The sequence below is a fragment of the Marinobacter sp. G5_S1_61_S3 genome (genome assembly GCF_054968585.1).
The window spans coordinates 1-54,578 of record NZ_JBQKUK010000007.1 but is presented as its reverse complement, the minus strand read 5'-3'; the positions used below and the strand labels follow the sequence as shown (position 1 = coordinate 54,578).

Sequence of the window (54,578 nt, the reverse complement as noted above, 5' to 3'; positions counted from 1 at the left end):
CCATACTGACTGCAGTCGCCGCACTGGATCTGGACTTCGAGCCACAACTCGCCAGCGACCAGGCCTTCCGCTATGTCGATGTAGCGGTCGACTACAACCAGCAGCAGTCTTTAAGCTCAGAGCAAGTAGCGGTTCTTCATAATGCTCTGGTTGGCCGGGGCTTCAACGTTCGGCAAAGCTCGATCCACCTCAACGTCTGGCTCGGCGATTTTGACAAGTCCACGATGGCCGTGCGTGTAGGGCAGGAAGTGTTGGGACTGGATCGTCAGGCGTTGCAGCAGCGCGCGGTTTTCATCGGCGATGCACCCAATGATGAAAGCATGTTTCGATGTTTTCCATTAAGTGTTGGCGTGGCAAACATTCGCAAGCATCTGCCCGGGATGACCCATCGGCCGGCCGCCGTTGTCAGCCAGCGTTCCGGGCTGGGCTTCGCGGAGATGGCCGAAAACTGGCTGAGGCAACGGACCGAATCCGACCTGCCTCAGGCCGAAATACATCCTGTGTGATCAAGCCAGGGGTAATGGACCGAGTATCTAATCTGATGGGCGCCAAAGATCGGCAAAAAAGCATTCTGGATTGGGTGAACGAGCAGAAGCATGTCGAGGTTGAAGACATTGCCCAACGCTTTGGAGTCACCACCCAAACCATTCGCCGAGACATCAACAAACTGTGCGAACAGGGTGTGCTACGTCGTCGTTATGGCGGCGTCAGCCTACCGGCCAGTGCCACGGTTTCTCCCGTTGAAAACGCGCGGATCCATCATCATGCCACCAAGCAGCAGATGGCTCAGCGGGTTGCAATGGATATTCCTGAAGGCGCCACCGTCAGCCTGGGCGTCGGCAGCACCATCGAACTGGTGGCGAAAGCGCTGATTCATCATCAGTCACTGCGCATCCTGACCAACAACCTTAGTGTGGCCTCTGCGCTTTCCGGTAATTCCGGCATCGAAGTCATCGTTTCCGGTGGGCAATACCGGCACAACCACCATGATGTGGTCGGGCCGGAAGTGACCGGATTTTTCAGCTCCTTCATCACCGACTTTGGCATCATCAGCACCGGTAGCATGGACCCACAGCATGGCCTGATGGATTTTGATATCCGCGAGGCCGAAGTCAGCCGGGCCATCATTTCCAACACCCGGTCACGCTTGCTGGTGGCCAACCATAGCAAATGGTCCCAAAGCTCTCATTGTAAAGTCGCCTCATTCAAGTATGTGGATCGCTTCTACACCGACTTCATTAGTGCCGGAAAACAGATAGGCCTGCCTGCGTCGCTTGAAATCATCGAGTGTGTTGGAGCTTAACGAGTCCGAACGTTCGCAAGGCGGTGCAGTGAATATCTCCTACTTAACCCTGCCAGATTCTCAGCATTGCGCCTGCACCCAGAACGAGCGCCCCGCCGACTTCCCCGACGATCAGCAACAGCATGAAGAACCCGGTCACCCAGGACGGCAATTGCCGCTTACCCAGGCGGTGGGGCCGGCGCAATTGGTTGTCTGTATCCTGAAGCAGGCCGTGAATCACATAGGTACCAATTGCAAAGGCGAAAAACACCAGTGCAGCCACGGCGGCAGTCGTGTTAACCCAATCAGCCAGCACACTATGAGCGCTGAACGCCGCCAGCAGCAGCGCCGCAAAGCTGTAGAGCAGCGAACTGCGGTGAGCGATATCCACATATACCGGCGAGGTAGCGTCCTCACTCCGCGCCATATGCCGGTATTTCCAAATGCCGGTAAGCAGGCCTGTCATAAAAAACAGGAAAGCCGCTGAAAGGCAGATTTTTTCAGCCAGAGACATGCCGTCGCTCCGTGGTTATTATTAACAGGCTGAATTATGCCACTGGAAAGACGGTGCGGTAGGATAAAACAGGAAACACGTATCTTTCGGCCTTTGATGACCAGTTGATTCCCCATGACACGACCCAAACGCATCTACCTCGCCGGCCCGGAAGTCTTTTCCCCGGCAGCAGCCCGCTTCAGCTTTGCCAGAAAGCCTTGCTACGCTCATCCATTGGGAAAAAATGCTCGATCCGCAAGTTCTGTGCGGTGACATCCAAAGGCGTGCCTATCGTTGCAATGGTCGAAAAGATTCTAAGCTGCTGATCTCCCAGGTTCAGGGTAAAAGGAATCGCCGGGTAGTCGAGATGTTCCACCACGTGGCTTTTCCAGTTCTGTGGAACACCGGGCAGAGTCAAGGCATGCTCCAGCAATCGGTTGGGCTGGTCCCGGAAGGGGCCGGCTAGATGCTCATGGTAGACCCGCTGCAGCATGTGGCATGCGATGTTTCCCCAATCTCCCACAAAGGGTTTCATGCCCTCGTTGTCCAACAGCGATAGCAGAAAGTTCGGCCTTGCGGGAAAGTGAGCACCCAGTTCCACCATTCTTACCATCATCGCCTGCATGGCCGTGTTAGCCATCACCAAATAGTACTCGTGATCAAAGACAACCGCCGGGTACGGCAGGTGCGCCTGCAAGAGGTGATCAAGCGCTTCTTTGATCATCGCCATGCCTGGCGCGTTCAAATCCTGATCGCTGTAAACCTGGCTGTAACCCGCCGCAGACAGCAGGCGGTTGGTCGCCGCCAGATCCGTCTGAAGCATCTGCGCCAAATGCAGAACCATGCCCTTACTGGGCTGGCTTCGGCCCGTTTCCAGAAAGCTGATGTGCTTCGCCGATACTTCGCATTCCAGGGCGAAATCCATCTGGCTCAACCGTTTACCCTGCCGCATTTCTCTAAAAAGCGTACCGAAGGCGCTCATCGCAGTTCCTGTGAATGTCCGAGTGTTCAGCGATTATCTTCCTCAAGGGTGTGCTGCACCATTACCTCACAGGTAATTGTGCCCATCACCGCCCAGGTAGATGCTTTGTAGCGTAGTCCAACACATTGTGAAACCCGATTGAGGTGATCCTATGAAAAACTTCGTCCGTCAATTCAGCGTAAAACAGGTCGTCCTGAGCGATGTTTTCCTCTCTACACCACTGGCATTGGCACTGATCCTGGCCGCAGAGCCGATCGCCCAGTTAGCGGGAGGGCCAGGTGCAACCTTCTATCTGGTGGTGGGTATAGTGATGTTGCTCTGGTGCGTGGATATGGCTGCTATGGCCATGAACGCACGGTGGCTGGAGAAATACTTCAACCTGATGATGGTTGTGGATGTCAGCTGGGCCCTGCTGTCTCTCGCCTTGATGGTGTGGTTTGCGGACAGCCTGCAGGCGTTGGGCTGGGTGCTGTTCGCAGTGAACATTCTTGTTCCACTGGACATGGCGTGGATGAAACGGGTTGCTGGCAGTAAACCTCTTGAACCTGCATTCAGCTAGCCTTCGAAACACCGGGTAGCGGCAACTCCTGTCGCTACCCGCCTGCTCAGAAGTAGCCCAATAGCCTGCCAAGAGTCAGCGCACTCATCCAGAACACCAGAGACATCAAGGCACCTGCCCTCAAGGGCAAAGGCATGGAAGCACCCATTGGGAGGCTCCGTATATCCCGGCGCTTTAACACCCGAGCAAGTAGCAACGCGTTCGACACTCCCAACAGGACAACCACCATCTTGACCCGGAACAACATCGACCCGGCGTAGTCCACCGCCGCTGTGGCGAATAGAAGCGAACCACAGACCACCGCTAACCCCAAACCAAACGCGGAGGTGACTCGAAGCACATCGACAAACACCATCACAGGGTAGCGGCGCCAGAGCCCCATCAAACGCAAATCCAGCGGCACAATTCCACCAATCAGCAGGGCAACACCAAGAATATGCCCGGCGTTGATCAGCGGGTATGCGAGGATGGAATTGCGCAGCGCCGATACAAAGGCCAGGTTTTCAACAAAGACCAGCGCCGGCTCAATCATTCCCAGGCTCAGGAATCACGACCGGGATACAAGTCGTAGTTCGTCCCATCGATGACAATCCGCTCGGCCTTGACCAACCGTTCGCCCTCTCTGGCGGAACGGTGACCGTGCACGGTCATTTCCCGGCCGACGCTCAAAATCTCTTTACTGAGCCCGACACGGTCGTTACGCCAGGGTTGGCCGACTTCCACAACCCATGCCTCGCCATCAACGTCTATCGTGACCTCGCCATGGGGATTACCAAGGCGCATTGACTGGATGGTACCGGTGATTTCAAATTCCTCGTCCGTGGCCCAGGCCCAACCGTGATGAGCATGAGCGGCAGAGGCAGCGAGAACAGCAACAAGAAACGCAAAACCGAGCAGGTGGGTAAAACGAACGTGAGGCATAGTGAGTCCTCTCATTGCGGGTTTTCAAAGATGAAGAGCAACGACCGACGGTTAAAACCGGATGATGTCGTTACCCTGTTCGTGCAGCCAACGCCGCCAGTCCAAATCCAACATACTGACTCCGCCGATGTAATTATCATCCACCAGGTAGTATGCGAGAGTGCGGTCACCCCGGTTAAAGTTGTGCATCAGCCGCACCACGAAGTTGCGGCGGGTCGGTTTGGAGAGCAGGAAACTCAGGAATTGACCGGACTGAGCCCTCAAACTCCCATGCCCCGACAGCTCTGAATGGCGCCACTTATAACTGGATAATTTCAGAAACTGTGAAATGCCCGTTAAACGGCCCTGTTCACGGGCCTGAGCAACCACCCAACTGTTTTCCTGATGACGTTCAAAGTACAGGCCCGATTCATCACGTTCCAGCATTTCCATCTGCTCGGCAAGCCCCTCATTCAACCAGAGCGGCGCATAAGGAACGATGGTATCGACAACCGCGTGGCTCACCTCATGCTTGATCGTTTCAAAGGTGCGGCTTCTGTTTTCCTGCACATAGACGACTATCTGGTGTTCAGAAGGTATATACAGGCCGTATGAAGCAACCGCCAGACCTTTGTCCCTACGAACAAGGTAATTCCGGTATTCAGCCTTATCCTTGAACATCAATATATTGACCGGAACCGTCCTGTACATATCAAAGGACATCACACGGTCAAAGAACTCGTAGACGTTGTTCACACCATCAACAATCTGCTGATTTTCCTCTTCACTCAGCTCCACATCGACGGCTTTAATCTTGATATCAAAACGCGACCATTTCGACGCGCCAGGCTTCACGTTGACAACTTCCTGCTCAACGCGATGGTCTTCCCGATCGCTGAAATGAATCTTCCCGTTTTCATCCACCCATTTATAAATCTTTGCATGACCAGAGACTGCAAAGATCATAGAGAGTAGAAAAACAAGGACTGGGTTTACGACTTTCATTAACGCTTTAATCCCTGCGCTTCAGAACCAGATCTGCCCCGGTGACTATTTCACGCTAATCTGCTTCGGGCCCGCTGAGGTTTCTTGGCCACTCTTACCCTTACCTACGTACTCAACGGCCCCACCAGCCTTTAAAAAAGCTGCCGTCTGCTCTTCAATGGTGGCAGAGGTTAATGTCACTTTCTCGGGCTTCTTGCTCATGGTGTTCTCCACGTTAACTGTTGGCTTATCCAACAACTAAACACCCATGATATATGAAATAGGAAAAAAGTGTTTGGATGCACTTCAGCGCCGGTAACGTGCCGCGATGAAGTGGTCCATTGAACACCAACCCGGCCCGTAAGCCATCAGATAAAGCAGCACCGCCGCCCATACCCCGTGCGTTGGCCAGGCACCGGGATAGACGAATATCTGGATGGTCAGTGTCATCACCAGCAGGGCCAGCGCCGAGAAACGCGTAGCCAGTCCCAACAAGAGCAGAATCGGAAACAGATGCTCGGCGAACGCCGCCATCAAGGCCGCCAGTTCGGGGGCGATCAACGGCAGACTGTACTCCTCCTTGAACAGAAAGAGCGCGCTGTCCGACAACCGTGGTACCCCCAGGCTGAACTCACCGGAGACAATGTCGATGGCCAGCCCTTCAATTTTGGTCTGGCCTGACTTCCAGAACACGCCGGCAATCGAAAAGCGGGCGATCATAGCGATCAGGGTGTCCGGAATGCGTCCGAAAAGGGCGGTTGCCTGATTGATCAAGCCTGGCAGGACACCCTTGCCAGCTGAGGTTTCAGTCGAGTTTTCCATGTTCATCTCCGGGGTAAAGGGAGGTAATGATCTGCCAGCGCAGCAAAAGGGTCAGCGCTGCAACAAGATCAAAACCGGGCTCGCATGCCTTGGCGTCCTGTTCAGCCTGCGACAACGTTTCCTTCTGTATCAGTCGATCCATAAAAACGCCGGTGGCCTCTGCGATATCGATGCACTGGACTTCCAGCCCGGAACGCAGCACCAATACGGATTCTGGTTGCAGGGGCTCGACACGGGCCAATTCAGGGGTTGCCTGCTGGTGCGCGGCCCATAGCGAAAGCACGGCGAACCGTGATTGCAGCACCGCCACCGAGGGATGGATATCCATGCGAAGCCCGGGTAGCCGATGGGGAGCAGACAGCACTCCGGTTATGTCCTCCGTGCCAAGCGGCTCAACATCGGCAGAATGGAATGCGTCGAGTCGTAGTCTTTCGAGCCGGGCCACGTCGGCCAGATAGGGTACTGATGATGCCGGGCTAAAGGTGTCGATAAAGGCCGGAAATTCGCTCCCGTAGAAGGTCAGGATTTGCGAACGCGGTGGTTGCGCCACCACAAACACCCTGGCCATGGCGCGGAAGAAGGCTTCGCCAACCAGTTGTTGGCAAACAGGAAACGTGGCAGCGAGTGCATCAATCAGTGATACCACGATGTTGTTGCGATACACCGCAAAGCGCTGGTTCGGATCGGAACCGTTCCACGCCCGTAACCCGTCCGGGCAGGGTTGCGCCGGATCAAGCAATGCGCTGGCGAATACTGTCTGCTCACTCACGTTGGCCTCCTGCTTCAACAAGGTACGAGTCGGCGAGATTGACCTCGGCCAGCAAAACGTCAAATGGTGGAATGTCGTTATCGCGTTCGATCAGCGTGGCAGTCGGCCCCATTTGCTCAAGTACTTCGGTATAGAGTGCCCACACGTCTTGCGCAACGGGTGCGCTATGGCTGTCTATAAGCAGCGGGTCGCCGTTGGCATCGGCCTGGGAGGCAAAACCACCAAGGTGAATCTGCTCCGCCCGGTCAAGCGGTAATGCACGGATATAAGCCCCGGGCTCGCGGTGATGGTTGATGCACGAAACATAAGCGTTGTTGACGTCGAGCAGTAGGCCACAGCCCGTGCGGCGTATTACTTCGCTGATGAAGTCGGTCTCCGACAGGGTCGAGGTCGAGAACTCCAGATAGGTCGCCGGGTTCTCCAGCAACATGCGGCAACCCAGATGCGTCTGCACCTGATCGATGTGGTCACACACACGGTTCAGGGTGGTGGCCGTGTATGGCAGCGGCAACAGATCATTGAGAAAGAAGTCACCATGACTCGACCAGGCCAGGTGCTCAGAAAAAACCTGCGGCGCATAACGGTCAATCAGCACCGCCAGCGCATCAAGATGTGTTTTGTCCAGGGGAGCGTCGGCTCCGATCGAGAGCCCTACCCCATGCAATGACAACGGGTAGTGCTCACGAATTTTCCCCAGATAATGGTGCATAGGGCCACCCGGAACCATGTAGTTCTCGGCATGAACCTCAAAGAAACCAATGTCTGGGCCCGATTCCAGAATGTTCCGAAAGTGCTCTGGTTTCAGGCCCAAGCCTGCCCGTGAGGGCAGCATTGCTACTTCTCCTCGAAGGCTTCGAGTTGTCCGAAGCCTGTGGGTGAAGTCGGGGATGCGGTCTCCTCGCAAGTGCCTTTCGGAACCAGCGTCCAGGCATTCCCTTGATAATCGATAGTGGACGTGCCCGCACAGGTAGTGCCCGGCCCGGCGGCGCAGTCGTTCTTACCGGCGAGCGAAACTCCATAGCACTTTTCCATGCCCTCCGCGTGGGCAACGTCCGGAACGGCAGCGATGGAGATCGCAGAACCCAGGGCGAGTGCCATGGCAGCAGCGGTCATGGTGCGGGTGGTGTTGGTTTCGGTGATCTCGGACTGTGAGATTTTGGATTTGGACATGTCAGACTCCTGAATTTTACGGTCGGCCAAAGCACGCCGATAAGGGTTTCGGTGTCACTCAAACAGGCCCCGGCTTGACCTCCGACAACAGCCCATCCGCCAGCCAACGCGCCAGCCAGGTGCCAATCGACGCGTCAATACTGGTATTCGGATAGCCTTCTGCGAGTTGCTCACACACTTGTGCAAAACCAAGCCCCTCAAGCAGGCCCTTAAGTGCGGCATACTCATCCGACTCAAGTGTGCGAAAGTAGCTTCGCTGGTCGCTGCGCCAGAACAGGTGCCCTACCGGCTCGTTCAGCTTTTCGGCGACGGGCGGCGTCTGTTTCTGATCCAGCGCATGCCAGATTTCCAGTGCGTTCCACTCGAACTGAGCGAGCGAAACGGACGGGTGGAAGACGAATCCCAGCGATGCCCACTGCGCCTCGCCGACATTTGCCAATTGCTCACCGGTGAGAATGGCGGCATTCGGTGCATCGAAGGCGCTGTGGAGCCTCCAGTCCATGGTTGCCAGCTCGGCGATTTCCGGATCGGAAGACAAAGCTTGCTGCAAAAAGCGTGGGAAGTTGCGGCCATGGTCGCCCAGATTCGGCGAGTGCGATGGATTCGTCTCGGTGTAGCGAGTGCAAATTGCGTCGAATGCGTCGTCACCGAGATAGGCCCAGGTCTGCTCAAAAGCAGACTGGAGCGCCTCGTTCATCCGCGAGCGATAGCCAGAATGGTAGATATGCAGGCGCCGCTTACTCTGGTCAGAAGCACCGCCCGTCAGCTCGGAAAGAATGTCGTCCGAAACACCATCGCCCAAAACATAGTTTTGCAGTCCCGCTTGCAGATCGGCTAACGAACGAGGGGCGTAATCAGTCATGCGTATGCCTCCTCTCGATCCCACACAGGGGTGTGACGAGCTGCCACGGCCCTCACCCGGTCGAGTTCCACGATCAGGTCCTCCAGCGGCGGAATTGAATCGTCGCGCTCGATCATCGTGCTGACCGGCCCGAAGCGACGGCATGCATAGGCGTAGAGATCAAACACTTCGTCGGGTACCGGCGCATCGTGGGTATCGATGATGACGTCACCCAGGTTTGAGTGCCCGGCCACATGAATCTGCTGGATGCGGTGCGCTGGTACGCCGTCGATGAAGTCACGCGGGTCGAAGCCGTGGTTCATACCGCTTACGTAGATGTTGTTTACATCAAGTAGCAGCAGGCAGTCGGCTTCCTCCGCAAGGGCGGTCAGAAACGCCCACTCGCTCATCTCTGAACTGGCGTAATCGATATAGCTTGAAACGTTTTCCAGCACCAGACGGCGCCCAAGCGTTTCCTGCACCTCGCGAACGCGCGCGGCAACGTGTCGCAAGGCTTCTTCGGTATAAGGTAAGGGAAAAAGATCGTGCAGGTTCGTGCCGTGCACACCGGTCCAACATAAGTGATCAGAAACCCACATCGGTTGGACACGGTCCGCAAGCGCTTTCAGGCGCTGCAGATAGCCATGGTCTAAGGGAGATACAGAACCAATCGACATCGACACACCATGCATCGCGATTGGGTAGTCGGCGCGAATCCTGTCGAGCATCGCAAGCGGTTTTCCGCCCTGGACCATGTAATTTTCGGAGATGACCTCGAGCCAATCCACCGCCTGCGGCTGGGCAAGAAAGCTGTTGTAATGACGCGGGCGCAAACCCAGCCCAAAACCCTGGAACGGCTCACGGAGACTGTTCTTCAGCCCATTCGGTTTGGCTTTGGCAGAGTGATTCATCATCCGTTAAATCTCCCGTTGAAAACCCGGGGCGCGCCGGAACGCGCCTCCGGACAAACACATTTGATCTGGCCTACTCAGCCCAGATCGCCAATCACACCACCTTCCGACAGGCATTCGCTTGCTGACATCCCCTTGAAGCCTTGGGCCTTGCACGCGTTCTGTCCTTTACAGGCATTTTCGGTGGTTTTGCAGTCGGCCGTTCCCTTACAGGAGTTCACCCCGTAGCAATGCACTTTATCGCTGCCGGAGACCGCCGCACCGCTGGAGCCGGCAGGTGGTTCAGCGGCATAGGCCAATCCTGAAGTCGCGAAGGCGGCGGCGAGAGCTGCAATGCGGGCACCGTTTAGCATCGTGTTCATATCTGTTTCCTTTTCATCTATGAGTTCGGAGCGGCAGGCAACCATTCAGCATGTGTTTCCCGCCTGAACAAATAGTGCGCTGCATGGGCCGACCAGGTCATCACGGAATGATCACGAGAGTGTCACCATTGTCATAACAGGGTTCACGTCACCCGTCGTGGGAGAGAGGAGGGATCAAGGAGTTATCCGTTAGCTTCCCTCTTGCTGTAGAGGGGCTCCAGAACCGGCTTGAGCCCTTTTGCATCATCTATAAACAGTTGCAAATGAGGGAAAGGAATCTCAATGCCGGCGGCATCCAGCGCCTCTTTCATCTGTTCCAGAACATCAGCCATGATTCTGGGCTGCACATCCAGATTATCGGGAGTAATCCACACCTTGGCTTCAAGGTTCACTGAAGAATCGCCCAGGCTTTTAAGCAGAACACGGGGCTCCATACCAGCACCCTGTAAAACTTCAGGGTGCGTCAGCAGAACCGGCATCAGAACATCCCTCGCGGCCTTCGCGGATTCTTTGTAAGCAATGCCCACCGGGATATTCAGGCGGGTGACCCCTTCTGCGCTGTAATTGATGATGTCGGATGACGCCACACTGTCGTTTGGAATCATCGCGAAGATATTATCCCGGGTGCGCAGCCAGGTGGTGCGCAAGGCAATCTTGACCACTTTGCCGTCTTGCCCGTTGATGGTCACCCAATCACCAATGCGGAACGGCCTCTCAATCAGCAGGGTGATACCGGCAATGAAATTGGAGAGGGTTGATTGCGCCGCAAAGCCAACGGCGATACCGACGATCCCCAACCCCGCCACAATCGAAACCACATCGAAACCGAACTGGGCGAGCACCGTCACCACAGCCAGCGCTGAGACGACCACCGAAAACAGGTTCTCGACCAGCTGACGAATCGAAGGATCCATTTTGTAGCGCACCATGCTGTCCTTGATCAGGCGTGCCAGAACCAGCCAGGCCACATAGAAACCGAGGGCCATAAAGCCCGCCCTCGCCATCGCCTTGAGAACCTCAGGAGACGTCCCGAACTGTGCAAGAATGAAGACCAGCGCCCCTAACCCGGCCAGATAACGCAGAGTGCTTCGCACCTGAATGAACAGAGGTGTTTTGGCCCGCTGCTTGCCCAAGACCAGCCGGATAGCACCGGTCACCACCAGATAGATCCCGAAAAACACCCCAAGATAGATTACAGAGACCAACAACTGGCCAAGCATCTGTACGACAAGCGCGCCCCAGTCCAAATCCTCACCTGACACGGCCAGGAAGGCATCGCCAATATTTCGCTGGAGCTGTTCAACCAGCTCGGTACCAAAGGATTCAGCCATCAGGTGTCTGCTCTTCTTTTGTTGTGGGGGTGGGCGTCACTTTATCGGATCTCTTGCTCATAATGATATGTAGGTTAATGTCAGCCTGTTTACCAATCATCAGCCATTGATCCTATCCGAAATGGTGGACCAACAGGTTCCTGGCTTCAGCCAACCGGTGGGCACGGATGTTTTCGACAGTCCAGGTTGACACAGTCCGAGGTTGGCTCAAGGATGGTTGTATGGCCAGACAAAAAAAAGAAACCGAAAACCAGAACAGCCGCGCGCCAACGGAACTTGTAAATGCATTTGACGATGCCGTTAGCCGCCTTGCTGCAATCAACGCGATCGAGGGCGTTTCGCCCGTATTCGAAGTAATTGATGCGGCAAGGCCCCTGGTGCTCAGCCCCGAAGGGCTGGACGCAATCTACGAACGCGTTCCGGCCATTGAATCCGCCGGGTTCTTTGGTGGCAGCGATTGGGACTACCCCCAGACACTGGTGCCTTCCCTGGCTGCGCGTACGGTCCGCCACGGGGAGCCCACCGCAACACTGGTCGAATGCCTGAGTCAGGTTCGCCTGTTGGCGGTCACCAAAGGCGACTACGTCCACGCTTCTATCTCGGCGGAACATGCCCATAATTTCCTCGCCCAGGTGATGGCGATGAACCTGGACCTGGTGGTCAGTGATGACCTGCAGGAGAGCGACCGGCTGCGGCCCGATCAGCTCGGCCATGCCGTGCAGAACCTGTATCACTACCTGCTCCAGCATCTGGGATACGATAACCTGCTGGAGCACCTGGTGGCCGAAGTCTGGCGGATTCTGGAGCAGCGCCCGGTGCAGGTTGAGGGCGTCAAACACATGGTGACCCAGATTGCCGTCTGCCTGGAAAAACCCGATGCCCTGGGCGGAGAAGTCGGCGACGACGCCCTGCAACTGATCAACGCCGTATTCAGCCCCACTGAAGGTTGCCGTGAAGACCCCGGTTTTGAAGTCTATTCCGAACGACTGGCGGACATGGACGATGCCGCCCTGATGCAGGAAGCCATCGCCTTTGCCCAGGCCATGCACAACACCGGCCTGGTGTCGGCCTACATGCCGGTGTTCATACGCTACCTGCGCGGGCGCTGGAACGCCCTGATCCCCACAGCCCTCGGGTTGAGCTACACCGGTGCCGATGCATTCCACTGCTACCCTGCACTGATTCACCGCCTGATCGACGACGCCGTGTTTCCGGAAACCAGTCAATGCACTTACGGCCTGGCCATGATGCTGGAGCGGGGCATTCTTTACTCGCCACCGGTAGCGCCATCCCTGTGGCGCCAGATACGCATGACGCTTTGTGACGCCGCAGCCGAGAAGATCGCGACGGTCTTCGGCAGCAGCCACTCCCCCGAATGTTTTTTGCTTGCCGACGTACTCAACGTGCTGGGGCGGCCACTGGGCGTGGGCCAGGGCAACTACCCGACCTGCCAGTCCACCCGCGCCCTGTCCATGTGGGCGTACAACATGCCGGCAGAACTGCTGCGCATCCTTGCCTGGGCAGCGCGGGACGATGAGATCGTTATGCGCTTCGAAGGCAACAGCATTTCTTCAAAGGAGCTTGGCGCCGGACTGGCAACCGAACCGCCCGTGGATGTCGACGCCGTATCCCTGCTGACCGTGCCGCATCTGGACCGTATCTATTTTGAAATGGGGCGGCGCAGTATTGGCCGCGGAGAGGATCCCCACAAATGGGTCAACGCCGAGTTTCACGGCGACCACGTTGGCCACGGATTTCGCATCGCCGTGGACGTTTTCACCGGCGGCCTGAAGGACTTCGAAGGGTTTGTCCGGGATTTCTACGCCGCCTATCACCCGTTCTATAACGGCAACATTCCCGTGATCAATCCACAGCCGGCCGGTATCGCGGTGACCGACAGCGCCACGCGCTTTCTCGGCTGGCACGCCATCACCATCCAACGGCTCGCCATGGACCCCGACAAGACCATGCGCGTCTACTTTTTCAACCCCAACAACGACAGCGGCCAGAACTGGGGCCAGGGCGTCATCACCTCCACCCATGGCCACGGTGAACTCTTCGGCGAAGCCTCCTTACCGGTAGCCGAGTTCGTCTCCCGACTGTACGTGTTCCACTATGACCCGATAGAAAAAGGCGAGCCGGGCGACATCCCTGCCGATGAAGTCAACCGGGCCATGGACCTGGCCCGTGGCAGTTGGGCTTCGGGGCGGTAGACAACGCAATGTGCTGACCTTTCAAGAACCGCATCAGGCGCCAGCCTACGCTTTCCCCAAGGCTCTGGACCACGCTCTCCAACGCCGGCCAGGTTCGCAATCTGGTAACTGTCCGCAAGTAAATCGTCCTCTCTCGAATCACATACGGCCCAAAAAGCTCGGCCGTCTCGTGCGACCCTGTTTGAAACTTGATAAGCGGAATCGGCAATGTTTCAAAAGCAAAGACTCACTCATCAGTCACGGGCTGTCATCACAGGCTCTGGAAGCGGCATCGGCAAAGCCCTCGCATTGGAGCTGGCCCGTCGCAAGGGGCTCATCGTCTGTTCGGACATCAGCCTGCAAGCGGCTGAGCAGACCGCCCGGGAGGTTCGGGCAGAAGGCGGCGAGGCCTGGGCTGTCGCCTGCGACGTTAGCGATCTGGCGCAGGTTGAGGCACTGGCCCAGCAAGCTCAGGAGCTACTGCCGCAACCCCTGAACCTGGTGATCAACAACGCCGGCATCGGTATCGGCGGCCAGAAGATCGGCGACGTCCCAATCGCGGATTGGGCCTGGACCATCAACATCAACCTGTGGGGCGTTATCCACGGCTGCCACGTGTTCACGCCGCTTTTGAAGGGCCAGCCAGCCGCCGGCATTATCAATGTTGCCTCCACAGCGGCCTTCTCCGCGGCACCGTTGATGGGGCCCTATAACGCCACCAAAGCAGCCGCCCTGGCGGTTTCGGAAACACTGGCCGCGGAGCTCTCCGAAACCAACGTTCAGGTCACCGCGCTCTGCCCCACCCTGGTGAAAACCAACATTGCCGCCAATGGCCGGATCACTGGCGATTCCGGTGCCCTGTTCAACCGGTTGATGGACCGTTTCGGAATGTCAGCCGAACAGGTGGCCAGAATCACCCTCAATGGCCTGGACCGGGGCCAGCTGTATGTGATGCCGCAACTGGACGCAAAACTGATCTGGCGCCTGAAACGACTGCTGCCAAGCGGCTACGCCGTCGGCACAGGCTTGCTGAACCGTTTTGTCAGTAGGACCGGGAGCGTAACCGAAGAAGAGACAACGAGAGGTAGACTCCATGGCTAAAATCGACCTGGACAAGATGTTGGAGAAGATCAAGAGCTCCCAGTGGTCACTGTCCGACGTGGATTGGGACGCACCGGGAGCCGAGCTGATAACCGCCGAACAGTGGCCCAAACTGAAAGCCTTCATGGCCGACCTGATGTGGATCGAACATGTAGGTGCCCGCGCTTTCGCAGCCATGGCCAAGAAAGCACCGGATGACACGCTGCGGGAAATCTACACCTATTTCCACGCCGAAGAACAGCGCCACGCCAACGCCGAAATGGCGCTGATGAAGCGCTGGGGCATGCTGGAAGAAAACGAGCTGCCCGAGCCCAACAACAACCTGCGCCTGGTGATCGAGTGGCTGGACCGCTTTGCCGACGACCAGCCCGTGTACGTGCTGGGCACCGTGGTCCCCATGCTGGAGATTGCGCTTGATGGTGCCCTCTGCAAGTTTCTGCTGGAAACCGTGGACGACCCCGTCTGCCATCAGGCCTTTGAGCTGATCAACAACGACGAGTCCCGGCACCTTGGCGTTGGCTTCACGGTGATGGAAATGCAAGGCCATGGAAAAACCTACAGGGAACTGGCGCGTATGGTGGCCCAGTTGATGGACCCCCGGCTGATCCTCGGTATCGCCTCCTACTTTCCGTTGCTGAACAAGATGCGCGACAACATCATCGAAATGGGCCTGCCGGAAGAGAAACTGTACGCAGCCATGCAGAAATTCGAAAAAATTGGTGGCCGTTCAGAAGACGGCCGGCGCAACCCCTGGTTCCAGATCATCAAATACCACGGGCGTTTCGTGGTGGATCGGGGTAACCGGTTCTACCACAAGCCGATCGACGCCCTGGTCAAAGTGACCGACGCCATCCCCCGGCGCGCCTTCCCCGCTGTACCCAGCTGGGTGCGCGAAATCACCTACCAGACGACGGCCTGACACCATGACTGACGTACAGACGACGCCTGTGGTTACCACCCTGATCATCGGGGCCGGTTTTGCCGGCCTCGGCACCGCCATTCGCCTGCAGCAGGAAGGCATCGATGACATGGTCATACTGGAGCGGGACGAGCAGGTAGGCGGAACCTGGCGGGATAACCAATACCCCGGTGCCGCCTGCGACATCCCCTCAAACCTGTATTCCTATTCGTTTGCGCCAAACCCGGATTGGTCCCGAAGCTTCTCCGGTGCTCGCGAGATCCTGGGCTACATCCACCATCTGGTGAACCAGTTTGACCTGGCCCGATACATTCGCTTTGGCACCAACGTCACCGGCCTGAACTGGGATCAGGATAGGGGCGTATGGGAGGCCACCACCGAGGGCGGACAAACCTACTACGCAAAAACCGTGGTGATGGCCCAGGGACCGTTATCGAACCCGGGCTTTCCGAATATTGCAGGCATCGAAAACTTCAAAGGCAAAAAAATCCACAGCGCCCAGTGGGACCACAGCTACAACCTGGAAGGCAAGCGTGTCGGGGTAATCGGCACCGGTGCCAGCGCCATTCAGATCGTGCCAAGCATCGTGGGCAAGGTCGACAAGCTGACCGTGTTCCAGCGGACACCACCCTGGGTCATGCCACGGCCAGATTTCGAAACGCCGGACTGGCAGAAGCTGGCGTTTCGAAAACTGCCCCTGAGCCAGAACGCATTGCGCAAGGCGCTCTACCTCGCCCACGAATCCATGGCTCTTGGGGTGATCTGGAACTCACCCCTCACTCGCCTGGCGGAGCGGCTGGGCAAGTGGCACCTGCGCAATCAAGTGAAGGATCGCTGGCTTCGCCGCCAGCTAACCCCGAACTACCGCCTGGGCTGCAAGCGGGTATTGGTATCCAGCGACTATTACCCGGCCCTACAGCAACCCAATTGCAAGTTGATCACCTGGCCCATTGCCCGGATCGATGAAAACGGAGTGCGCACGGTTGAGGGCATCGAGCACCAGTTCGACTGCCTGATTTTTGCCACCGGTTTCAACGTGAGCAATGCCGGCACACCGTTTCCGATTACCGGCGTGGATGGCCGGCAATTGGACGACGAGTGGAAAAGGGGCGCATCGGCTTATAAAAGCATCAATGTTGCCGGCTACCCCAACCTTTTCCTGACATTCGGCCCGAACTCCGGCCCCGGGCATAACTCCGCTCTGGTGTATATGGAGTCGCAGATTAACTATATTGTTAAAGCCGTGCGCACCATCACCAGCCTGGACCTGAAAGGATTGGACGTGCGCCAGAGCGCACAGGAAAGTCACAATCGTGCGATACAAAAGCGCCTGTCACGAACCAACTGGAACACCGGCTGCAAAAGCTGGTATCTCACCGAGGATGGGTTTAACGCGACGATGTATCCGGGATTTGCCACACAGTATGCGCTGCAAATGAAAGAGGTAGTTCTGAAAGACTATCGGCTTCTGCCGCATAGCTGAAGAGTCTTTCAAAATCTCCAACGCTTCGGGGCGCATTTTGCTGTGGGTATCTGCGATCACACCAATTTGCATCTACGCCCCCTTTTATCTTCAGTGATGCCCACCCGGCCCATGCGCGTGGCCGTGCGCTATCTCTTCCGCATCGGCGGCACGTACTTCGATCACTTCGATATCGAAGGTCAGGGTTTTACCGGCCATCGGGTGGTTGGTGTCGACATCGGCAAATTTGAGGCCGACCTTGGCAACGACCACATGGCGCGGGCCCTGCTCGGTTTGCACTTGGGCGATCATGCCCCGCTTCCAGCGTTTGGCACCCATCAAATGCTTGACCGGCACGCGCTGCACGGCATCGGCCTTGCGCGGGCCGTAGGCTTTTTCCGGAGTGACGGTAACGCTGAACGTATCGCCGGCTTCGCGACCTTCCAGAGCTTCTTCCAGACCCTGGATAACGCCGCCGTGGCCATGCAGGTAGGCATTCGGCTTGCCACCACGGGAATTCTCAACTTCGTTGCCCTGTTCATCACGGACACTGTAGTGAAACAGGACCACCTGATTCTTTTCGATTGGCATAGGATAGGTTCTCTTCGACGGTTCAAAGTACGCCATTATACCCAGTGGCGGCACTGACTTCAGTGAAGGCAAATCAGACCTGCCTCGGTTCACTTCCATCTGATAACAGGTCGCGGAACTTTTTTCAGCAAGCTATGATCAGGTAACAACACTCTCCGTTAATTCGAAATCTGACCCACACTCTGATTTTCCTCCAACAGCAGATGAGGTTCATGAATGGTAGGCGCCAACTTGGGAGTAAAGTATCAGGAGCTCAGACAGCAGTATGCTCAAAACCTTCCAAGCCGCGCAAAGGAACTGAGAGCTTCCTGGAGCCATTTGCAACATGTCAATTGGGACAAGAAAACACTGTTGCTCATGGATCGGTGCGCCCACAAGCTGTCGGGCAGCGGAACTACGTTCCAGTTTTCTGCCATCAGCGAAAGTGCACAGGTCCTCGAGAGCCAGTTGCAGCACGTGCTGAATAAACCGGTAGCAACTCCCATAGAACGTGACAAGATTGAAGCCTCGCTCCAGGCTCTGGAGCGGGCCATTGACCAGGCTATCAATACCGCCACCCAGAACGAAACGGCCCCGGCGGCTGTGACTGTCATAAACCATCACCGAATCGCCGTCATCGAGGACGATCGCAACCAGGCGGTTTTTCTGCAGGGTTGGTTGGAACAACGGGGCTTTGATGTTGACACGTTCGACACGCCAAACGCCTTTAGCCAACAAACAAACGACTACTACCACTTGATTCTTCTGGACATCAGCTTCCCCGACGGCGCTTTGGAGGGAATAACGCTTCTTGACCGCCTCAAGCACCAGGTGGATTCCTGTAGCCCGGTGATCATGATGTCAGCCCGAAATGACATCGTCGCACGTATGCGGGCTATGCGGGCCGGCGCGGATGGCTACATCACCAAACCCCTGGATATGGACGCGCTGGAGAAGCGGATCGATCAGCTACTCAGCACCAGTGTCAGGCAAAGGGTACTTTGGGTGGATGACGACAGCGACCTGCTCGCCTACTATCAAGACTTACTGTTCAATCAAGGTTACGAAGTAGAAGGCCTTTCCCAGCCCGCGAGAATTCTCGAGCGCATCGAACAGTTCCAACCTGACGCCATCGTGCTGGACCACGAAATGCCGGGAGTTCAAGGTCTGGAACTTGCCCGCGCGCTGCGCCAGGACCCAAGATATCTCACCATCCCCATCCTGTTTGTGTCAGCGTCGCAGGCAGTGGCCGACCACCTCGAGACGAACAGCATGGCGGGCAATGAGTTCTTCCAGAAACCACTCGACAATCAACGATTCTTGGCGGCGCTGCATCATCACCTGGCACAGGCTCAACGCATCTCGGCGCGCATCAACCTGGTCAGTCAACGCAAAGAACGTCAGGGCTTGCAGAACCATGACTTTTTTCTGACCGAACTGGCCTCCTCCCTCGCTTATCTTGAGGCCTCGCCTAACAACCAGGCGCGGTTTCTGGTCCAGGTGGGAATCGACCGCGAGGAGTACCTGCGCGCACAGCATGGCGCACGCGCACTGGCCAGTTTAACTGCCCGCATGGAGCACCACTTCGCGGACCAATTGGGTGCCAGGGATTCCGGCTGTCGCCTGGGCGGCGGCAGCTTCCTGTTTCAAATAACCGCGCCTGTAGCCGAGGACGCAAGTGCCTATCTGGACCAGTTTCACCAACGCCTGAACAGCCCGGCATGGTCCCTGGGTGAACCGCCGAATTCCGTTACCGTCAGTATGGGCGTATTGCCTCTTACAGAAGCGGTGAATGAAGACAAGGCCCTGATGGAAGTCGAGCAGGCTTGTTGTGAGGCCATGCAGGCGGACAACGCTCGGGTGGTCTGGCGGCGGGCGCCGGAGCGTTCCGATCATAGCAAACTCGATGATCGCATTCGGGAACTGCTAGATGCCCAGGCCTTCAAACTGCACTACCAGCCGATCGTGAATATGAACTCCGGAGATACTGTCTTTGAAGCCCTGGTACGGCTAGTGGATGAAGACGATGCCTTGTATCTGCCCGGCCAGTTCTTGCCACAGCTGACAGAGGGAAATCATGGCACCTTGCATGATCTCGATCGTTGGGTCGTGGAGCACGCGCTTGAGGGACTCTCAGAGCTTTCGGGAAAAGCCGCAGCGGGTTACTCCGTGGCGATCAAACTCGCGTCCCCCATGGCGGATGTAGCCAGAATGATGCCCTTTCTCAGCAGCGGTATGCGCAACGCGAGCATCAAAGGCAAACGCCGCATTTACCTCGCATTGTCCAGCCCAACCGTGATCAAAGACGTCGCAAAGGCCAAGCAGGTATTAAACGTGCTGCACGGCATGAACTGTGGTCTTATCATCGAGCACGTTGAGACCGGCCCGGCATCGATTGAACTGCTGAAAGAGTTGCCGACCGTGGAATTCGTGAAGCTGGCTCCAAAGTATGGCACCAGCGCCGAGCAGACGGCTGAACTGGAAAACATGCTTCGCCAGCTTACCGGGGTCTTCGGGTCGAGCCAGCCAATCGTAGCCACCCGGGTCGAAGACGCCAAGGCTCTGACGTGGTTCTGGGACCGTGGCATCCGCCATTTTCAGGGGCACTTCATCCAGGCGCCGGAAGTGGCCATGACCTTCGAGCTCTGAGCATCACGACCTTGTGCGCGCAACCAGGCGCTAACGCCCCCCGGTTCGGCAGCGTGCACTTCAGTCAATTCGATATAGAAGGTCAGGGCTTTACGGACCATCGGTTTTACACCTCATTCGCCTTACGATAGCTACCCCGATAATCAAAAATCCGCTCCTGCACCTGCCAATAATGCTTCTGCTTGCGGGCAACAACAAAATCCGGCGCTGGCAACAAGGCCTGGCTCTCAAGTACTTCCTCCGCCTTGCTGAATGTTTTCGGCGCTCGGCCGTTCGCGAAACGCCGCCCGAACAGCTTGTTGAAAACGGTGCGCTGGCCAGGCTTGCTGAAATCAAACGACTCCCTGAGTTCCTCCCCGTCCTCGCCGTGATAGGTCACTCTCAGCTTGTTTCCATCAACACTGAGTGCAATTCCAGCGCAACGGATCACCATGGCATCCTTGAGCTTCAGCGCATCTCTCAGCTGATCATCCGGGTCGATAATGGCTTTCTGGCATCGGTGACAGTTGCGGGCGGCAATATCGTTCTCGCCACCGCAGTGGGGACACTCCTTGAAGCGAAAACGGTAATCACACTGCTCAAGGCGACCTTTCTGCGAAGCAGGCTCGTCTCCGTCCACAGGCTCCAGAAGCCCCTGACAACGGCGCCCGTAGTGCTCGATCACACGGCCTTCACTGTCTGTTTTGCCCCAGAAGATATTGGCAAAGCCACAGCCCGGGCAGAATACCTGCACCGGCTCACTGTCCGGGTTCGGTTTCGGTTCGCCCACCTCCGGATGATGCAGATTCACGTGGTTGCCCGCGTAATCAATCACCAGGCAATCCTGCTTGCCCTCGTCAAGGCGAAGACCACGGCCCACGATCTGCTGATACAGGCTGACCGACTGGGTAGGCCGAAGAATGGCAATAACGTCCACATGGGGCGCATCAAAGCCCGTGGTGAGCACGGATACGTTCACCAAGTACTTCAACTGCCGCTGTTTGAATCGTTGAATCAGCATGTCCCGATCTTTCTGATCGGTCGCGCCAGTTACCAAAGCGGTCTCATATTCAGGAAGATAACCGGTGATCTCCCTCGCATGCTCCACCGTGGCCGCAAAGATCATCACTCCCTGGCGCTCAGCGGCCAGTTCCATCACCTGCTCAATGATCGCGCGGGTCACACGCTTGTGTTTGCTCAGCAGCTGGTTGACGTCCTTCTCGGCATACTCGCCAAAGCGGTCCCGAGCCAGCGCGGAGAAATCGTATTGCGCCACTGCCGCATTCACCAACTCGGGCCGGGTGAGATACCCCCGATTGATCATATAGCTCAACGGCAGTTCGTAAATGCAGTGCTGAAAGGGCTTGTCCTGCTCGTCAACAGAGCCGCGAACAAAGCCCCGGTAGTGATAACGATAGATCCAGCCCATGGCCAGACGGTAGGGCGTAGCGGTCAGCCCGAGCACTTTGAGGACGTCATTCTGTTGCCGTAGCAACTCAATAATGCGTTGATACTGACTGGTTTCATCGCCGCTGACCCGATGACACTCATCGATGATGACCAGCGAGTATTCATCCCGGAACTGATCCAGATTCGCCGATACCGACTGCACACTGGCAAACGTCACCTGATGGTGGCTTTCCTTGCGCTTCAGCCCGGCGGAGAAGATGCCGCCGGCCAACCCATAACTCTGGTATTTGGCGTGATTTTGCTCCACAAGTTCTTTGACGTGGGTCAGCACCAGAATTTTACGCTTGGCTAGACGGGCCAGCTCGGCAATGACCAGGCTTTTGCCGGCGCCGGTTGGCAGCACGATGACGGCAGACTCATCGGATCTGCGGAAATGATTCAGCGTGGCGTCGACGGCTTCCCGTTGGTAGGGGCGGAGTTTGAAAGGGGCTCCTGAATACGCAGGCATCCTAGAAAAACAGTACCGGAGACACCCCAAACCGCTTGCCTAGGGCCTCCATGTGTTTGCGGGTCAGCTTCTTTCCTTCAGCACCATTGAGAATTTTGCTCACATTGCCTTTTGAACCCAACTCCGGTAGATCAGCAACCCCTAGGCCGTGTTGAGCCATCAGGGTTTTCAGCACCGCAATCCCCCTGTCCGTTTCAGCAACAGCGGCATTAAAGTCGGAAAACTCTGTAGCCTGGTCCTCCCAGCGCTCAATGCTGACAGACAGAACCTCAATGAGAAGCCTGTTGGCGTCGTAGTCGTCCACCAACTGGTCCATCAGCTCCAACGCTCGCTCATAGTCGTCCTGAGTCTCAATATGTGCCACAAAAGGCACCTGAGATAGCGCTTCTCTGATCTCAACAAAAGCAGGCGATAACATAAGCCTCACTCCTTATTGCGACGGTATTTATCAGCCAGCCGGTCGTATTCGGCGTGGCGGCAAATGTGCTTTATGTACATGCGATTATCACGAAATTCAATGAAGGTAATCAGCCTTAAATTGAAAGCCATAACAACAAGCCGGCAACCACGACAAAAAGCACGGCCACATGAACAGCCAGGTTCTTCCGAGTCGTTGGAGCGGGCTTTCTGGCGAAACGAAAGTATTCGTCACCAAACAGCCCAACGCCGCAGCCCTCACAGTAGTTTTTTGAGTAGGAAAGCCTCAGTTCGGATGGGTCAAATTTTTTCCGACAGCTGTAGCAACTCGGCTTGATCATTCCGGCCCCCGGGCAGAGCCGTGTTCGGTCAACAATCGGCAACTCCCCACCGCCTGCGCCTGAAGATACTCACAAAACGCCGTCACATCGGGATTCGTGAACTCACTGGAAATGAACTCACCCGGAATCAGCCCTTCATCCCATCGAGACGTCACCAAAGTATGGGGATACGCCACATCGTCGCCGGGATAAATCTGCACCACCGCTTGGGTCTGGTGAATATATAGATCGCGAAGTTCTTTGGCACACCGAAGCGTACTCAGATCATGCCTGGCATCACACTCATAGTCCTTCCCGATGAAGAACTCACTGGCAACGGAAAACAGCGTGTTTTCATCCAGAGCAGACGACGGCGCCGGATGAATGGTTCTGGCGACATCGCCGGCCATGTTGGTACAGCCGGCGATTAACGACAGCAATGGAATCACCAACACCTGAAACTTATTCACAACAGCGTCTGACCACTTAATCTTTTCGATTGGCATAACGTTTTCTGCAACGGTTTGAGGTAGGCCATTATAGCCAGCAGTGGCGCTGACTCCGAAAGCCGGAGATCGGAACACCTCGGCTCATCCTGGATGAACAGGAGAGTATGCCGCCCTCTCCAGAGAGAGCCAGGTCTATCGCGGCCATCCACCTTATGCAACAATGATATAACAATATTCTATTTAGATAACATTGTAAGGAAACAGAACGATGAAAAGGATTTTGGCGTGCACCTTTATTTCGGCATTAATGGTCGGTTGCGGAGGCGGCGGAAGTGGGAGCGATCTGGAAAAAACCAACGAAAATACCACTCCCGGTTCAGGTTCGTCTGACGGGAACGACGATAGCGACCCCGTGACGCCACCCGATCAAGTCACGGTACTCGAGGGCACCTGGAAGAAACCATGCGGGCACGTGGAGGGCGAAGCACACTACGATATCGTGACGGTCTCTTTCACCCGCAGCGCATTTGCCACAAGTATCGAGAACTACATCGATAGCGCTTGCACCACCCCGTTACCGGAAGCTCCAAATCCTACCTCATCAGGCAACTTCACACTCGGTGAAGACGTTTTACTGAGTTCCGGCCTCACCGCTACCGAACTCACGTCGCATGTGACTCAGTTCAATGGCGCCGACTTCGAGATCGACGAGTACAATGTCGTTTACATCAACAACAATATTCTCTACACAGGAGAAGGCACAACCAGTTCGCCAGACCAGCGGCCAACCAGTCTCGATTATGATCGTCCATTCTATCGACTGAACTAGGTTACTTGCCCAGGGGCGCTACCCTTTCAGATTCAATGCTCTTCCCCTCGCAAAACCTTATACCGAGCACACGCCTTGTCCCTGTCTCTTAGAAGGCGCGGATCCGAGCTACCAATAGCAGCCGCAATCAGGGAGTTACATTCCTGCCGCGCCAAAAGAAACTCGGAGGAAGATTGATGAACACGCTGAATAACAGCACTTGACGAAGGCTCAGGCTCCACCGTCCGTGAATCGGTTTTGGGCTCGCTTTCAGGTCTGTGACGAGTGGGCTGCGGTGCGCTTTCAACCCTGTGCTCAGGCACCCTTTTTGTGTCTATTGCCATCTCCTGCGAAGCAAAATTCCAATAGGCGTTCATTCCGATCGCGCCGACGCCCAACATCAAGGCTGGAAAAACCAAGAACTTGAGGCGTCCCCTACTCGGCCGACGAGGCGCTTCAGCGTAGCGCTCGGCAACCAAATTTCTCACATGGTGAGCATGGGCCCGGTCGGTGGCGAAAGATGCCTTGAGGCGACCAGCTGCCACCTTCTCCCGAACCTCCGCCACCTGCTCCAGGCTAAGCAAAGGATCAATCTTCGACTTGATATAACGAACATACCCCAGCCCCTGAGTCACGTTTTCCGGCATGGGTGTTTTGAACGTGCTGTCCCCCACAAACACCACCACCGAGTGCACCTGATGGTCGTTTAACCCGAGCAATGCCTGGAGCGTTTTTACGTGCTTATAGTTCTGGTGCAGCGGGTTCTGGAACTTGTGATTGGAGCGGAAAATCTTCTGGGTCCAGAAGCGCTGATGAGGGCCACCAAATATCCAGCCCTTCATGTTTTTTGTCTCGACAACGAAGACCCCGAATTCCGACACCAGAACATGGTCAATCTGCGTGGTGCCGTCCTCTGTGGGGAGGGTAACGTTCTTGATGAGATGGTAGCGGGATTTATCCAGTAACCACCGTGCGGAGAAGTTGACCAGAAACTCGCCAAACTTACCTTTGAACCAGGGCGACTTGATTACACCCAGCATGATTGCAAGGGGCAACAGGTACCAGAGTAGAGTGATAAGGAGCTGGTAGACCGGGCTCAAATCCATTTCTCAAACATCCTTGCTTCGTTTCCTAAATCCATCCGACGTGAAACATAAATCAGTCTTCGTTTCGGCGCCTTAGGATTTTTGTAACTACTCGCCAAGGAAACATCGGCCACTGTGGCCGAGCAACAAAAACGTGCTTTGAGAGTTCGGAGCTGAAAAGGCCGACAGAAACTGCCGGCCGAGAGAATTCCAGGTACTTAGCGCGCAAGAATCTGAACTATGCGTTTGCGCTGCAACCGTCGATCTCTTCGTCGATAATCAGATTCCCCTCTACACGGAACCCTATCCGGCCAACCAGGAACGCCTGCTGCAGACTGGTTATGACAAGGTCAGTCAGACCAACGGCACAAGCTTATGTTTTTACTGCAAAAATGAAATAGCGAAATGTAGTCAATTGTAAAAGTTTGCCAAGAACCACATCGGACAAGTGCATGCTGGTAAAGTCATTCGTGGCTGATCACAACTGGAGCACAGAGGACAATGGCTATGATTGTTTGCGGAGTTGAACTGACGGGCAGCGATGCGGTGGTGTGTTTGCTGAATATGGACAGAGGGCAGTTCAACCTGCCGGAGTGCAAGGTGCGCAAACTGTCACTGCCGAAAAATCATAGCCGTGAAGACCTGAAGCGTTTTCAGGCGGCCTTTGCGGAGTTAATGGCCGAGTACGGGGTCACCCGCGTCGCGATCAAGGAGCGGATGCCGAAAGGTAAGTTTGCCGGCGGTGCCATCAGCTTCAAATTGGAAGCGGCCATTCAACTGATCACCGATACTGAGTTAACCGTGACCTTGCTGCCCCCGGCAATGATCAAATCTACCCTGGCATCCAACCCGCTGCCGATTGCGTTTGCCGATACGGGGTTGAAGGTGTTTCAGGAAACAGCCTTTATCACCGCCTATGTCGCTCAGATGACCAGCATGAAAGGGGCCGCATGAACGTGAGTCAGCCGATGCTCGGCTCCCACTGACACGCTGCCCCTAGGACAGCTGTTCCTGCGGCACCGCCTGGCTTGAGCCTGCCTCTGCCGCCTCATATTTATCCTCGGAACGGGCAATCACTGAAGTGCACACCAGATCCCCGGTGACATTCATCGCCGTGGCCCCCATACCCACAAGGGCATCGATGGACACCAGCAGCGCTACGGTTTCAATGGGCAGGCCCACCTGGGCAAACACCGTAGCAATCATCACGATACCCGCACCCGGCACACCGGCCGTACCGATGGAGGCCAGAGTGCCGATCAGAACGATTTCCAGCATGGTGACAAAGTCCAGGGGCACCCCGATCACATTGGCGGCAAAGGCTGCAGAAATCGCAATGCGGATGCCGGCTCCATCCATATTGATGGTGGCCCCCAGCGGCAAGCTGAAGCCATAGATACTCTGGGGAACACCCAAACGCCGCGCTGCGTTCAGGGTCAGGGGCAGCGTTCCGGAACTGCTCTGGGTGGCAAAGGCCGTGGCGACCGGAGCCCGGGCCTCGCGAACGAAGTCCATCAGGTTAACGCCATTAAGACGCATAAGACCCCCGTAGACCACCAACTGTACCGCCAGAGCGATGTACAACACCATGACCATATCCCCGAGGGCCAGTATCGTGTTCATGCCCTGCTCACCTGCAGTGCTGGCCACAATCGCAAACACACCAATCGGAACATACTGGAGCACCCCGGCCATCACCTTCATGGTGACCTCGTTCAGGCCAGAAACCACGCCATACACCCGCTCTGCGACTTCGCCGTGAGCCTTTGACTCCCGCAGCTTCAACAGGGCAATGCCAAAAACAATCGCGGTGAAGATAATCCCCAGCAGGTTCGGCTCGGCAAAGGCCTCAACCATGTTGGTAGGAACAATGTTCAGAAGTACCTGGATAAAGCCCGGATTCTCCGGCACTTCGACACTTTCCGAAGACGTCAATTCCAGGCCACTGCCAGGCGAGAAAGCAGACGCGACACCCAGCCCCACCGTGATCGCCAACGCCGAAGTCAGCACATAGAAGCCCAGCATCTTCCGGCCCACACGCCCCATACTGCCAAGATTGGCCTGATTGATTCCCACCATCAGTGTTAACAGGACAATCGGCACAACCAGGAACTTCAGCAACCGAAGCAGCAGCTCTCCCAGAGGGTCCAGCCATTCGGCCACCGCTGGTCCGCCCACCAGTCCTACAACCAGACCAAGAACAAGCGCAATACCAATGCGCAGAACCAGCGAAGTATTCAGATAAGCATCAAGTACAGCTTTCATGGAAGCTCCCGTTATACCCTGGCCCGTTAGTGAGCAGGCATTCAAAAACGTAAGGATCGAGGATTCTGGTCAGTACCGGCTCGTTGGTAAACCGGTATTGCCACGTACTTTACTCACAGAAGCTGTGGATAAGTTTGTTAGGAACCTAGGGTTAAGTACCCATAAGCCTTGTGCCACAAGGCCTCAGGAAATTTGGTGCAATTATGGGCTATACGCGAGTGGTATATGGATATGAGGAATCCGTCTCAGCAGGGGGAGCCTGTTCCGGTTTTCCGTTTAGCCGGGGCTTTTTCTATGCAAAGCTCCATAAGGTAAATTAAGCTGAATCCTACGGTCGCGGACTCGTCCAAATATGGCCGGTCCTCAAGCTGGATGTATGAGGGTTGCTATAGCTCTAAGCGGCTATTTCTTGCACTTAGGCCGATCATATGTAACCAGATAGGCAAACGCGACCGATGAGCATTGATCTGAGTACATTTAATTTTTCTGAAATATCGAATTATTGGGCCTACGCCCTGGGCATCGCTGTCAGCTTTTACGGAACAGTGAGTTGGTTTAGTTCTAAACATTTATCCAAAGAAAGTAAGGAACATTTGTCACTCTGGCTGTGGGGAAGCTATGAATCCACTTGGCTGAGGCAGTTCTGTCTATTATTCGACGCTGTTTTTGGCCGAAGACATCTTAGCTGGGCTTGTTTCCTAAGGTCATCTGTTGCATCTTTTATTACAGTATTTATATTGTATTTTTTACTGGGCGACATCCTCCAAGAGAAAGGCCGAATTGGGGTATATCTTGACACCAAGGACCTTATCATTTATGCCCTTATACTTAATGTAATTTCTGATTACTTATCATTATTTGAAACGCGTTGGTTGCTTAATAAATTTAGCTCCATATCAAGCATATGGAACCAGCTAGCTTTACTGGCATTCGATGCACTTATCACTGCTGGCATTATCTGGCTCGCCATTGAGGCCTATCTTTTTGTTCTTGGAAAACCAGCTCCATCGCTTGTGGAATTGGTGGCGGTTTTCAGTATATTTTCCATATTCTTCTACTCCACCTTTTTAACATCCATTTGGGCATGGCTTTACTGCCTTTCATCATGGTGTGTTCGTTTAATTTCAAAAACACGACTCAACGAACTCTTAGATATCGAGCATAATCCGGGCCATCAAATCGCACTAATAGGCGGCATTGCAATATTTCTGATCATCGCTATTCTTTTTCCTTTCTTTAAAGATTCAGAACTCTCGAACACAAGCTTATTCGACAGATACCTATGTGATACTTTTCCAAAGGCCACCTGCGATGACCTGGCTCGGCTCTCCACGAATGAGAAACAAACACTTTTCTTCTTAGAAAAGAATTGTGATGGAGGTGGATTAGAAAATTGCATTATCGCAGCAAGCGACTATTACCTAGACGATGATGGAAAGAAAGCAGCTGACCTCTACCAGAAAGCCTGCGAGTTCGGGCATCCTGATGGATGCAAATGGGCTGGCTGGCTTTATATGACTGGATTTGGTGTTGATTCAGACTACGTGCGAGCAATAAAGTTTTATGATGTCGCATGTAAAGCAGATGATCTTGAAGCCTGCGTCAACATTGGCTTCATGTTCGAGAACGGCGCGGGAGTTGATCAGAGTTATTCGGCCGCAAGGGATATATATCATTTGGCCTGTGAAAGGGGCGCCCTGCAGGGCTGCAATAATTTAGGCTATTTTTACCAAGAGGGAAAAGGTGTTGAAAAAGATATTCGAAAAGCAAAATCTCTCTACGAGAAGTCGTGCAACGATGAGGCAGTTTGGGGATGTAACAATCTAGGCGGTCTTTACTACAAAGGTTTAGGCGTGGAGCGTGATATCCAAAAAATGCTTCACTACAATAAGATGGCCTGTGACAGGGACCTGACTATAGGCTGCGATGCGCTGGGTGCAATTTATCTGCATGGCCGAGGCGTACCTATCGATTACCAACGAGCCTTAGAATACTTTCAAAAGTCGTGCTCAAATAATTCTATGCTTGGCTGTTCTTTCTTGGCAACTATGTATGCCTCCGGTCAAGGAGTGACCAAGAACCTGAAGAAAGGGTTAAAGTTATTGACGCGTGCCTGTGAGCATGGATCCAATTTAGGATGTAATCTGCTGAAAGTGCATTTGGCTAACGAAAAAGCTCAATGATCTGTCCCGGTTTTCTGTCCGCAACGAGAAGGACCAATGGCACCCAAAAACTCCAACTGGCAAAGCCGCAAGGGCTGGGAAAGCCCCCACATCCGATCTGATCGTAAACGCACCCTGTTGCTTATATGGGTAGTAGCCCTTGTGTGGAACACCATAAGCACGCCGCTACTGTGGACCCTACCCAAAGCCTGGGATCAAAGCCTCTGGACGGTTTTAATGGCATTGCTTTTTCCTGCAGTGGGCCTCGGGCTATTGTGGAAAGCGGTAACCATGACCCGAGCATATCGTCACTACGGCACAGTCGAGCTTGTCATGACCCCCTATCCGGCAGCCATTGGTGGTCAGATGGGTGGCACAATTCTTGTGCCCCGGCTTCGGGCCCAGGACCTGATAACTCCCGGTGCAGAAGTCACCGTGACGCTGGAGTGCATTTATACCTACGTCTCCGGCTCCGGGAAAAACCGCTCCCGCGTAGAGAGAATCCTCTGGGCCGAGCGCGGAACGCCGCGAGTTGAAGCTGCAGGGCCCGGTGTACGCCTTGCGTTTAGCTTTGACTTGCCGAAAGACTTGCCAGAGGCAGATGCTAAACGTTCCAGCAAATACCATTTCTGGCGCCTGTCCGTAAAAGCGGATATCGAGGGCGTGGATCTGGAGCGCCAGTACGACATTCCGGCGTTCAAAGGCGATGCCCGTTCTCAAAGTGCAGGGCATGATATCAGTGCGCAAGTGCGCGCCTTACGCGACGAAAAATCACGGGCCGCTAAAGAAGCCATACAGTCGGGGCGGTTGGATCTGCCTGGCCTTTCCCGGGCCATGCACTACCAGGATTATGGCCATCAGATAAAAATGCGCTTCCCCATGTTCCGCAATAAAGTGCTCACCTTATTCGCCTGGTTTTTTGCCGGCGGTTTCGGCTTTGCCAGCTCAATGATGCTGATGTCCGCTTTCTCGGGCGGGGGCTTTGGCTTGCTAGCGGGTCTGTTCACCATCCCCTTTGTGTTGGTGGCCATCGCCGCAAGTGCTGCGGCTTTGTACCTGCCCTTCAACCGCCTGGTCGTTCGTATCGACCGCCACGGAATTCGTACGTTAAGAAGCTGGCTCTATCTGCCTGTACGCAGCCGCAAGCTGGCCATGAATCAGGTTAGGCATTTGGCAATCAAGCGCACGGGTAGCACGGGCCAGGGCGTGGACAAAGTGGAACACTTCAAGCTTATTGCGGTTGATAACCAGCAAAACAAGATCACCATCGCCGAAGACCTTGACGGTCAGGACGTCGCCCAACACTTTTGCGATTACCTGGCCGAGCGCATCGGCGTTTCGGCGATTTCAAAGCCAAATATCAAAGCGACGGGATTGTGATCTGGGGCTTAATTTGCCGGCGGTGCCATCAGCTTTAAAATGGAATCCGCCTTTACCCCTGCCGTCCGACCGGGTGGAAACAACAAGATCAGACCGAAGTAAGGGCAGAAGCGCGAGACCCGACCGTCCGCGGGTCTACTTCGAAGAATGGGTTGGATGCACCATACACAACCTGGCCACCAGCCACCGCGCTGCTATAGCCCGTGGATGAGGTGGATGCTTGGGTTTGGAATGTGGTGCGAGGGGATCACCAACACGGGCAACAGGTTTGCCATCAATCAACACATCGGAGGAACCGGCGATTACCGGAGTTGGTGGGAACCCGGAGTGATCAGTACCCACATCACCCAATAAAACAACTTTCTTGCTCATTCCTTTGCTCCTTCTGTCCTTGAGGGAGATTTGTCCATCTTTGCGCAGGATCCCCTTCACTGGCTCCTGCCGCTGCAATACCTAGCGGAGTTTCAAAAATAATCAGGAAGGAATCAACCCGCGCGATCAAACAGATCTGCCCGGTTCTTCCAACTCATCAAACCGGCAGTTCAACAATCTCACCAACCACACCACCCTCACTCACCTGCAGCCGCCCCACCGTGATCGGCAGAGTAAAACGCCGGGGCCCGGCGCCGCCTGGGTTGAAATAAAGCACATCGCCAATCCATTCATTACGGGGTTTGTGGGAATGCCCGGCGATGACCACGCGGTAACGGCCCTGCGGATCGATTTGGAGGGTTTTGACATCATGGAGCATATGGAAGGCGTGGCCGAGGAATTCCAGATCCCGAACATCCGGAAGGGTCGCTGCCCGGCCTACTTTGTCGATATTGCCACGGATCGCAACCAAAGGGGCGATCTGCTCCAGCGCTTCCAGAACCTCGTCCCGACCCACGTCACCGGCATGAAGGATCAAATCCGAGCCTTTCAATACATCCAGTGCTTCGGGACGCATCTTGCTGTGGGTGTCTGCGATCACTCCGATTTGCATGCTTACGCCCTCCAGATTCCCCAATGACGCCAACCCGGCCCGTGCGTATGGCCATGCAGGTAAGCATTGCTATAGTGAAACAAGACCACCTGATTCTCAACGTCGGCCAGAACAGGTAAATACATGTCACTCCCGGTAGGATTCCCCATGCCCACTTATACCGTCACGGTCGCGAATCTTTCTCTGTCGCAGCAGCAGAAATCAAAGATCGCGGAGGCCATAACAACGGCCCACAGCACACAAACAGGCGCGCCCCGTTTCTTTGCCCAGGTTTTGTTTTTTTCTACCGATGAGGGCGATCACTTTGTCGGTGGCAGCGTGAACACCGCGCCCCAAGTGTATGTGCACGGCCTGGTCCGGCAAGGCCGCAATACCGAGGTCAAGCAGGCCCTGATGAGCCAGATGCTTGAAGAGATAGCCCGAATTGCGGGCATAACTGCTGAGGACGTGTGGATCTACCTACAGGACATTCCCGCCACTCAGATGATCGAGTTTGGCCGGTTTCTTCCGGCGCCAGGAGACGAAGCTGAGTGGGAGCGGGGAATGACTCCGGGAAAGCGAACCAGGTTACCCGATTAACCAAACGCTCACTCTTGTCGACCAGATTAGAACATGTATTCATGAAGTACATGTTTAACTTCCAGAAATGTGTAACAACCGTTTGAGTGATAGCATGCAACTTTGCCATCCGATGACTTTCGTAAACGCCTGTTCGCAATTCATCTACACAGAGAACCTACGCGAAAGCCCCGAAAAATAGGTCTGTCACAGTTTCCCCCTGCTTATGAACCAAAAAAATAATCCTGTTCCGATTTCCACAAAGCCTGCTCGCAAGGATCTACACCCGAGGAATCTGCACAATCAGGGCTATGACCTCCCAGCTCTCGTAGAAACCCACCCGGCACTAGCCCCCCATGTGAAAACGAACCCTCATGGCAACCTTTCCATCGATTTCGCAGACCCATTGGCAGTAAAAACTCTCAACGCCGCGTTATTAAACCGATACTACAACATTGTCGCTTGGGACATTCCGGACGGGGCACTTTGCCCTCCAATCCCGGGCAGGGCCGACTATATCCATTACATCGCTGACTTGCCCGGGCTTGATCAGCCCAGCATCAAGCTGCTGGATATAGGGACGGGAGCCAATGGCATCTACCCGCTGCTGGCCTGCCAAATTTACGGCTGGCAGTGTGTCGGTAGCGACATCAATACGGAGTCGCTTGCGAACGTAGCCACAATCGTCACCAACAACCCCACACTCAAAGGTCGCTTCACGCTCCGCACCCAGCACGATAAAAACCACATGTTCGAAGGGATCATCCAAGCTGGTGAGTTCTTTGACGTCAGCGTATGCAACCCGCCTTTCCATGCATCTCTCGATGACGCGATGAAAGGTAGCCGGCTAAAACTCAATAACCTTGCTCGCAGTCACGGTGAACAAAAAACAAAATCCGAATCCCCTACTCTGAATTTTGGCGGTCTGGGAGCAGAGCTTTGGTGCAAGGGGGGTGAGCAGCTGTTTCTGAAAAAGCTGATAAGAGAAAGCCAGGCGTATTCAACTCAATGTCGCTGGTTTACCAGCCTGGTTTCAAAAGCCGACAATGTTAAGCCCGCAAAGAAGTTGATTCGTAAGCTTGGTGCAGTCGATATAAGGGAAATTGAGATGAAGCAGGGAAATAAGATTACGCGGGTCTTGGCCTGGACGTTCATCTGAGCCGCCCCGAGTTTAAGCCGTTTCTGCCCCGGTTTTCCTCCCAGAATCAGGCCCGAGGGCTCCCTATATCTCGCTCATCAGCCACTCCTTGAAGGCTTTCATTCCGATGGTCAGCGGACGTTGCTTGCGGTAGACCAGATAGAAGGCCCGATTCGTATCCAATTGGATGTCGAAAGGCACCACCAACTTCCCCGATTTAATCTCACGGGACGTCAGGGTGCTATCAGCCAGCGCCACTCCAAGGCCCTCTTGGGCCGCCGCCGTGGCAAGTTGCCCGCTGGACATCTGTAAGCTGCCCCGGGCGGATATAAAATCCACGCCTGATTGTTCCAGCCAGTTCTCCCACTCCCACTTCCGTTTGCTGACATAAATCAGAGTGTGTTTAGCCAAGTCTTCAGGCTTCTCCAGCGGCAACTCACCGTCCAGTAGCCGCGGGCTACACACCGGAACCAGCATAACTTTGCGCAGGAAATGCACTTCAATATCGTCCCACTCACCATTCCCGAAATAAACCGCCATATCGGTACTGGTGCGATCGAAATCCAGCAGCCCCATGGACGCATTAATTTCCAGCTCAATATCCGGGTATAGGGCCTGGAATCGTGCCATGCGTGGCATCAGCCAGCGGGTTAGGAAGTTGGGGGCAACACTGATCTTGACCACGTTGGATTCCTGGTTCGCGGTCAGTCGTTGGGTGGCCATTTCAATCTCATCGAACGCATGCCTGACCGATGAGAGATATTGCTCGCCTTCAGGGGTTAACGTCACCGCTCGCCTGCTTCGATCAAACAGTGAAAGCCCTAAATATTCTTCAAGTGTCTTCACCTGATGACTGACCGCCGATGACGTCACGAAAAGTTCCTTGCCAGCTGCGACAAAGCTGCGGTGTCTAGCCGCTGATTCAAATACCCGAAGCGCATTCAGGGGTGGCAGGTGGCGCATAACTTCGCTCGACTGATGAGATTAATTCATCAGTCTGATGAGAAAGGATCGCTTTTTCAAGAGCCTCGCACTCATTACCATAAGTCCTGTAGAAGATACTCACTTATCGAACCAGGACACACCACCATGACTTATCAGGCTCCGAAACTGAACGAACAGGGCACTATCGACATTGATTACTACACAAAGCTTGCATCGCAGGAACGAAGCGAATATATCGCGCAGATGGCAGTGTCACTCAAAGCCAAAATCAAGTCCTTCTTCCACGTGAAGCTGCCGAAACTGTCCATTAGCCATTAATTCGTGTTCCGTTTAGCACTCGATGGCCTTATGTGGAGACTGGCTGGTTTTGCTCAAACTGGCGAACCAGCCTGATTGCGCGTTGAACGATGAAGAATCAGATCCGAGCCTTCCAAAACCTCCAGGGCTTCGGGACGCATCTTGCTGTAGGTGTCTGCGATCACTCCGATTTGCATGCTTACGCCCTCCTAATCCCTCAATGACCCCAGAAAAGAGGCCCAGGTTACCCAAATAACCGAAATAAAAGATCTGGCCAGCTGCAAGGCCATCATTGCCAACCTGACATGCGCGGATTTCAGCGAGATCACTTTTGCGGCTTTCTCGCGGGCCTGACCTCGTATCGCAGATTCAATCGGTGTGCGTTCCGGGGATGCTGTTCAGAAGCTCGGCATTTGTGGGGCATTTCTCAAGCAACTCAACCAGCTTTCTCGTGCCCTCCAGCGGTTTGAGACCACTAAGCGCCCGGCGCAAAGCTCTTATTTTGTCTAAATGTTTCGGATCTAACAGCAGCTCTTCCCGGCGTGTACTGCTTTTCGAAATGTCCAGCGCGGGGAAGATTCGCTGATTCGCAACGTCTCTTGATAAAACCAGCTCCATGTTCCCCGTGCCCTTAAATTCCTCAAATATAACCTGGTCCATACGGCTGCCGGTATCAACCAGAACGGTTGCCAAAATGGTCAGCGACCCGCCATTCTCAATGTTTCGTGCAGCGCCAAACAACCTCCGCGGGATCTCCATCGCTCGCGCATCAACCCCGCCAGACATAGTACGACCGCTGCTCTTTCGCTCCGCATTATGCACACGCGAAAGCCTCGTGAGAGAATCAATCACAATCATGACGTTGTGACCCTCGCCCGCTTGTTGGCGGGCGATATCAAGAAGCTCATCGGCAACGCGAACGTGATGAGCATAGCTTTCATCCGAAGAAGAAGCGTGTACCTCAGCCGGGACGCTACGCCTGAAATCAGTGACCTCTTCGGGTCGCTCATCGATCAATAACGCGTAAAGTTTAATCTCGGGATACGCCTTTCCCACCGCCTGGCAAATATCTTTTAAGATCGTCGATTTTCCAGACCCCGGCGGTGCAACTATCAAACCTCGCTGCCCCATTCCAATCGGCGTGATCAAATCCATCGCACGCACCGTGAGTTTTTCTGAACCTGACTCCAAACGAATCCCCGGCGTTGGATTGATAGCCACACCGTTTAAAAAACGTTTTTGTGGATCAGCCTCAACCTCAACCTTAGCTTCGGCTTCCTCAGCCACTGGTTTGGCGTCTTTGATGGGTTTCCGGGTTAAGCCTAATGTCTTTCTCGTCATGTCTGTTTGATAGCTCTTGTTTGATAGATATTTTTCGAAATGGGCTGATAACTCCAAGTAACTCTTTCCAAAAGATGCTTATTCGCCAAGATTACCTCTGAGGGGCTCTGTGCTTGCATGAACAAGTCATCATGGCGCTAACACGTCTGTTTTAATTATAGAGCGGAAATGCCCTCGATCTCGGTCACCGTCTTGGCATCCGCCCGCTCAATAATTTTCACGAGGGTGGATTGAATCGTTTCATCTTCCCGGGCATCACCGCCGCTTACAAACGTTTGCTTCTGAGGATCGGCACCCTCTTCCTCAGTAAATGAAACAACGACCTCGGTGGCTGAATCCGGCGCTTTACCAAAGTATTCCAGCGAAACCAACGGATAGCCATGAAAGCCCTTCTTGACCTGCTTTGCAATGCGCTTCTTTGCTTTATCCAAATGCATAATAAGGCCTGTCGTTGCGCTTGTTATCTGGGTGCTATATGAACATCCAGTTGATACCGTTCGCCAATTCTATGCCGTTAAATCCACCAAAAATAGGTCTGTCTTGGCCTTCCACTAGGAAGACTGGACGATGTCTCACGAAATAGTCGACGCCGAGACCTTCTACCCTGGCATTGATCTGTCCGGCGACGCTGAACAATTCATTCGTGCGTTCTTTACTGAAGATGTTCGGCCATCTCTATCCCCCGAACTTCGGGATATTGCGATCAAGCAACGGGAAGCCTTCGATATACCCGACCATGCGGTTTATAAAGATTCGCTCGATTCATTCGACATACTGGGAGGTTATAGCGAGACCCACGGTCTTGGGCATATCTACATTTTTGACCGAGCCGCTATTCATCATATTGTCGTCAAAGGAAAAGACGCACGCTACAAACAGGTGGCGAAAAGCATCAGGGAGAGATAAATGGATATATATGATCGAGAGCACCACGTCATATGTTTGCGTGGAGCCGCGTACAACATGGCGCTGGAGTTCAAAATGGCAGCGCAAGGCGTGTAGCGTTTCAGCAGTTGCCCTTTTTCGCCTGGCCCGGTGGGCAGAAATGGCCACCAGACTTCCGGTAAGGCCGGCGATCATCGTAGTCATGACGACGGCGATCATGGTCGCGATCGTATTCTCTATGATCTCTGGTGGTAATGGCTGTTCCGGTTGCCGCACCGAGGGCACCGCCGAGAATAGCACCATCTCTGCCACCTACCTCGTTGCCGATGGCAGCCCCAATTGCTCCGCCAATACCGCCACCTAGCGCGGCGTCGGCTGTGTCACCCGCAACGGCCCCCAATGAGGTGGCACTCAGAGATAAAAAAACGAGCAGTGATTTCATTTTCATTGATATAAATCCCATTGTTCAGGTGGTCTGATCTGCCCGGTATGACGGGAAGGAGACCATCTTCTCCATCCTCCCATCAGGCACTTGCCAGTTTTATGAACCATTTGAGAATACCAGAAATACACGCTGCTCCACCTATTACCTTTTATTTATCTTTCAATAGGTTACGGAAGCTTAAGGAATGCGCACTCCTTTCGGTTGCAGCCACTGGCCGATCTGGACCTGCATCGGATTCGGGTACTTCATGTATGGTAGGCGCACAAAAAACATCGTCACCCGTTACTGCGGCATTGGGATGATTCTGTACCCGTACCTTGCAAGCAGCTCCTGGGAGATGTTGGCAGTGGGTGACGGGCTGATGTTGGTGCCGCGGTTTGTAGAGATTTAGAGGGCAGCGGGAGAAGATAGCTCTGTCCCAGTTTTCAAAAGGAGCCCGAACACATGGCACAGCAACCCCCGGTCATACTGATAACAGGCGGCGCCCAGGGCATCGGCAAGGGTATCGCCGCCCATTTCCTGAACAAGGGCTGGCGAGTGGTCGTCCTGGACCAGAATGCAGACGCCATCAGCGCATGCAGACAGGATTTCGGCGATCCGAACAACCTGCTACTGATCACCACGGATGTATCCCGCGAGCCCGACGTAGCCTCGGCCGTAGAGGAGGCCGCGCGATGGGGCCAGGGACTGGACGCTCTGGTCAATAATGCGGGGATCGCAGATCCAGACACCGGCCCCATAGAAATGCTTGAACTGGATCAGTGGCAACGAAGAATCGACGTCAACCTGACCGGCGCCTTTTTATTGGCAAAGCACGCGATACCGCACCTGCGCCAACGCCGGGGCAGCATCGTCAACATCGCCTCTACCCGCGCCTTGCAGTCCGAGCCCAATAGCGAGGCGTATGCGGCAACCAAGGGCGGCCTGCTCGCCCTGACCCACGCTCTGGCCATGAGCCTGGGGCCTGATGTGCGGGCCAACAGCATCAGCCCGGGCTGGATAGATGTCAGTGCCTGGCAGGCCCATGCGCCCTCTGAACCGCAGCCTCTGTCTGCCACTGATCATGAGCAACATCCCAGTGGGCGTGTCGGCAAACCCGAGGACGTGGCAGCTATGGTGGCCTACCTCGTCTCGCCGGACGCCCGCTTTGTGACCGGTCAGAACTTCGTGATCGATGGCGGCATGACGCGGAAGATGATTTACGAGGACTAGGCTCCCGCCGAAGCGTTTGTCGCCAAACGTGACATTCAAGGCGACCGGCTCTGCTATCTATCCCCACATAGCTGAACTAGATTTACCTGATCAGGGATGGGTACAGAGCGGAGTGGTCTATGCGTATCGAGCGAATGGCCGTATACACGGCGAGCCTGGAATATACTGGAAAAGCCTATGCCTTCGCTGGTGGCCGCTCTCACCAGGCTTTCGAAACAACGGTGGTTGTGCTTTCAACAGACACGGGCCTCGAAGGCTATGGCGAGGTGTGCCCCTGCGGCCCCAACTACATGCCGGCGTTTGCCGAGGGCCTTCCCTCCTGCCTGTCCCTGCTCGCTCCTGAAATACTCGGCCAGGACCCGCGGCAAGTGTCAGTCATCCAGGAACGGATGAATCAGGCCCTTACCGGCCAGTCGGTTGCCAAAGCGGCCATCGATATTGCCTGCTGGGATCTACTGGGCAAGGTGTCCGGACTTCCGGTTTACACCTTGCTTGGCGGGCTTCAATCGCCCTCCATGCCCTTGCACCGGATTGTGCCACTGGCCGAGCCAGAGGAAATGGAAGAATCACTACGGCGTTACCGCGACGAGGGATTCCGCCACATTCAAATCAAGCTGGGCCATAAAGTGGATGAGGATATCGACCTAGTTCGCAGGCTTAACAAACTCAAACAGCCGGATGAGCTCTGGATCGGCGATATCAACGCCGCCTGGCGGCGCGACGAGGCGCTGCGTTTTTCAAAAGCCGTCGAGGATGTGGATATATACCTGGAGCAGCCCTGCCGAAGCTACGAAGAGTGCCTGTCGGTCCGGCGCCGTGCCAGGCATTCGATCAAACTGGACGAGGCTTTCAACACCCTGAATGAGCTCCAGCGCGGCATCAGGGACGACGCCATGGATGCCATTGCCCTCAAGGTCAGCAAATTCGGTGGGTTGACGCCCTCCCGGATCATTCGCGACGTCTGTGCAGATGCCGGCATACCCATGACCGTAGAAGACGCCTGGGGCAGTGGAATTGCGACGGCGGCTTATGCGCATCTGGCCGCCAGTACATCCCCCAGAGCCTTGTTGAACACCACCGATTTGCACAACTACAACACAGTGCAACTCGCCACAGGCGCCCCGGAGGTCGCCAATGGCCGCATGTGGCTCAGCGATCGACCCGGGCTGGGCGTTACCCCGGACTTTGAGCTGCTTTCCCTGCGAGACGTCTACGAGTAGATGCCAGGGCGCATTTTGCTGTGGGTGTCTGCGATCACGCGGATTTGCATGAGTGGTCAAGCCCCACTTTCACGGTATAGTGCCCCCATGAACTATCCCCAACGCATCGTCTGCCTAACCGAAGAAACCACAGAGACCCTCTACGCCATCGGCGGCGCTGACGGATGGGCTGGATGCCTTGTGTGGGATTATTGATCGGGTGTGAACAGACCAAAAACGAGCACACCAACTTTTAAGATTGCCGACCAGGACCCCTGCATGCCCTCACCCAAGCAACACCGCTTGTTTCCGCTGCTTATTTTCCTGGGCGCAGCCTTCACCTTCAGTGTCACGATGATCGGCACCACCATGCCGACGCCTCTTTACCCGATCTACCAGGACCGTTTCGGGTTTTCCGACCTGATGATCACCATCATCTTTGCCACCTATGCCTTTGGTGTGATCGCCGCACTGGTAGTGACCGGGCGCTGGTCTGATCAGATAGGCCGCCGGCCTTTGCTGTTTGCGGGCCTGGCTTGCTCCATCATCAGTGACCTGGTGTTCTGGCAGGCCGATGGCCTGGCGATGATCCTGACCGGCCGGGTGCTGTCTGGGCTGTCCGCAGGGATCTTTACCGGCACGGCCACGGTGGCAGTCATTGAACTTGCCCCGCCCCACTGGCGTGAGAAAGCCACCTTCTTTGCCACAGCGGCGAACATGGGCGGGCTGGGCCTAGGGCCGATGTTAGCTGGCGCTCTTTCCCAGTACCTACCCTGGCCACTGCACCTGACCTTTCTGGTGCACATTGCCATGGCTGTGCTGGCCGTGTGCTGCATCTGGGCGGCGCCTGAGACCGTCTCGAAACCCGCTCGCCCCAAACTGTCCGTCCAGCGCCTGAACGTGCCAGCAGAAGTCCGCGGTGTATTTATTCCCGCCGCCATTGCCGGTTTCGCAGGCTTCGCCATGTGCGGCTTCTTCACATCCATCGCCCCGGCGATGATGGGTAAGGTCCTGGGCTACGACAATCGGTTGTTGATCGGCGTTGTGGCCGGCAGCATCTTCATCGCCTCGACCGTGGGGCAGTTCCTGCAGGGCAGACTGCCGCTCAGGCTGCGCCTACCTCTGGGCTGCGTTTCCCTGATGCTCGGTGTGATTCCGATAGCACTAGGCATATACACCCAGTCCCTCGCGCTGTTCATCGCCGGTGCTGTGATTGCCGGTATGGGCCAGGGCATCTCATTCCGCGCCGGCATGGGCGCCATCGCCGCGGCCAGCCCTGTGCGGGAGAAGGCAGCGGTAACGTCTGCGTTCTTTGTCGTGGCCTATATCGCTATCTCAGTACCGGTGATCGGCCTGGGATTGATGGCGAGCGTGACCAGCCTGAAGACGACCGGGATCACTTTCGCCGCTGTGATGGGATCACTGGCGGCACTGGCTTTGGTGTTGCTGGTTCGGAGGGAACGGGCAAGGGGGAAATAGCTTCCGAGATTCAGCGCTGACACCGATACGCCTTTTGCAGCACTGGACCGCAAACGCATTGATTGGCATATTATGCCAATATCACTCTTGAAAGGCCGACCCCATGGCAACGAGAAATATTGTACTCACAGAGCATCAGTCCGAAGTGGTTGACCACCTGATTGCCTCTGGCCGTTACCAGAATGCGAGCGAAGTACTGCGAGCCGGCCTGAGGATGGTCGAGGAAGCTGAGTCCAGCTACGTTACGAAGATGAATGATCTGAGAGATGCCATCGACGCGGGTCAGGAAGACCTGAAAACCGGCAGAACCACAGCATTTGCTGGCGACGAATTCGCGACTTACCTCTCTAAACGTGCGCGCGGATAATAGATCTGACCTCCAGATAACAGATCTGTCCGGGTTTTCGCCCCAACAACAAAAGACCCACCACAATGACGCACCTCAACTGGCAAAGCCGCAAGGGCTGGGAAGCCCCTCGCATCCGTTCTGATCGCAAACGCACGCTTTTACTCACCTGGGTCATGGCTCTGTTGTGGAACGCCATAAGCACGCCGCTGCTCTGGACGCTGCCAAAGGCCCTGGATCAAAATCAGTGGTTGGTTCTAATGGTTGTCGCTTTTCCTGCCGTGGGCCTGGGGCTGCTTTGGAAAGCCGTCGCCATGACCCGGGAATATCGCCACTACGGCACGGTCGAACTGGAAATGGACCCGTATCCAGCGGCCATCGGTGGCCAGATGGGTGGCACAATCCTAGTGCCAAGGCTCAGGATTCAGGAACTTGCAGCTCCCGGTGCAGAAGTCACCGTGACACTGGAATGTATTTACACCTATGTCTCTGGATCGGGAAAGAACCGCACCCGCCGAGAGCAGATACTCTGGGCGGAGCGCGGCACACCGAAAATTGAGACAGCCGGGCAAGGTGTACGCTTTGCTTTTCGATTCGACCTGCCGGGCGACTTACCAGAAGCCGATATTGAACGGTCCAGCCGGTACCATTTCTGGCGTCTATCGGTGAAAGCGGATATTGCGGGCGTAGATCTGGAGCGCCAGTACGACATTCCGGCGTTTCACGGCGATACCCGTTCTCAGAGTGTCGAGCATGATATCAGTGCTCAGGCGCGCGACCTGCGTAACGAACAATCCCAGGCCGCCAAAGAAGCCATACAGTCTGGCCAATTGGACCTGCCAGGCCTCTCCCGTGCCATGAACTACCAGGATTATGGCCATCAGATAAAAATGCGTTTCCCCATGTTCCGCAACAAGATGCTCAGCGCGTTCGCCTGGATCTTTGCAGGCGGTTTCGGGTTTGCAAGCGTATCGATGCTGACGTCGGCTTTTTCGGGCGGGGCCTTTGGCGTGTTCTTGGGCCTGTTCGGCGTCCCCTTTGTGCTGGTCGCGATTGCTGCAGGCGCTGCTGCCTTATACCTGCCCTTCAACCGACTGGTTGTCCGTATTGACCGACAGGGAATTCGTACCTTGAGAAGCTGGCTCTTCCTGCCTGTACGCAGCCGCAAGCTGACGATGGATCAGGTTTTGCGCCTGACCATCAAGCGCACGGGAAGCACGGGACAGGGGGTAAGCAAGGTGGAGCACTTCAAGATTCTTGCGATTGATAACCAGCAAAGAAAGACGACAATCGCCGAAGACCTAGACGGCCAGGACGTCGCCCAACACTTTTGCGATTACCTGGCCGAGCGCATTGGCGTTTCTGCAAAAGAATGATGGTTTGCGAGGCTGACTCGACATGCGGATCGGGATCTCAGAGAAAATAGATCTGTCCCGGTTTCAGAAACCAGGACACACATTTTTGCAGACGCTTCAATAATCAACACCTCTGCGATGGACGCTGCTTACGCCGGAAAACAACCAACCCAGCTAAACCCAAACCTAGCAGGCTCAGTGCCGCAGGCTCAGGAACTTCCACTGAACCTCTTTTAGTACCTGAGAATGTGAGCGTCCCAACACTAACATACTGCACCCCACCATACGTATGCACAGATGTGTACCAGTCCTGCCCGAGCTGAGACATGAAATCACCATTGCTATGCAAATATGCACCACTACCAGTTTGACCAACAATCAATGACAAGGCACCAGAAGCATAACCAAACAAAGCACCTACGTTGTCAGAATAAAGGTTGTTACTAGACCTAACATCGCCACCGATACTCCACTCCCAGCTCAAAAGATCAGCCTTATCTACGGCATTGAAGTCAGTGTTGTCTGCGAAGGATATTGCCACCCTATCGCCTGTCGCGAACTCACTTGCTGGCGACAAATCGAAATCAAAAATAACTGAGCTGCTCGCGATGGGAGCAAGCAAAACAAGAACGATTCCAAATATAGTTTTTCGTATCATGGTTCTATCTCACTGCATTTAAAACGTAAGAACAATTGATGCAATAATCATACGAAAATAGATTTCTGCATTATTTTTAAATAGTTAAGTAATACCATTCTCAAAACCCTAGATAACCCGTAAAAAAAATCGACACCAACTAAAACACGGACCGAAAATCGGGACAGATGTATTTTTGGACAGAGTTGAAGGATAAGAGTTGAAAGAGCAACACCCAACCGGCGGCGAGGATATCTTTCCAGAAAAGGCCGCAGAACGCGGCGCCCGGAGCAAGTGGCCGAGCGCCCCGGTTGGGCCGAGATACCGGCGGTGGCTTTGGTACTGCTGATTCGGCGGGAACGGGCAGGGGGAAAATAAACCTGTCCCGTCTTTTCAGTCCCGTTATTTCAGTGGAAATACCACCTCATCATCGCCTTCCTGCCAAGACGGGAACTTGATCATGGCCTGCAGGAACACTGGATGATCCAGCCAATCCCTCAGCCATTTCTGTAAATTCGGATAGGGCAGACTGTAGAACACCTCCCGATCGACATGGGCGAACTGGCGTACAAAGGGCATGATGCCAATATCAGCGATGCTGATGTTGCTCCCCAGGAGATACCGGTTCTTGGCTAATAGGCTTTCCAACGCCTGCAAAAACACCTCACCCTTTTGCTGGTAATCCAACTGGGAGAGTTCTGGATGGCGATCCGCGTATTTATAACGATCCAACCAGTGTTTGAATTCGTTATCGTTGCGGTCGATCAGGGCATTAGCGCTTACTAAATCAGTGTTCAACAAACCCTTCGGATCACTCTGCCGCAACGCCCATTCGACGATTTCCCTGCTTTCCTCAATAACGAGCCTCTCGGAACGGTCACCTCCTGCCAACTCCAGAACAGGAACCGTGCCTTTGGGACTGACCGCCAGCATCTGCGCCGGCTTGTTTTTTAGCACGATCTCCCGCAGCTCCACCGTCAGTCCGGCAAACAAGATCCCGAGCCGAGCGCGCATAGCGTAAGGACAACGACGGAAAGAATATAAACGAGGCAGCGGAAAGGTAATAGCTTGGCTCCTGGCTGAATAAACGACGCCGATCTTAACCGTTATAATAGCCCATTGACCAACAACCCGAGCCGAGCCCTATGGCAAAAATTAAAAAGCAGGCACCGTCACCGCAAACCCAGGAGGAAGCCTTGGCCATGGCAAAGGCAACTCAGCGGCCACGGCAAAGCAAAGAGCAGACAAAAATGATTGCGCAGGGTATCGCGAAGGGCATTGATCAGTATAAAAAACAGCAAAAAGCCAAAGCCCGGGAAAAAGACAAACAGCGCAAAAAAGAAGAACACCAAACAGCGACCGAAAGCGCAGAACAAAATCCTGCAAAATCCGAGATCCGCTATCGAACCCCATGGCTACCTTGGGCGCTGCTACTGTTCACCTGGGCTGGAATCGGTCTCTATATATTGGGCTTGGGCCTAGGGGGCTAAACGAATCAATGGCGGCCAGGTTCATGCTGGCGTCTTCGCGGATTGCGGTGTGCAGGCGACCGCAGGTTTCAAAAAATAGATCCAAAAAATAGATCTGTCCCTGTTTTCCTTTTGAGAAAATAGATCTGTCGCGGTTTTCTCTCGTACTGATGCGCCTTGTTATATTTCTAATTGTTCTGCGAATTCTGCTTTGCGTGGTATTCGAGAATTTCAGGAAAGTTGTCAGCCAGTTCGTCCCTGGAACGAGAAATTTGTAAGTATAAATTGTCTCCAAATTCTTTCACTGTTTCTTCTATGCGTCCCTGCATCCCATTCTTCCTACCAGTCAACATTGTGCTTCCAAATGTATAAGTTACTGGTGCGAAGGTAGTGCTACCGTCTTCCATTTCTTGTGCGTAAGGCACTGCGACGTTAGCGTAAAATATAAGATCCGCTTCGACATGAATGGCACATGAATAGTCGTTCGTGCCAAACCCTAGTGCTGTAATATTTATCACATTTGGGAAAAATGATTTTTCTGCTGAAATGGAGAATCCGTTTTTACGGAGAGCTAACTCCATCTTGTCCTCCATTTTCGAGGGTTGAGGAAGGCAGCCATCTGAAACTTGGTCACTATATTCGATAAAAAATTATCCCTTAACGCAATTAGGCTCCCAATTCCTCCATCAAACAGAAGAGAGGAGCTATCGTCCGCCGAAGCTAGATTTGGAACGGAAAGCATCAGAACTAAAATGTAGAAATAGTTTTTCATACTTACTCCTTGTTTCGCCTTTCTCTTTATATAATGCTTTGGCTTTGCGGCGCACCGGAGCGCCAGCGTAGGTGCGTCCGACAACAGCCACTGGTTAGGCCTCGGTCCCATCTCGACCAGCCTCATCCGTCGATGGTTCCTGAGGCGGCAGATCCTTTTTCGAATATTGGTAATCCTCCGCAAGATAGCCCTTCAAATGCTCGCGCAACAGATTCATCTTGAGATGTGTGCGGTGCTCATAACGTGCCGCGTCGTCAAGCGATAAACCGTCTTCAGACGCATCCGATACGTCTTTAGCGATGATACTTATTTTTGTCAGGTTCAAACGCTGCTGATTGATTCGGATGATTTCGGCGATAAAAACTCTGGCAAGTTTGTAGCTTGAGGCAAGGAGTGCGCCACAAACCAGTACATACGGAAAGCGAGCAACCAATACCTCCCAGATCGAAATATCCTGCGGCAGATTCGTTAAGTTACTGAGCTCAGATGCCCTAAGAAGAAGATCAACCGTCACCAGGCTTATTATAATAATTGGGATCGCCGCGAAAAATGAGTACCTTTTGATGCTGGACGCACCCTGAGAGACGAATCCGCTAATTTCCGTAGGGAACAAGTTGATGTTCTCTTTTAGATCTCGCAGCTCCGCCTTGGCTTTGGTGATGTCGCTCGAAAGTTGTTTCCGTTCTTCCGATTTCTGCTCAATCGACGAAGCAGCGGACTCGATTCGGGCTGAATACTCCGAAAGCTCTTGCTTCTTTGATCCAACGGCCCGTTCGGTTGCTGATAGCTCTTCCTTGACAGATTCAAGCTCACCCTCGACTTGTGATTTATCGTCGGTGAGTTGATTTATGGTATCCGTCAATTCGGTAATTGTATTGTTAAGACCATCAACTTCGGATTCTTTAGCTGTAACTGCGTCAAGGCGCTCTCTGCATTTTTCTAAAGCTGATTGACGAAGGTTTTCGACCGATCCGACTTGCTTAGCGATATCGGGAAATTCCGACGGCCGCACCCCCTCAATCTGTACTGCAGTAAGAAGTTGGTCTCCCAGATACTTTCTCGGCGGCTCAATCGAAAACTTGGTGATGAACCCGTTTACGCGCACGCTCCATGCATTTTTTGCGTTAGCGATCTGGACCTTGCCCTTATCGCCCGAAGGATAGTAAGTACAAGTAAACGTGGCCTTGTTCCCATCAGCATAATCCAGCGTGCTGAGTTGAATCCGAGTTACAAATTGAGGCTCTTTGAATTCGAACTCATATGTTCGATGTTGCCCTTTGACATAGTTCTGCTCGCTGGTATTGCCTACGAGCTTTGTCGTCTTCCTGCTACGGTGATCTAGGTAAGAAAGGTTGATTTCGTGAGGCGCTGACACCTTAAGCGCCTCAAGTTCCCCAATGTCTTCTTCGACGCTCATCTCTTCTCCCTATAGGTCTAACGCTTGGGCTCAGCGGCCTTTTTGTAGGCGCACCGCGCCGGAAAACCGGTCCGCTGCAGCCCCTGGTTAAGGTTTACCATATGTCGATACTGCTCGTATCAGCCACCATGACCTCTTTTCTCTCGTTTAAAGTGTCCATGACCTTGCTGAACTCGTGGAGCAAACGATACTTGTCGCCTTCGCTTGGCTTAAACTCGCCCACAATGATGCGCTTCGCTGGACTTTGAATGAGAGCTTCAATGATGTGATTATCCTTCCCCTCTGAAAAAGAGGCTCCATAAGTGAACACTGTGCCCTTGCATTCTTTTATTTTTCCATAACAGAAAGAAAGGTACTCGTTAGATTTTATGGCCGACAACTTTTGATCGCCTGTTCCCTCCGACACACACATGGGGAAGATGCCGTTTTCAATATTGTCTTCCACTCGAGCTAGTATTGGGCGGGGCCTACTGCTTCTGGATTTCTTCGCAGAATACCCGTCACGGTATATAAAAAGCGCACCATGCGGAAAAAGAAATTCAGCATCATCGTCGGATGAAAAAATTAGTTCATCGCCGTCTTTCTCAAAACAATCATTGCCCAAGAAATCGTTGTCGAAGCAGCGAACCCAGTACAACAACAGGTCATAATTTAAAGAAAACACCTTCTCGAATTTAGTAAGAAAACTTCTACAGTTACTGACCATCCGAGAGATATTGCGCTTCTCAACCGGAGTGCATTCCCGATTTAAAGAGGGAGGGTGAGACCGAGCCACGGCTGAAACCAGCTGATCCCGTAGGACCTGTATTTCATCAAACAACTTCTCGGACAGCTGATTTTCATCGTCGTACTTTTGGACAACACTTATCGCATTGTTAATTTTTTGGTGAACTATCTCAAAATCGAAGTTACATTCTTCGAGCAAGTCCCTCAAAGGGCTATCTGCTTCAAATTCACAGAGGTCTGCTAGTGAATCCCAGCAGAACGAATCAGTCCCTGCAGCAACATCGTAAGAAATTCCGAAACCATTTCCGAGAACAAGGGATTTTTGGCCCTCGCAGCTTTCTAGCTCCTCTCGAAAATCACTCAAGACAATCTCCTTATATACCTTAACAGTGGTTAGATAGAGAACTTCATTATTGCAATCATTTGACCGCTTGAATTTGCTCAGCCATCCACATCACAATTTTAAACTAATATCATCAAAATCAACCGACTGCGATATACTCTAACATCGGAGGCGTGGCAATTATTTGACTGCTTCATTATTGCAATAACGAAGCATCAACAATTCTCCCGACACCTTGGAAATGCCTTACACCCTAGGAATTCGCCCCCCCCCCCCGCATCCACCCCACGTTCTATCGAGATAGAATCTGGCGGAAAGATTAACCATCGCTTCCCCGGCATTGCTCTTGAACCAGTGTAATTTGATGACCACCGCCAGGAAGAACAGCGGAATCAGATACCAGATGCCCGTTGGAATGGCGCTTTGGAGTGTGTGCGGTAACACCGTGAATTCCATCCGTCATCCTTAACAGCGGCGTCGATCCGTTTCTTATGACTACACACTAGACCAATCCGTGGAAAAGTTCCTACCCGGAGGACGTAAAATTCAGTAAACCATATACAACAAAAGCCGCCCGGTTTCCCGAGCGGCTTTTTGTTTGCTACCTGCTTTCGTCAAGCCATCAGGCAGCCGCCAGGTATGCCCCAGCAACTGCCAGCACACTACCAACACCACGGCTAAATCGGCTATCCGCCTTCAGCATCAGGCTACCCAGCCCACGCCCAACCAGAGTGATGGCGAGGGTAGCGATGGAAAAACCGGCCAGGTATGCCGCGAGCGTTGCGCCTGCGGGCATTTCTGTGCCGTGGGCGAAGCCGTGGAACAGCATGAACGCACCGACGAGCATACCGCCAACAGCAGTTGGCAGTTTCGCCAAGGTGGCGATGAGAATGCCGGCCACCAGTACCGAGAAGGTGATGCCAGTTTCAACGCCGGGCAAGCTCAGTCCGCCCCAAGCCAGGGCCGCCCCCAGAACCATGCCACCAATCACGAACGCCGGCGTCGCGTTCTTCATGAGGTTATTCTGGCGCACACTCCAAAACCCGATAGCGGCCATGGCCAGCAGGTGGTCCAGGCCCAGCATCGGGTGCAGCAGGCCGCTGAGGAAGCCGCTTTCAGCATGGGCACCGTGGCCGATGTGAGCGGCTGTGGTGGTGGCGGTGAGTAGCAGGCCGGCGGCCATGAGGAGTTTGGTGGTCTGGTTCATGGTGTTCTTCCTTGTGTTGCTGAATTCGGTGTTTGTGGTTCGGTGTCAGGCGGTTTCGGCCACTTCGTTGGCGCGCCGTTCCGGCAACATCCCCCGCTCCAGAATAAAGCTGATGATCGTCTCCAGCCCTACCCCGTCATAAAGGTTGGTGAACACAAACGGCCGCTCACCACGCATTTTCTTTGAGTCCCTTTCCATCACATCCAGCGATGCATGCACCTGTTCGGCGATGTCGATTTTGTTGATGATCAGCAGGTCGGATTTGGTGATGCCAGGGCCGCCTTTCCGGGGGATTTTGTCGCCGGCGGAGACGTCGATAACGTACAGGGTGAGGTCGGACAGTTCCGGGCTGAAGGTGGCGGAGAGGTTGTCGCCGCCGGATTCCACCAGCACCAGTTCCAGGTTGGGGTGTCGGTTTTGCAGATCGTCGATGGCCGCGAGGTTCATGGAGGCGTCTTCGCGGATGGCTGTGTGGGGGCAGCCGCCGGTTTCCACGCCGAGGATGCGGTCGGCTGGGAGGGCATCGTGTTTCAGGAGGAAGTCGGCGTCTTCCCTTGTGTAGATGTCGTTGGTGACGACGGCGATGTCGTAGTGGTCTTTTAACGCTTTGCAGAGTTGGCGCAGCAAGGCGGTTTTACCTGAGCCGACCGGGCCGCCGACTCCTACTCTCAGACAATGTTTCATGGCGTGTTCTCCGTTTCTCTAACAAATAGCGCTTTTTGTTCAGCTTCTGAAAAGCCGTGAATACTGGGTTTCATGGTGTGCGCTCGCGAGCGCGAGGCCTGGCAGTACCGGGCCGAGTTCGTTGTCTTTCCGTGTCAGTGCCTGGTCGACGGCGTGTACCAGCTTCGGGCGCAGCCGTTCGGTCAGCCGTTGGGCGGCGGTGTGGCCCAGGGGCAAGGCTTTGCAGGCGACGGCGAGTTGGTTTTCCAGCCAGGCCCAGGCGAAGCCGAGCAGGGTTTGGCGCACGGGTACGTGGCGCATGTGGGCGGCCCAGGAGAAGACGGTGACGTAGCCGGGGTCTTCCGGCATTCGGCCTTCGGCTGGTAGCAGTTCCAGACTGCCCAACAGGCGAATGAGCGCAGAGCCCAGGCGGGCGTCTTCGTCGCTCAGTTCGGCGGTTTCGCGGGTGGCGTGCAGCCATTGGTTCCAGTGGGCCAGCCCAGCGTTGTCATTGGTTGCCCAGGCGGTTTGCAGGCGCACGAGCAGGGGCAGTTCGCAACGGGTGAGGCCGTCTTCCAGTACACCTTCCAGCCAGTCGCCCAATTGGTCTTCGTTGTTCACCCAGCCCAGTTCGAAGGCGCTTTCCAGGCCCTGGGACCAGGCGAAGGCGCCGATGGGCAGTGCGGGGCTGACCAGTTGCATCAGGCCCAGCAGGGACAGGTCGCCTACGGCGGTCTGGCTGCTGTCAGTGAGCATGAGGGTGGTCATGGTCGTGCCCGTGGCTGTGATCGTGTGAATGGCCGTGAGCATGCCCTGCTTGGGCGTATGCCCCGGGTTCCGGGTCGAAGGGGGCCTGGTGGTGTACCAGGGAGGCGCCCAGGCGTTCGGCTAGTTCTTCCAGTACGTGGTCCGGCGGGAAGCGCACCCATCCGGTCTTTCCATCTGTTGCGGTGTCTTCGCTGCCGATGGATAGCGACACATGACGATTGCCGAGGTGGTAGCACAACCGGGCCAGGGGCACGCCGGGTTCGATGCGGGCGGTGACCACGGGTTCGTCGGCGGCGCGGATGCGGATGATTTCGCCGCTTTGGGCCTGCAGGAATTCGCCTTCTCGCAGCACGGGACCGCGGTCGAGGAACAGGCCAACGTCGTATCCGGTATCGGTTCTGGCGCGCAGGCGGCCGCGCATGCGCAGTTCGAAGGGCAGCGTTAGGTGGTCGTGGATTTCGCTGGTTTCCACTGGGCCGATTCTCTGTGTCAGCTCAAGCATGTCGGGCTCCTTAAAAAAGATGATATAGCTGCGCCAGTGGCAGTTCGGTGGCGGGCTCGCACGTGAGCAGTTCGCCATCGGCGTGCACTTCGTAGGTTTGTGGGTCCACGGTCAGGTGTGGGCAGGCGTCGTTGAGTTTGAGGTCGCCCTTACGAACGCTGCGTACGTTTTTACAGGCCGCGAGGGTGCTGTTCAGCCCCAGTTCCTTGCCAATGCCCGCATCCAGCGCGGCCTGGCTAACAAAGCTCAGGCGGGTGGCACTGGCGGCACGGCCCAGCGCCCCGAACATCATGCGGTAGTGCACGGGCTGGGGCGTGGGAATGGAGGCGTTGGGGTCGCCCATGGGGGCCGCTGCAATCATGCCGCCTTTCACAATGAGCGCGGGCTTTACGCCAAAGAAGGCCGGGTCCCACAGTACCAGGTCCGCCAGCTTGCCCACTTCCACGGAACCCACTTCGTGCGCGATGCCGTGGGTGATGGCGGGGTTGATGGTGTACTTGGCGATGTAGCGTTTGGCGCGCAGGTTGTCGGCGCCCAGTTGTTCGTCGTCCGGCAGCAGGCCGCGCTGTACTTTCATCTTGTGGGCGGTCTGCCAGGTGCGGCACACCACTTCCCCTACCCGACCCATGGCCTGGGAGTCGGAGGCGATCATGGAGATCACGCCCATGTCCTGGAGGATGTCTTCCGCGGCGATGGTCTCGCGGCGAATGCGGGAATCGGCGAAGGCCACGTCTTCCGGGATGTTGGGGTCCAGGTGGTGGCAGACCATCAGCATGTCGAGGTGTTCGTCGATGGTGTTGACGGTGTACGGCCGTGTGGGGTTGGTGGAGGACGGCAGTACGTAGTCCTTGGAGCAGGCGGTGATGATATCGGGGGCATGGCCGCCGCCGGCGCCTTCGGTGTGGTAGGTGTGAATGCAGCGGCCTTTGAACGCGGCGAGGGTGTCTTCCACAAACCCGGATTCGTTGAGGGTGTCGGTGTGGATGGCGATCTGTACGTCGAACTTGTCCGCCACGGTGAGGCAGTTGTCGATGGAAGCGGGTGTGGTGCCCCAGTCTTCGTGGAGTTTGAGGCCCATGGCGCCGGCTTTGAGTTGCAGTTCCAGGGATTCCGGCAGGCTGGCGTTGCCTTTGCCGAGGAAGCCGATGTTCATGGGCAAGTCGTCGACGGCCTGGAGCATTTTGCCGATGTGCCAGGGGCCGGGGGTGCAGGTGGTGGCATTGCTGCCAGTGGCGGGGCCGGTGCCGCCGCCAAGCATGGTGGTGATGCCACTCATCAGGGCTTCTTCGATCTGCTGCGGGCAGATGAAGTGGATGTGGGCGTCGATTCCGCCAGCGGTGAGGATTTTGCCTTCACCGGCGATGATTTCGGTGCCGGGGCCGATGACGATGGTGACGTCTGGCTGGGTGTCTGGGTTGCCGGCTTTGCCGATGGCGGCGATTCTGCCGTTCTGCAGGCCGACGTCGGCTTTGACGATGCCCCACCAGTCGAGAATCAATGCATTGGTGATGACGGTGTCCATCACGCTGTCGTCGGCCCGCTGGCTCTGGCCCATGCCATCGCGGATGACTTTGCCGCCACCGAATTTTACTTCGTCGCCGTAGTGGGTGGCGTCGCTTTCAACCTGGATCCACAGTTCGGTGTTGCCCAGGCGGACTCGGTCACCCACTGTGGGGCCGTACATGTCGGCGTAGGCTTGTCTTGTTATCTTCATGCTGTCCCTCGTTTTTGCTTGGGTGCCTGGGTTACTGAGGCCTAAAACTTCGGTGCCTGGGCCGGTCGGATAGGGCTTTCCAGGAAACGCTACAAGCACATCCATGTGCGCTTGGGCTCCGCCATCCATGGCTCCGCACATTCCTGGAAAGCCCTATCCGCCCGACCCTCAGAGTTCATTCGGGCCTTCTTTAACCCCTTGCTCCTGTTGTCCTCAGTTCTTGTCGAGTCTTCCCATGACTTCTTGGCGGAAACCGTAGATTTCGCGTTTTCCGGCGAACGGGATAAGGGTCACTTCTCTGGTTTGACCAGGTTCGAAACGGATGGCGGTTCCGGCGGCGACGTCTAGGCGGTAGCCCTTGGCTTTGGCTCGGTCGAAGTCCAACGCGGGGTTGGCTTCGGCGAAGTGGTAGTGGGAGCCAATCTGAATGGGGCGGTCGCCGGTGTTGCCGACTTCGATGGTGATGCGTTGGCGGCCTTCGCAGAGTTCGATGTCGCCGTCTTTAAGCTGGTATTCGCCGGGGATCATGGCAGCCTCCTCAAACTATGGGGTTATGGACGGTGACGAGTTTGGTACCGTCGGGGAAGGTGGCTTCTACCTGGACTTCGTCGACCATGTCGGCCACGCCTTCCATGACGTCGTCGCGGGTGAGGATTTCGGTGCCGGCGGTCATCATTTCAGCCACGGTGCGGCCTTCGCGGGCGCCTTCCATGATTTCTGCGCTGATCAGGGCGACGGCTTCTGGGTAATTCAGCTTCAGGCCTTTGGCCTTGCGGCGCTCTGCTAACAGTGCTGCTGTGAAGAGGAGCAGTTTGTCTTTGTCTCTTGGGGTTAATTCCATTTTTGTTCTCCTCGGGTTCTGGAGTTTGTCGGCAGGAGGGAAGGGGTGCACGGGATACGCGGTGAATACGTCCCTGTACGCTCGGAAAAAACATCCATGTTTTTTACGATCCCGTGCACCCCTTCCCTCCTGCCTTGTCTGAATTCTGAGTTGCCTGTTGGATTAACTTCCGTTGTTCCAAACAGTTGTTTCTGACCCTATCGAGCTAGTGCGCTAACTCATTTCTCCGCTTAACAGGGCGGGGCGAACCGT

62 protein-coding genes (1 of these 62 running past the window's edge) are annotated in these 54,578 nt (G+C 54.9%); 23 read left to right on the top strand and 39 right to left on the bottom strand.

What is annotated here, in order from left to right; genetic code table 11:
• A protein-coding gene (locus ACTRWH_RS08355) for an HAD-IIB family hydrolase (RefSeq protein WP_085679481.1) crosses the window boundary here: on the top strand, positions 1-506 show its 3' portion. It extends 304 nt beyond the left edge of the window; 506 of the gene's 810 nt are visible here — the last part of the coding sequence; the start codon falls outside the window, past its left edge; it ends in the stop codon at positions 504-506.
• Between the two features lie 14 nt (positions 507-520).
• Positions 521-1,303, top strand: coding sequence for a DeoR family transcriptional regulator (locus ACTRWH_RS08350; protein ID WP_462826276.1), 783 nt, complete (start codon positions 521-523; stop codon positions 1,301-1,303).
• A 43-nt stretch (positions 1,304-1,346) separates the two neighbouring features.
• Here ACTRWH_RS08350 and ACTRWH_RS08345 read toward each other — a convergent pair whose 3' ends face one another.
• Both ACTRWH_RS08345 and ACTRWH_RS08340 read right to left on the bottom strand, forming a co-directional pair.
• A complete protein-coding gene (locus ACTRWH_RS08345; protein ID WP_462826275.1) occupies positions 1,347-1,796 on the bottom strand; it encodes a hypothetical protein in 450 nt (149 codons plus the stop codon).
• A 178-nt stretch (positions 1,797-1,974) separates the two neighbouring features.
• On the bottom strand, positions 1,975-2,757 hold the full coding sequence (locus tag ACTRWH_RS08340; RefSeq protein ID WP_085679478.1) for a helix-turn-helix domain-containing protein: 783 nt from the start codon (positions 2,755-2,757) through the stop codon (positions 1,975-1,977).
• 151 nt (positions 2,758-2,908) lie between these two features.
• Between ACTRWH_RS08340 and ACTRWH_RS08335 the strand changes: the two genes are divergently transcribed.
• Positions 2,909-3,316 carry a hypothetical protein gene (locus ACTRWH_RS08335; protein ID WP_213480125.1) on the top strand — a complete coding sequence of 136 codons (408 nt, stop codon included), beginning with the start codon at positions 2,909-2,911 and terminating at the stop codon, positions 3,314-3,316.
• Positions 3,317-3,362: 46 nt separating this feature from the next.
• Here the strand turns inward: ACTRWH_RS08335 and ACTRWH_RS08330 are convergent, their stop codons facing one another.
• The 12 genes from ACTRWH_RS08330 to ACTRWH_RS08275 all read right to left on the bottom strand — a co-directional run bounded on the left by ACTRWH_RS08330 (position 3,363) and on the right by ACTRWH_RS08275 (position 11,406).
• Positions 3,363-3,848: a hypothetical protein gene (locus ACTRWH_RS08330; protein ID WP_462826274.1), complete on the bottom strand. Its 486-nt coding sequence runs from the start codon at positions 3,846-3,848 to the stop codon at positions 3,363-3,365.
• A gap of 8 nt (positions 3,849-3,856) precedes the next feature.
• A complete protein-coding gene (locus ACTRWH_RS08325) occupies positions 3,857-4,237 on the bottom strand; it encodes a DUF6152 family protein (RefSeq protein ID WP_462826273.1) in 381 nt (126 codons plus the stop codon).
• Between the two features lie 51 nt (positions 4,238-4,288).
• Positions 4,289-5,221, bottom strand: coding sequence for a DUF4124 domain-containing protein (locus ACTRWH_RS08320; RefSeq protein ID WP_462826272.1), 933 nt, complete (start codon positions 5,219-5,221; stop codon positions 4,289-4,291).
• Between the two features lie 45 nt (positions 5,222-5,266).
• Entirely contained in the window at positions 5,267-5,422 is a 156-nt protein-coding gene (locus tag ACTRWH_RS08315) for a hypothetical protein (protein WP_007152729.1), read from the bottom strand.
• 84 nt (positions 5,423-5,506) lie between these two features.
• A complete protein-coding gene (locus ACTRWH_RS08310; protein WP_462826271.1) occupies positions 5,507-6,022 on the bottom strand; it encodes a DoxX family membrane protein in 516 nt (171 codons plus the stop codon).
• Positions 6,006-6,791 (bottom strand): HvfC/BufC family peptide modification chaperone, encoded by a 786-nt coding sequence (locus tag ACTRWH_RS08305; RefSeq protein WP_462826270.1) that lies wholly within the window; start codon positions 6,789-6,791, stop codon positions 6,006-6,008. Before ACTRWH_RS08305 ends, ACTRWH_RS08310 begins: the two co-directional genes overlap by 17 nt.
• The gene (gene bufB, locus ACTRWH_RS08300) at positions 6,784-7,623 is read right to left on the bottom strand and encodes an MNIO family bufferin maturase (protein WP_007152732.1); all 840 of its coding nucleotides are present in this window, start codon (positions 7,621-7,623) and stop codon (positions 6,784-6,786) included. Before bufB (ACTRWH_RS08300) ends, ACTRWH_RS08305 begins: the two co-directional genes overlap by 8 nt.
• Positions 7,624-7,625: 2 nt before the next feature.
• A complete protein-coding gene (locus ACTRWH_RS08295; protein WP_051947014.1) occupies positions 7,626-7,961 on the bottom strand; it encodes a BufA1 family periplasmic bufferin-type metallophore in 336 nt (111 codons plus the stop codon).
• Between the two features lie 58 nt (positions 7,962-8,019).
• Positions 8,020-8,823: an HvfC/BufC N-terminal domain-containing protein gene (locus ACTRWH_RS08290; RefSeq protein ID WP_041334115.1), complete on the bottom strand. Its 804-nt coding sequence runs from the start codon at positions 8,821-8,823 to the stop codon at positions 8,020-8,022.
• Positions 8,820-9,716, bottom strand: coding sequence for an MNIO family bufferin maturase (gene bufB / locus ACTRWH_RS08285; RefSeq protein ID WP_228209927.1), 897 nt, complete (start codon positions 9,714-9,716; stop codon positions 8,820-8,822). Before bufB (ACTRWH_RS08285) ends, ACTRWH_RS08290 begins: the two co-directional genes overlap by 4 nt.
• A gap of 74 nt (positions 9,717-9,790) precedes the next feature.
• Positions 9,791-10,075 carry a BufA2 family periplasmic bufferin-type metallophore gene (gene bufA2, locus ACTRWH_RS08280; protein ID WP_040474347.1) on the bottom strand — a complete coding sequence of 95 codons (285 nt, stop codon included), beginning with the start codon at positions 10,073-10,075 and terminating at the stop codon, positions 9,791-9,793.
• Between the two features lie 182 nt (positions 10,076-10,257).
• A complete protein-coding gene (locus ACTRWH_RS08275; protein ID WP_199480907.1) occupies positions 10,258-11,406 on the bottom strand; it encodes a mechanosensitive ion channel family protein in 1,149 nt (382 codons plus the stop codon).
• Positions 11,407-11,627: 221 nt separating this feature from the next.
• Here ACTRWH_RS08275 and ACTRWH_RS08270 point away from each other — a divergent pair, with 221 nt between their 5' ends.
• The 4 genes from ACTRWH_RS08270 (at position 11,628) to ACTRWH_RS08255 (ending at position 17,101) form a co-directional block, all read left to right on the top strand.
• The gene (locus ACTRWH_RS08270; RefSeq protein WP_286811900.1) at positions 11,628-13,619 is read left to right on the top strand and encodes a hypothetical protein; all 1,992 of its coding nucleotides are present in this window, start codon (positions 11,628-11,630) and stop codon (positions 13,617-13,619) included.
• 207 nt (positions 13,620-13,826) lie between these two features.
• A complete protein-coding gene (locus tag ACTRWH_RS08265; protein ID WP_305936622.1) occupies positions 13,827-14,699 on the top strand; it encodes an SDR family NAD(P)-dependent oxidoreductase in 873 nt (290 codons plus the stop codon).
• Complete coding sequence (locus ACTRWH_RS08260; RefSeq protein ID WP_007152741.1) at positions 14,692-15,618, top strand: hypothetical protein; 927 nt, start codon at positions 14,692-14,694, stop codon at positions 15,616-15,618. The genes ACTRWH_RS08265 and ACTRWH_RS08260 overlap by 8 nt, the downstream gene beginning before the upstream one ends.
• 4 nt (positions 15,619-15,622) lie before the next feature.
• The gene (locus ACTRWH_RS08255) at positions 15,623-17,101 is read left to right on the top strand and encodes an NAD(P)-binding domain-containing protein (RefSeq protein ID WP_462826269.1); all 1,479 of its coding nucleotides are present in this window, start codon (positions 15,623-15,625) and stop codon (positions 17,099-17,101) included.
• 90 nt (positions 17,102-17,191) lie between these two features.
• On the opposite strand, the gene ACTRWH_RS08250 is transcribed toward ACTRWH_RS08255, so the two are convergent.
• Positions 17,192-17,671, bottom strand: coding sequence for an FKBP-type peptidyl-prolyl cis-trans isomerase (locus tag ACTRWH_RS08250; RefSeq protein WP_007152743.1), 480 nt, complete (start codon positions 17,669-17,671; stop codon positions 17,192-17,194).
• Between the two features lie 216 nt (positions 17,672-17,887).
• Here ACTRWH_RS08250 and ACTRWH_RS08245 point away from each other — a divergent pair, with 216 nt between their 5' ends.
• On the top strand, positions 17,888-20,299 hold the full coding sequence (locus ACTRWH_RS08245; RefSeq protein WP_462826268.1) for a response regulator: 2,412 nt from the start codon (positions 17,888-17,890) through the stop codon (positions 20,297-20,299).
• A 106-nt stretch (positions 20,300-20,405) separates the two neighbouring features.
• Here the strand turns inward: ACTRWH_RS08245 and radD are convergent, their stop codons facing one another.
• The 4 genes from radD to ACTRWH_RS08225 form a co-directional block, all read right to left on the bottom strand.
• On the bottom strand, positions 20,406-22,196 hold the full coding sequence (gene radD / locus ACTRWH_RS08240) for a DNA repair helicase RadD (protein ID WP_462826267.1): 1,791 nt from the start codon (positions 22,194-22,196) through the stop codon (positions 20,406-20,408).
• A gap of 1 nt (position 22,197) precedes the next feature.
• A complete protein-coding gene (locus ACTRWH_RS08235; protein WP_286847772.1) occupies positions 22,198-22,560 on the bottom strand; it encodes a helix-turn-helix domain-containing protein in 363 nt (120 codons plus the stop codon).
• Between the two features lie 59 nt (positions 22,561-22,619).
• Entirely contained in the window at positions 22,620-22,745 is a 126-nt protein-coding gene (locus ACTRWH_RS08230; protein ID WP_136633531.1) for a type II toxin-antitoxin system HigB family toxin, read from the bottom strand.
• Between the two features lie 205 nt (positions 22,746-22,950).
• A complete protein-coding gene (locus tag ACTRWH_RS08225; RefSeq protein WP_273623861.1) occupies positions 22,951-23,403 on the bottom strand; it encodes a hypothetical protein in 453 nt (150 codons plus the stop codon).
• A 247-nt stretch (positions 23,404-23,650) separates the two neighbouring features.
• On the opposite strand from ACTRWH_RS08225, the gene ACTRWH_RS08220 reads away from it, so the two are divergent.
• Positions 23,651-24,211 (top strand): hypothetical protein, encoded by a 561-nt coding sequence (locus ACTRWH_RS08220; protein ID WP_007152750.1) that lies wholly within the window; start codon positions 23,651-23,653, stop codon positions 24,209-24,211.
• A gap of 32 nt (positions 24,212-24,243) precedes the next feature.
• Here the strand turns inward: ACTRWH_RS08220 and ACTRWH_RS08215 are convergent, their stop codons facing one another.
• Entirely contained in the window at positions 24,244-25,296 is a 1,053-nt protein-coding gene (locus tag ACTRWH_RS08215) for a nuclease-related domain-containing protein (protein WP_007152751.1), read from the bottom strand.
• A gap of 486 nt (positions 25,297-25,782) precedes the next feature.
• On the opposite strand from ACTRWH_RS08215, the gene ACTRWH_RS08210 reads away from it, so the two are divergent.
• On the top strand, positions 25,783-26,229 hold the full coding sequence (locus ACTRWH_RS08210) for a DUF3010 family protein (protein ID WP_007152752.1): 447 nt from the start codon (positions 25,783-25,785) through the stop codon (positions 26,227-26,229).
• Positions 26,230-26,271: 42 nt separating this feature from the next.
• On the opposite strand, the gene ACTRWH_RS08205 is transcribed toward ACTRWH_RS08210, so the two are convergent.
• Entirely contained in the window at positions 26,272-27,540 is a 1,269-nt protein-coding gene (locus ACTRWH_RS08205) for a dicarboxylate/amino acid:cation symporter (protein WP_379865621.1), read from the bottom strand.
• A 455-nt stretch (positions 27,541-27,995) separates the two neighbouring features.
• Here ACTRWH_RS08205 and ACTRWH_RS08200 point away from each other — a divergent pair, with 455 nt between their 5' ends.
• Complete coding sequence (locus ACTRWH_RS08200) at positions 27,996-29,723, top strand: tetratricopeptide repeat protein (RefSeq protein WP_462826266.1); 1,728 nt, start codon at positions 27,996-27,998, stop codon at positions 29,721-29,723.
• Between the two features lie 36 nt (positions 29,724-29,759).
• Positions 29,760-31,082, top strand: a complete 1,323-nt coding sequence (locus ACTRWH_RS08195) for a hypothetical protein (protein ID WP_462826265.1) — start codon at positions 29,760-29,762, stop codon at positions 31,080-31,082.
• A gap of 135 nt (positions 31,083-31,217) precedes the next feature.
• On the opposite strand, the gene ACTRWH_RS08190 is transcribed toward ACTRWH_RS08195, so the two are convergent.
• A complete protein-coding gene (locus tag ACTRWH_RS08190) occupies positions 31,218-31,454 on the bottom strand; it encodes a PAAR domain-containing protein (protein ID WP_075196943.1) in 237 nt (78 codons plus the stop codon).
• A 157-nt stretch (positions 31,455-31,611) separates the two neighbouring features.
• The gene (locus ACTRWH_RS08185) at positions 31,612-32,067 is read right to left on the bottom strand and encodes a YfcE family phosphodiesterase (RefSeq protein WP_462826264.1); all 456 of its coding nucleotides are present in this window, start codon (positions 32,065-32,067) and stop codon (positions 31,612-31,614) included.
• A gap of 147 nt (positions 32,068-32,214) precedes the next feature.
• Between ACTRWH_RS08185 and ACTRWH_RS08180 the strand changes: the two genes are divergently transcribed.
• Together ACTRWH_RS08180 and rlmF are read left to right on the top strand one after the other, a co-directional pair.
• Positions 32,215-32,646 (top strand): tautomerase family protein, encoded by a 432-nt coding sequence (locus ACTRWH_RS08180; protein ID WP_273623863.1) that lies wholly within the window; start codon positions 32,215-32,217, stop codon positions 32,644-32,646.
• A 205-nt stretch (positions 32,647-32,851) separates the two neighbouring features.
• Positions 32,852-33,784 (top strand): 23S rRNA (adenine(1618)-N(6))-methyltransferase RlmF, encoded by a 933-nt coding sequence (rlmF, locus tag ACTRWH_RS08175; protein WP_462826263.1) that lies wholly within the window; start codon positions 32,852-32,854, stop codon positions 33,782-33,784.
• 63 nt (positions 33,785-33,847) lie between these two features.
• On the opposite strand, the gene gcvA is transcribed toward rlmF, so the two are convergent.
• Positions 33,848-34,726 (bottom strand): transcriptional regulator GcvA, encoded by an 879-nt coding sequence (gene gcvA, locus ACTRWH_RS08170; RefSeq protein ID WP_041334084.1) that lies wholly within the window; start codon positions 34,724-34,726, stop codon positions 33,848-33,850.
• Positions 34,727-34,852: 126 nt separating this feature from the next.
• Here gcvA and ACTRWH_RS08165 point away from each other — a divergent pair, with 126 nt between their 5' ends.
• Positions 34,853-35,026 carry an RSP_7527 family protein gene (locus ACTRWH_RS08165; RefSeq protein ID WP_156105514.1) on the top strand — a complete coding sequence of 58 codons (174 nt, stop codon included), beginning with the start codon at positions 34,853-34,855 and terminating at the stop codon, positions 35,024-35,026.
• 53 nt (positions 35,027-35,079) lie between these two features.
• Here the strand turns inward: ACTRWH_RS08165 and ACTRWH_RS08160 are convergent, their stop codons facing one another.
• The 3 genes from ACTRWH_RS08160 to ACTRWH_RS08150 form a co-directional block, all read right to left on the bottom strand.
• On the bottom strand, positions 35,080-35,202 hold the full coding sequence (locus ACTRWH_RS08160) for a metallophosphatase family protein (RefSeq protein WP_226909949.1): 123 nt from the start codon (positions 35,200-35,202) through the stop codon (positions 35,080-35,082).
• Positions 35,203-35,374: 172 nt separating this feature from the next.
• Complete coding sequence (gene rho, locus ACTRWH_RS08155; RefSeq protein WP_462826262.1) at positions 35,375-36,403, bottom strand: transcription termination factor Rho; 1,029 nt, start codon at positions 36,401-36,403, stop codon at positions 35,375-35,377.
• Positions 36,404-36,501: 98 nt separating this feature from the next.
• The gene (locus ACTRWH_RS08150) at positions 36,502-36,783 is read right to left on the bottom strand and encodes a hypothetical protein (protein ID WP_151982771.1); all 282 of its coding nucleotides are present in this window, start codon (positions 36,781-36,783) and stop codon (positions 36,502-36,504) included.
• 130 nt (positions 36,784-36,913) lie between these two features.
• Here ACTRWH_RS08150 and ACTRWH_RS08145 point away from each other — a divergent pair, with 130 nt between their 5' ends.
• From ACTRWH_RS08145 to ACTRWH_RS08115, 7 genes are all read left to right on the top strand, one after another.
• The gene (locus tag ACTRWH_RS08145; protein WP_462826261.1) at positions 36,914-37,252 is read left to right on the top strand and encodes a hypothetical protein; all 339 of its coding nucleotides are present in this window, start codon (positions 36,914-36,916) and stop codon (positions 37,250-37,252) included.
• Positions 37,253-37,391: 139 nt separating this feature from the next.
• On the top strand, positions 37,392-37,595 hold the full coding sequence (locus ACTRWH_RS08140) for a hypothetical protein (protein WP_462826260.1): 204 nt from the start codon (positions 37,392-37,394) through the stop codon (positions 37,593-37,595).
• 525 nt (positions 37,596-38,120) lie between these two features.
• Positions 38,121-38,888 carry an SDR family oxidoreductase gene (locus ACTRWH_RS08135; protein WP_462826259.1) on the top strand — a complete coding sequence of 256 codons (768 nt, stop codon included), beginning with the start codon at positions 38,121-38,123 and terminating at the stop codon, positions 38,886-38,888.
• 119 nt (positions 38,889-39,007) lie between these two features.
• Positions 39,008-40,108, top strand: coding sequence for a mandelate racemase/muconate lactonizing enzyme family protein (locus ACTRWH_RS08130; RefSeq protein WP_273623867.1), 1,101 nt, complete (start codon positions 39,008-39,010; stop codon positions 40,106-40,108).
• Between the two features lie 258 nt (positions 40,109-40,366).
• Entirely contained in the window at positions 40,367-41,566 is a 1,200-nt protein-coding gene (locus ACTRWH_RS08125; protein ID WP_462826258.1) for an MFS transporter, read from the top strand.
• A 103-nt stretch (positions 41,567-41,669) separates the two neighbouring features.
• Complete coding sequence (locus ACTRWH_RS08120) at positions 41,670-41,933, top strand: type II toxin-antitoxin system ParD family antitoxin (protein WP_462826257.1); 264 nt, start codon at positions 41,670-41,672, stop codon at positions 41,931-41,933.
• Between the two features lie 65 nt (positions 41,934-41,998).
• Positions 41,999-43,288: a hypothetical protein gene (locus ACTRWH_RS08115; RefSeq protein ID WP_462826256.1), complete on the top strand. Its 1,290-nt coding sequence runs from the start codon at positions 41,999-42,001 to the stop codon at positions 43,286-43,288.
• 103 nt (positions 43,289-43,391) lie between these two features.
• Here ACTRWH_RS08115 and ACTRWH_RS08110 read toward each other — a convergent pair whose 3' ends face one another.
• Both ACTRWH_RS08110 and ACTRWH_RS08105 read right to left on the bottom strand, forming a co-directional pair.
• The gene (locus ACTRWH_RS08110) at positions 43,392-43,925 is read right to left on the bottom strand and encodes a PEP-CTERM sorting domain-containing protein (protein WP_350033640.1); all 534 of its coding nucleotides are present in this window, start codon (positions 43,923-43,925) and stop codon (positions 43,392-43,394) included.
• A gap of 381 nt (positions 43,926-44,306) precedes the next feature.
• Positions 44,307-44,957, bottom strand: a complete 651-nt coding sequence (locus tag ACTRWH_RS08105) for a glutathione S-transferase (protein WP_228209966.1) — start codon at positions 44,955-44,957, stop codon at positions 44,307-44,309.
• Between the two features lie 92 nt (positions 44,958-45,049).
• Here ACTRWH_RS08105 and ACTRWH_RS08100 point away from each other — a divergent pair, with 92 nt between their 5' ends.
• A complete protein-coding gene (locus tag ACTRWH_RS08100; RefSeq protein WP_462826255.1) occupies positions 45,050-45,394 on the top strand; it encodes a DUF2956 family protein in 345 nt (114 codons plus the stop codon).
• Between the two features lie 167 nt (positions 45,395-45,561).
• On the opposite strand, the gene ACTRWH_RS08095 is transcribed toward ACTRWH_RS08100, so the two are convergent.
• From ACTRWH_RS08095 to ureA, 10 genes are all read right to left on the bottom strand, one after another.
• Complete coding sequence (locus tag ACTRWH_RS08095; RefSeq protein WP_462826254.1) at positions 45,562-45,954, bottom strand: hypothetical protein; 393 nt, start codon at positions 45,952-45,954, stop codon at positions 45,562-45,564.
• Positions 45,955-46,239: 285 nt separating this feature from the next.
• The gene (locus ACTRWH_RS08090) at positions 46,240-47,562 is read right to left on the bottom strand and encodes a hypothetical protein (protein ID WP_036209075.1); all 1,323 of its coding nucleotides are present in this window, start codon (positions 47,560-47,562) and stop codon (positions 46,240-46,242) included.
• 94 nt (positions 47,563-47,656) lie between these two features.
• The gene (locus ACTRWH_RS08085; RefSeq protein WP_036209073.1) at positions 47,657-48,652 is read right to left on the bottom strand and encodes a DUF4917 family protein; all 996 of its coding nucleotides are present in this window, start codon (positions 48,650-48,652) and stop codon (positions 47,657-47,659) included.
• A gap of 601 nt (positions 48,653-49,253) precedes the next feature.
• Entirely contained in the window at positions 49,254-49,838 is a 585-nt protein-coding gene (locus ACTRWH_RS08080; RefSeq protein ID WP_462826253.1) for a HupE/UreJ family protein, read from the bottom strand.
• Between the two features lie 45 nt (positions 49,839-49,883).
• Positions 49,884-50,522 (bottom strand): urease accessory protein UreG, encoded by a 639-nt coding sequence (gene ureG / locus ACTRWH_RS08075; protein WP_462826252.1) that lies wholly within the window; start codon positions 50,520-50,522, stop codon positions 49,884-49,886.
• Between the two features lie 39 nt (positions 50,523-50,561).
• Positions 50,562-51,257 (bottom strand): urease accessory UreF family protein, encoded by a 696-nt coding sequence (locus ACTRWH_RS08070; protein ID WP_462826304.1) that lies wholly within the window; start codon positions 51,255-51,257, stop codon positions 50,562-50,564.
• Complete coding sequence (ureE, locus tag ACTRWH_RS08065; protein WP_462826251.1) at positions 51,247-51,771, bottom strand: urease accessory protein UreE; 525 nt, start codon at positions 51,769-51,771, stop codon at positions 51,247-51,249. Before ureE ends, ACTRWH_RS08070 begins: the two co-directional genes overlap by 11 nt.
• Before the next feature lie 10 nt (positions 51,772-51,781).
• Positions 51,782-53,485 carry an urease subunit alpha gene (gene ureC, locus ACTRWH_RS08060; protein WP_462826250.1) on the bottom strand — a complete coding sequence of 568 codons (1,704 nt, stop codon included), beginning with the start codon at positions 53,483-53,485 and terminating at the stop codon, positions 51,782-51,784.
• Between the two features lie 213 nt (positions 53,486-53,698).
• On the bottom strand, positions 53,699-54,013 hold the full coding sequence (locus ACTRWH_RS08055) for an urease subunit beta (RefSeq protein ID WP_085679395.1): 315 nt from the start codon (positions 54,011-54,013) through the stop codon (positions 53,699-53,701).
• A 10-nt stretch (positions 54,014-54,023) separates the two neighbouring features.
• On the bottom strand, positions 54,024-54,326 hold the full coding sequence (gene ureA / locus ACTRWH_RS08050; protein ID WP_007152777.1) for an urease subunit gamma: 303 nt from the start codon (positions 54,324-54,326) through the stop codon (positions 54,024-54,026).
• Between the last annotated feature and the right edge of the window lie 252 nt (positions 54,327-54,578).

Excerpts from the sequence above, each read along its gene's own strand:
- ACTRWH_RS08350 (WP_462826276.1), top strand. The coding sequence starts at position 521 with ATGGACCGAGTATCTAATCTGATGGGCGCCAAAGATCGGCAAAAAAGC.
- ACTRWH_RS08345 (WP_462826275.1), bottom strand. The coding sequence starts at position 1,796 with ATGTCTCTGGCTGAAAAAATCTGCCTTTCAGCGGCTTTCCTGTTTTTT.
- ACTRWH_RS08340 (WP_085679478.1), bottom strand. The coding sequence starts at position 2,757 with ATGAGCGCCTTCGGTACGCTTTTTAGAGAAATGCGGCAGGGTAAACGG.
- ACTRWH_RS08335 (WP_213480125.1), top strand. The coding sequence starts at position 2,909 with ATGAAAAACTTCGTCCGTCAATTCAGCGTAAAACAGGTCGTCCTGAGC.
- ACTRWH_RS08330 (WP_462826274.1), bottom strand. The coding sequence starts at position 3,848 with ATGATTGAGCCGGCGCTGGTCTTTGTTGAAAACCTGGCCTTTGTATCG.
- ACTRWH_RS08325 (WP_462826273.1), bottom strand. The coding sequence starts at position 4,237 with ATGCCTCACGTTCGTTTTACCCACCTGCTCGGTTTTGCGTTTCTTGTT.
- ACTRWH_RS08320 (WP_462826272.1), bottom strand. The coding sequence starts at position 5,221 with ATGAAAGTCGTAAACCCAGTCCTTGTTTTTCTACTCTCTATGATCTTT.
- ACTRWH_RS08315 (WP_007152729.1), bottom strand. The coding sequence starts at position 5,422 with ATGAGCAAGAAGCCCGAGAAAGTGACATTAACCTCTGCCACCATTGAA.
- ACTRWH_RS08310 (WP_462826271.1), bottom strand. The coding sequence starts at position 6,022 with ATGGAAAACTCGACTGAAACCTCAGCTGGCAAGGGTGTCCTGCCAGGC.
- bufB (WP_007152732.1), bottom strand. The coding sequence starts at position 7,623 with ATGCTGCCCTCACGGGCAGGCTTGGGCCTGAAACCAGAGCACTTTCGG.
- ACTRWH_RS08295 (WP_051947014.1), bottom strand. The coding sequence starts at position 7,961 with ATGTCCAAATCCAAAATCTCACAGTCCGAGATCACCGAAACCAACACC.
- ACTRWH_RS08290 (WP_041334115.1), bottom strand. The coding sequence starts at position 8,823 with ATGACTGATTACGCCCCTCGTTCGTTAGCCGATCTGCAAGCGGGACTG.
- bufB (WP_228209927.1), bottom strand. The coding sequence starts at position 9,716 with ATGATGAATCACTCTGCCAAAGCCAAACCGAATGGGCTGAAGAACAGT.
- bufA2 (WP_040474347.1), bottom strand. The coding sequence starts at position 10,075 with ATGAACACGATGCTAAACGGTGCCCGCATTGCAGCTCTCGCCGCCGCC.
- ACTRWH_RS08275 (WP_199480907.1), bottom strand. The coding sequence starts at position 11,406 with ATGGCTGAATCCTTTGGTACCGAGCTGGTTGAACAGCTCCAGCGAAAT.
- ACTRWH_RS08270 (WP_286811900.1), top strand. The coding sequence starts at position 11,628 with ATGGCCAGACAAAAAAAAGAAACCGAAAACCAGAACAGCCGCGCGCCA.
- ACTRWH_RS08265 (WP_305936622.1), top strand. The coding sequence starts at position 13,827 with ATGTTTCAAAAGCAAAGACTCACTCATCAGTCACGGGCTGTCATCACA.
- ACTRWH_RS08260 (WP_007152741.1), top strand. The coding sequence starts at position 14,692 with ATGGCTAAAATCGACCTGGACAAGATGTTGGAGAAGATCAAGAGCTCC.
- ACTRWH_RS08255 (WP_462826269.1), top strand. The coding sequence starts at position 15,623 with ATGACTGACGTACAGACGACGCCTGTGGTTACCACCCTGATCATCGGG.
- ACTRWH_RS08250 (WP_007152743.1), bottom strand. The coding sequence starts at position 17,671 with ATGCCAATCGAAAAGAATCAGGTGGTCCTGTTTCACTACAGTGTCCGT.
- ACTRWH_RS08245 (WP_462826268.1), top strand. The coding sequence starts at position 17,888 with ATGGTAGGCGCCAACTTGGGAGTAAAGTATCAGGAGCTCAGACAGCAG.
- radD (WP_462826267.1), bottom strand. The coding sequence starts at position 22,196 with ATGCCTGCGTATTCAGGAGCCCCTTTCAAACTCCGCCCCTACCAACGG.
- ACTRWH_RS08230 (WP_136633531.1), bottom strand. The coding sequence starts at position 22,745 with ATGGCTTTCAATTTAAGGCTGATTACCTTCATTGAATTTCGTGATAAT.
- ACTRWH_RS08220 (WP_007152750.1), top strand. The coding sequence starts at position 23,651 with ATGAAAAGGATTTTGGCGTGCACCTTTATTTCGGCATTAATGGTCGGT.
- ACTRWH_RS08215 (WP_007152751.1), bottom strand. The coding sequence starts at position 25,296 with ATGGATTTGAGCCCGGTCTACCAGCTCCTTATCACTCTACTCTGGTAC.
- ACTRWH_RS08210 (WP_007152752.1), top strand. The coding sequence starts at position 25,783 with ATGATTGTTTGCGGAGTTGAACTGACGGGCAGCGATGCGGTGGTGTGT.
- ACTRWH_RS08205 (WP_379865621.1), bottom strand. The coding sequence starts at position 27,540 with ATGAAAGCTGTACTTGATGCTTATCTGAATACTTCGCTGGTTCTGCGC.
- ACTRWH_RS08200 (WP_462826266.1), top strand. The coding sequence starts at position 27,996 with ATGAGCATTGATCTGAGTACATTTAATTTTTCTGAAATATCGAATTAT.
- ACTRWH_RS08195 (WP_462826265.1), top strand. The coding sequence starts at position 29,760 with ATGGCACCCAAAAACTCCAACTGGCAAAGCCGCAAGGGCTGGGAAAGC.
- ACTRWH_RS08190 (WP_075196943.1), bottom strand. The coding sequence starts at position 31,454 with ATGAGCAAGAAAGTTGTTTTATTGGGTGATGTGGGTACTGATCACTCC.
- ACTRWH_RS08185 (WP_462826264.1), bottom strand. The coding sequence starts at position 32,067 with ATGCAAATCGGAGTGATCGCAGACACCCACAGCAAGATGCGTCCCGAA.
- ACTRWH_RS08180 (WP_273623863.1), top strand. The coding sequence starts at position 32,215 with ATGCCCACTTATACCGTCACGGTCGCGAATCTTTCTCTGTCGCAGCAG.
- rlmF (WP_462826263.1), top strand. The coding sequence starts at position 32,852 with ATGAACCAAAAAAATAATCCTGTTCCGATTTCCACAAAGCCTGCTCGC.
- gcvA (WP_041334084.1), bottom strand. The coding sequence starts at position 34,726 with ATGCGCCACCTGCCACCCCTGAATGCGCTTCGGGTATTTGAATCAGCG.
- ACTRWH_RS08165 (WP_156105514.1), top strand. The coding sequence starts at position 34,853 with ATGACTTATCAGGCTCCGAAACTGAACGAACAGGGCACTATCGACATT.
- ACTRWH_RS08160 (WP_226909949.1), bottom strand. The coding sequence starts at position 35,202 with ATGCAAATCGGAGTGATCGCAGACACCTACAGCAAGATGCGTCCCGAA.
- ACTRWH_RS08150 (WP_151982771.1), bottom strand. The coding sequence starts at position 36,783 with ATGCATTTGGATAAAGCAAAGAAGCGCATTGCAAAGCAGGTCAAGAAG.
- ACTRWH_RS08145 (WP_462826261.1), top strand. The coding sequence starts at position 36,914 with ATGTCTCACGAAATAGTCGACGCCGAGACCTTCTACCCTGGCATTGAT.
- ACTRWH_RS08140 (WP_462826260.1), top strand. The coding sequence starts at position 37,392 with ATGGCCACCAGACTTCCGGTAAGGCCGGCGATCATCGTAGTCATGACG.
- ACTRWH_RS08135 (WP_462826259.1), top strand. The coding sequence starts at position 38,121 with ATGGCACAGCAACCCCCGGTCATACTGATAACAGGCGGCGCCCAGGGC.
- ACTRWH_RS08130 (WP_273623867.1), top strand. The coding sequence starts at position 39,008 with ATGCGTATCGAGCGAATGGCCGTATACACGGCGAGCCTGGAATATACT.
- ACTRWH_RS08125 (WP_462826258.1), top strand. The coding sequence starts at position 40,367 with ATGCCCTCACCCAAGCAACACCGCTTGTTTCCGCTGCTTATTTTCCTG.
- ACTRWH_RS08120 (WP_462826257.1), top strand. The coding sequence starts at position 41,670 with ATGGCAACGAGAAATATTGTACTCACAGAGCATCAGTCCGAAGTGGTT.
- ACTRWH_RS08115 (WP_462826256.1), top strand. The coding sequence starts at position 41,999 with ATGACGCACCTCAACTGGCAAAGCCGCAAGGGCTGGGAAGCCCCTCGC.
- ACTRWH_RS08110 (WP_350033640.1), bottom strand. The coding sequence starts at position 43,925 with ATGATACGAAAAACTATATTTGGAATCGTTCTTGTTTTGCTTGCTCCC.
- ACTRWH_RS08100 (WP_462826255.1), top strand. The coding sequence starts at position 45,050 with ATGGCAAAAATTAAAAAGCAGGCACCGTCACCGCAAACCCAGGAGGAA.
- ACTRWH_RS08095 (WP_462826254.1), bottom strand. The coding sequence starts at position 45,954 with ATGGAGTTAGCTCTCCGTAAAAACGGATTCTCCATTTCAGCAGAAAAA.
- ACTRWH_RS08090 (WP_036209075.1), bottom strand. The coding sequence starts at position 47,562 with ATGAGCGTCGAAGAAGACATTGGGGAACTTGAGGCGCTTAAGGTGTCA.
- ACTRWH_RS08080 (WP_462826253.1), bottom strand. The coding sequence starts at position 49,838 with ATGAACCAGACCACCAAACTCCTCATGGCCGCCGGCCTGCTACTCACC.
- ureG (WP_462826252.1), bottom strand. The coding sequence starts at position 50,522 with ATGAAACATTGTCTGAGAGTAGGAGTCGGCGGCCCGGTCGGCTCAGGT.
- ACTRWH_RS08070 (WP_462826304.1), bottom strand. The coding sequence starts at position 51,257 with ATGCTCACTGACAGCAGCCAGACCGCCGTAGGCGACCTGTCCCTGCTG.
- ureE (WP_462826251.1), bottom strand. The coding sequence starts at position 51,771 with ATGCTTGAGCTGACACAGAGAATCGGCCCAGTGGAAACCAGCGAAATC.
- ureC (WP_462826250.1), bottom strand. The coding sequence starts at position 53,485 with ATGAAGATAACAAGACAAGCCTACGCCGACATGTACGGCCCCACAGTG.
- ACTRWH_RS08055 (WP_085679395.1), bottom strand. The coding sequence starts at position 54,013 with ATGATCCCCGGCGAATACCAGCTTAAAGACGGCGACATCGAACTCTGC.
- ureA (WP_007152777.1), bottom strand. The coding sequence starts at position 54,326 with ATGGAATTAACCCCAAGAGACAAAGACAAACTGCTCCTCTTCACAGCA.